The organism is Thiohalophilus sp. (assembly GCF_046483665.1).
Lineage (GTDB): Bacteria > Pseudomonadota > Gammaproteobacteria > UBA6429 > Thiohalophilaceae > Thiohalophilus.
This window is the reverse complement of sequence record NZ_JAWOCR010000040.1, coordinates 57672-115342: the sequence shown is the minus strand read 5'-3', so window position 1 is coordinate 115342 and position 57671 is coordinate 57672. Positions and strand designations below refer to the sequence as shown.

Annotated in this window: 55 protein-coding genes (2 of these 55 cut by a window edge); 29 read left to right on the top strand and 26 right to left on the bottom strand. The window is 55.9% G+C overall.

What is annotated here, in order from left to right; genetic code table 11:
• The 4 genes in view from R6U90_RS09155 to R6U90_RS09140 are tightly spaced (each overlapping or abutting the next) and all read right to left on the bottom strand, a layout consistent with a single transcriptional unit that may run on beyond the window.
• Positions 1-330, bottom strand: the 5' portion of a protein-coding gene (locus tag R6U90_RS09155) for a sodium:solute symporter family protein (protein ID WP_410352378.1). Its footprint begins 1113 nt before the window's first position; the window shows 330 of its 1443 coding nt (coding positions 1-330); it begins with the start codon at positions 328-330; the stop codon falls past the left edge of the window.
• Entirely contained in the window at positions 327-1079 is a 753-nt protein-coding gene (locus R6U90_RS09150; RefSeq protein ID WP_410352377.1) for a cysteine hydrolase family protein, read from the bottom strand. Before R6U90_RS09150 ends, R6U90_RS09155 begins: the two co-directional genes overlap by 4 nt.
• The gene (locus tag R6U90_RS09145) at positions 1076-2320 is read right to left on the bottom strand and encodes a Zn-dependent hydrolase (RefSeq protein ID WP_410352376.1); all 1245 of its coding nucleotides are present in this window, start codon (positions 2318-2320) and stop codon (positions 1076-1078) included. Before R6U90_RS09145 ends, R6U90_RS09150 begins: the two co-directional genes overlap by 4 nt.
• Entirely contained in the window at positions 2317-2841 is a 525-nt protein-coding gene (locus R6U90_RS09140) for a hypothetical protein (RefSeq protein WP_410352375.1), read from the bottom strand. Before R6U90_RS09140 ends, R6U90_RS09145 begins: the two co-directional genes overlap by 4 nt.
• A gap of 919 nt (positions 2842-3760) precedes the next feature.
• Between R6U90_RS09140 and R6U90_RS09135 the strand changes: the two genes are divergently transcribed.
• The 4 genes from R6U90_RS09135 to R6U90_RS09120 all read left to right on the top strand — a co-directional run bounded on the left by R6U90_RS09135 (position 3761) and on the right by R6U90_RS09120 (position 9558).
• Positions 3761-6664: a molybdopterin oxidoreductase family protein gene (locus R6U90_RS09135; protein ID WP_410352374.1), complete on the top strand. Its 2904-nt coding sequence runs from the start codon at positions 3761-3763 to the stop codon at positions 6662-6664.
• Positions 6665-6739: 75 nt separating this feature from the next.
• Positions 6740-7465 (top strand): 4Fe-4S dicluster domain-containing protein, encoded by a 726-nt coding sequence (locus R6U90_RS09130; protein WP_410352373.1) that lies wholly within the window; start codon positions 6740-6742, stop codon positions 7463-7465.
• Positions 7466-7577: 112 nt separating this feature from the next.
• Positions 7578-8546 (top strand): dimethyl sulfoxide reductase anchor subunit family protein, encoded by a 969-nt coding sequence (locus tag R6U90_RS09125; RefSeq protein ID WP_410352372.1) that lies wholly within the window; start codon positions 7578-7580, stop codon positions 8544-8546.
• A gap of 397 nt (positions 8547-8943) precedes the next feature.
• Complete coding sequence (locus R6U90_RS09120; RefSeq protein ID WP_410352371.1) at positions 8944-9558, top strand: response regulator transcription factor; 615 nt, start codon at positions 8944-8946, stop codon at positions 9556-9558.
• Positions 9559-9808: 250 nt separating this feature from the next.
• Here R6U90_RS09120 and R6U90_RS09115 read toward each other — a convergent pair whose 3' ends face one another.
• Positions 9809-11047 (bottom strand): diguanylate cyclase, encoded by a 1239-nt coding sequence (locus R6U90_RS09115; RefSeq protein ID WP_410352370.1) that lies wholly within the window; start codon positions 11045-11047, stop codon positions 9809-9811.
• 383 nt (positions 11048-11430) lie between these two features.
• Between R6U90_RS09115 and moaA the strand changes: the two genes are divergently transcribed.
• From moaA to R6U90_RS09085, 6 genes are all read left to right on the top strand, one after another.
• A complete protein-coding gene (gene moaA / locus R6U90_RS09110) occupies positions 11431-12411 on the top strand; it encodes a GTP 3',8-cyclase MoaA (RefSeq protein WP_410352369.1) in 981 nt (326 codons plus the stop codon).
• A 426-nt stretch (positions 12412-12837) separates the two neighbouring features.
• Entirely contained in the window at positions 12838-13323 is a 486-nt protein-coding gene (locus tag R6U90_RS09105) for a hypothetical protein (protein WP_410352368.1), read from the top strand.
• 246 nt (positions 13324-13569) lie between these two features.
• Positions 13570-14052 carry a hypothetical protein gene (locus tag R6U90_RS09100; protein WP_410352367.1) on the top strand — a complete coding sequence of 161 codons (483 nt, stop codon included), beginning with the start codon at positions 13570-13572 and terminating at the stop codon, positions 14050-14052.
• A gap of 120 nt (positions 14053-14172) precedes the next feature.
• Positions 14173-14433, top strand: coding sequence for a PepSY domain-containing protein (locus tag R6U90_RS09095; RefSeq protein ID WP_410352366.1), 261 nt, complete (start codon positions 14173-14175; stop codon positions 14431-14433).
• 4 nt (positions 14434-14437) lie between these two features.
• On the top strand, positions 14438-15130 hold the full coding sequence (locus R6U90_RS09090; protein ID WP_410352365.1) for a response regulator transcription factor: 693 nt from the start codon (positions 14438-14440) through the stop codon (positions 15128-15130).
• Positions 15127-16482 (top strand): ATP-binding protein, encoded by a 1356-nt coding sequence (locus R6U90_RS09085; protein ID WP_410352364.1) that lies wholly within the window; start codon positions 15127-15129, stop codon positions 16480-16482. The genes R6U90_RS09090 and R6U90_RS09085 overlap by 4 nt, the downstream gene beginning before the upstream one ends.
• 4 nt (positions 16483-16486) lie before the next feature.
• On the opposite strand, the gene R6U90_RS09080 is transcribed toward R6U90_RS09085, so the two are convergent.
• Both R6U90_RS09080 and R6U90_RS09075 read right to left on the bottom strand, forming a co-directional pair.
• On the bottom strand, positions 16487-17275 hold the full coding sequence (locus R6U90_RS09080; RefSeq protein WP_410352363.1) for a sulfite exporter TauE/SafE family protein: 789 nt from the start codon (positions 17273-17275) through the stop codon (positions 16487-16489).
• Between the two features lie 4 nt (positions 17276-17279).
• The gene (locus R6U90_RS09075; protein WP_410352362.1) at positions 17280-18518 is read right to left on the bottom strand and encodes an APC family permease; all 1239 of its coding nucleotides are present in this window, start codon (positions 18516-18518) and stop codon (positions 17280-17282) included.
• 106 nt (positions 18519-18624) lie between these two features.
• Here R6U90_RS09075 and R6U90_RS09070 point away from each other — a divergent pair, with 106 nt between their 5' ends.
• Complete coding sequence (locus R6U90_RS09070; protein ID WP_410352361.1) at positions 18625-20313, top strand: putative bifunctional diguanylate cyclase/phosphodiesterase; 1689 nt, start codon at positions 18625-18627, stop codon at positions 20311-20313.
• A 265-nt stretch (positions 20314-20578) separates the two neighbouring features.
• On the opposite strand, the gene R6U90_RS09065 is transcribed toward R6U90_RS09070, so the two are convergent.
• Complete coding sequence (locus R6U90_RS09065; protein WP_410352360.1) at positions 20579-21946, bottom strand: NAD-dependent succinate-semialdehyde dehydrogenase; 1368 nt, start codon at positions 21944-21946, stop codon at positions 20579-20581.
• 167 nt (positions 21947-22113) lie between these two features.
• On the opposite strand from R6U90_RS09065, the gene R6U90_RS09060 reads away from it, so the two are divergent.
• From R6U90_RS09060 to R6U90_RS09050, 3 genes are all read left to right on the top strand, one after another.
• Positions 22114-23079 (top strand): complex I NDUFA9 subunit family protein, encoded by a 966-nt coding sequence (locus R6U90_RS09060; RefSeq protein ID WP_410352359.1) that lies wholly within the window; start codon positions 22114-22116, stop codon positions 23077-23079.
• 133 nt (positions 23080-23212) lie between these two features.
• Positions 23213-24565 carry an adenosylmethionine--8-amino-7-oxononanoate transaminase gene (locus R6U90_RS09055; protein ID WP_410352358.1) on the top strand — a complete coding sequence of 451 codons (1353 nt, stop codon included), beginning with the start codon at positions 23213-23215 and terminating at the stop codon, positions 24563-24565.
• 11 nt (positions 24566-24576) lie between these two features.
• Positions 24577-25314, top strand: a complete 738-nt coding sequence (locus R6U90_RS09050; protein ID WP_410352357.1) for a 16S rRNA (uracil(1498)-N(3))-methyltransferase — start codon at positions 24577-24579, stop codon at positions 25312-25314.
• Between the two features lie 204 nt (positions 25315-25518).
• Here R6U90_RS09050 and R6U90_RS09045 read toward each other — a convergent pair whose 3' ends face one another.
• The 8 genes from R6U90_RS09045 to pilG form a co-directional block, all read right to left on the bottom strand.
• Positions 25519-26034: a chemotaxis protein CheW gene (locus R6U90_RS09045; RefSeq protein ID WP_410352356.1), complete on the bottom strand. Its 516-nt coding sequence runs from the start codon at positions 26032-26034 to the stop codon at positions 25519-25521.
• Positions 26027-27046, bottom strand: a complete 1020-nt coding sequence (locus tag R6U90_RS09040) for a chemotaxis protein CheB (protein ID WP_410352355.1) — start codon at positions 27044-27046, stop codon at positions 26027-26029. Before R6U90_RS09040 ends, R6U90_RS09045 begins: the two co-directional genes overlap by 8 nt.
• A gap of 109 nt (positions 27047-27155) precedes the next feature.
• Positions 27156-33107 carry an Hpt domain-containing protein gene (locus tag R6U90_RS09035; protein WP_410352354.1) on the bottom strand — a complete coding sequence of 1984 codons (5952 nt, stop codon included), beginning with the start codon at positions 33105-33107 and terminating at the stop codon, positions 27156-27158.
• Positions 33104-33985: a CheR family methyltransferase gene (locus tag R6U90_RS09030; RefSeq protein ID WP_410352388.1), complete on the bottom strand. Its 882-nt coding sequence runs from the start codon at positions 33983-33985 to the stop codon at positions 33104-33106. The genes R6U90_RS09035 and R6U90_RS09030 overlap by 4 nt, the downstream gene beginning before the upstream one ends.
• A gap of 36 nt (positions 33986-34021) precedes the next feature.
• Positions 34022-36049 (bottom strand): methyl-accepting chemotaxis protein, encoded by a 2028-nt coding sequence (locus R6U90_RS09025; protein WP_410352353.1) that lies wholly within the window; start codon positions 36047-36049, stop codon positions 34022-34024.
• Between the two features lie 93 nt (positions 36050-36142).
• Positions 36143-36694: a chemotaxis protein CheW gene (locus tag R6U90_RS09020; RefSeq protein ID WP_410352352.1), complete on the bottom strand. Its 552-nt coding sequence runs from the start codon at positions 36692-36694 to the stop codon at positions 36143-36145.
• Positions 36695-36699: 5 nt separating this feature from the next.
• On the bottom strand, positions 36700-37065 hold the full coding sequence (locus R6U90_RS09015; RefSeq protein WP_410352351.1) for a PleD family two-component system response regulator: 366 nt from the start codon (positions 37063-37065) through the stop codon (positions 36700-36702).
• Positions 37066-37124: 59 nt separating this feature from the next.
• Positions 37125-37508, bottom strand: coding sequence for a twitching motility response regulator PilG (gene pilG / locus R6U90_RS09010; RefSeq protein ID WP_310693588.1), 384 nt, complete (start codon positions 37506-37508; stop codon positions 37125-37127).
• Positions 37509-37863: 355 nt separating this feature from the next.
• Between pilG and gshA the strand changes: the two genes are divergently transcribed.
• From gshA to R6U90_RS08990, 4 genes are read left to right on the top strand one after another with little or no spacing between them, the layout of a single operon-like run.
• Complete coding sequence (gene gshA, locus R6U90_RS09005; RefSeq protein WP_410352350.1) at positions 37864-39159, top strand: glutamate--cysteine ligase; 1296 nt, start codon at positions 37864-37866, stop codon at positions 39157-39159.
• A gap of 4 nt (positions 39160-39163) precedes the next feature.
• Positions 39164-40114 carry a glutathione synthase gene (gene gshB, locus R6U90_RS09000; protein ID WP_410352349.1) on the top strand — a complete coding sequence of 317 codons (951 nt, stop codon included), beginning with the start codon at positions 39164-39166 and terminating at the stop codon, positions 40112-40114.
• A gap of 8 nt (positions 40115-40122) precedes the next feature.
• Positions 40123-41187 (top strand): FAD:protein FMN transferase, encoded by a 1065-nt coding sequence (locus R6U90_RS08995; RefSeq protein WP_410352348.1) that lies wholly within the window; start codon positions 40123-40125, stop codon positions 41185-41187.
• Positions 41184-41543 (top strand): NusG domain II-containing protein, encoded by a 360-nt coding sequence (locus R6U90_RS08990; protein ID WP_410352347.1) that lies wholly within the window; start codon positions 41184-41186, stop codon positions 41541-41543. Before R6U90_RS08995 ends, R6U90_RS08990 begins: the two co-directional genes overlap by 4 nt.
• A gap of 12 nt (positions 41544-41555) precedes the next feature.
• Here R6U90_RS08990 and R6U90_RS08985 read toward each other — a convergent pair whose 3' ends face one another.
• On the bottom strand, positions 41556-41795 hold the full coding sequence (locus tag R6U90_RS08985) for a hypothetical protein (protein WP_410352346.1): 240 nt from the start codon (positions 41793-41795) through the stop codon (positions 41556-41558).
• Between the two features lie 4 nt (positions 41796-41799).
• Between R6U90_RS08985 and R6U90_RS08980 the strand changes: the two genes are divergently transcribed.
• From R6U90_RS08980 to R6U90_RS08945, 8 genes are read left to right on the top strand one after another with little or no spacing between them, the layout of a single operon-like run.
• Complete coding sequence (locus R6U90_RS08980) at positions 41800-42309, top strand: Gx transporter family protein (RefSeq protein ID WP_410352345.1); 510 nt, start codon at positions 41800-41802, stop codon at positions 42307-42309.
• A complete protein-coding gene (locus R6U90_RS08975; RefSeq protein WP_410352344.1) occupies positions 42302-43210 on the top strand; it encodes an energy transducer TonB in 909 nt (302 codons plus the stop codon). The genes R6U90_RS08980 and R6U90_RS08975 overlap by 8 nt, the downstream gene beginning before the upstream one ends.
• Positions 43211-43246: 36 nt before the next feature.
• On the top strand, positions 43247-43810 hold the full coding sequence (locus R6U90_RS08970; RefSeq protein WP_410352343.1) for a YqgE/AlgH family protein: 564 nt from the start codon (positions 43247-43249) through the stop codon (positions 43808-43810).
• Positions 43807-44274, top strand: a complete 468-nt coding sequence (gene ruvX / locus R6U90_RS08965; protein ID WP_410352342.1) for a Holliday junction resolvase RuvX — start codon at positions 43807-43809, stop codon at positions 44272-44274. Before R6U90_RS08970 ends, ruvX begins: the two co-directional genes overlap by 4 nt.
• Entirely contained in the window at positions 44258-44764 is a 507-nt protein-coding gene (pyrR, locus tag R6U90_RS08960; RefSeq protein ID WP_410352341.1) for a bifunctional pyr operon transcriptional regulator/uracil phosphoribosyltransferase PyrR, read from the top strand. The genes ruvX and pyrR overlap by 17 nt, the downstream gene beginning before the upstream one ends.
• Positions 44761-45741 carry an aspartate carbamoyltransferase catalytic subunit gene (locus tag R6U90_RS08955; RefSeq protein WP_410352340.1) on the top strand — a complete coding sequence of 327 codons (981 nt, stop codon included), beginning with the start codon at positions 44761-44763 and terminating at the stop codon, positions 45739-45741. The genes pyrR and R6U90_RS08955 overlap by 4 nt, the downstream gene beginning before the upstream one ends.
• A complete protein-coding gene (locus tag R6U90_RS08950; RefSeq protein WP_410352339.1) occupies positions 45741-47024 on the top strand; it encodes a dihydroorotase in 1284 nt (427 codons plus the stop codon). The genes R6U90_RS08955 and R6U90_RS08950 overlap by 1 nt, the downstream gene beginning before the upstream one ends.
• The gene (locus R6U90_RS08945; protein WP_410352338.1) at positions 47021-47896 is read left to right on the top strand and encodes a dihydroorotate dehydrogenase electron transfer subunit; all 876 of its coding nucleotides are present in this window, start codon (positions 47021-47023) and stop codon (positions 47894-47896) included. The genes R6U90_RS08950 and R6U90_RS08945 overlap by 4 nt, the downstream gene beginning before the upstream one ends.
• A 293-nt stretch (positions 47897-48189) precedes the next feature.
• Here the strand turns inward: R6U90_RS08945 and R6U90_RS08940 are convergent, their stop codons facing one another.
• Both R6U90_RS08940 and R6U90_RS08935 read right to left on the bottom strand, forming a co-directional pair.
• Positions 48190-48684 carry a TspO/MBR family protein gene (locus R6U90_RS08940; protein ID WP_410352337.1) on the bottom strand — a complete coding sequence of 165 codons (495 nt, stop codon included), beginning with the start codon at positions 48682-48684 and terminating at the stop codon, positions 48190-48192.
• A gap of 3 nt (positions 48685-48687) precedes the next feature.
• Positions 48688-48939, bottom strand: a complete 252-nt coding sequence (locus R6U90_RS08935; protein WP_410352336.1) for a GlsB/YeaQ/YmgE family stress response membrane protein — start codon at positions 48937-48939, stop codon at positions 48688-48690.
• A 269-nt stretch (positions 48940-49208) separates the two neighbouring features.
• On the opposite strand from R6U90_RS08935, the gene R6U90_RS08930 reads away from it, so the two are divergent.
• The gene (locus R6U90_RS08930; protein ID WP_410352335.1) at positions 49209-49880 is read left to right on the top strand and encodes an OmpA family protein; all 672 of its coding nucleotides are present in this window, start codon (positions 49209-49211) and stop codon (positions 49878-49880) included.
• 204 nt (positions 49881-50084) lie between these two features.
• Here R6U90_RS08930 and R6U90_RS08925 read toward each other — a convergent pair whose 3' ends face one another.
• From R6U90_RS08925 to R6U90_RS08895, 7 genes are all read right to left on the bottom strand, one after another.
• The gene (locus tag R6U90_RS08925; RefSeq protein ID WP_410352334.1) at positions 50085-50615 is read right to left on the bottom strand and encodes a DUF2141 domain-containing protein; all 531 of its coding nucleotides are present in this window, start codon (positions 50613-50615) and stop codon (positions 50085-50087) included.
• A 455-nt stretch (positions 50616-51070) separates the two neighbouring features.
• Entirely contained in the window at positions 51071-51286 is a 216-nt protein-coding gene (locus tag R6U90_RS08920; protein ID WP_410352333.1) for a DUF3185 family protein, read from the bottom strand.
• A 28-nt stretch (positions 51287-51314) separates the two neighbouring features.
• Entirely contained in the window at positions 51315-51677 is a 363-nt protein-coding gene (locus R6U90_RS08915) for a hypothetical protein (protein ID WP_410352332.1), read from the bottom strand.
• 208 nt (positions 51678-51885) lie between these two features.
• Positions 51886-52296, bottom strand: a complete 411-nt coding sequence (locus R6U90_RS08910) for a hypothetical protein (RefSeq protein ID WP_410352331.1) — start codon at positions 52294-52296, stop codon at positions 51886-51888.
• A gap of 113 nt (positions 52297-52409) precedes the next feature.
• Positions 52410-52862, bottom strand: coding sequence for an RDD family protein (locus R6U90_RS08905; RefSeq protein ID WP_410352330.1), 453 nt, complete (start codon positions 52860-52862; stop codon positions 52410-52412).
• Positions 52863-53851: 989 nt separating this feature from the next.
• On the bottom strand, positions 53852-54976 hold the full coding sequence (locus tag R6U90_RS08900) for a PilT/PilU family type 4a pilus ATPase (RefSeq protein WP_410352329.1): 1125 nt from the start codon (positions 54974-54976) through the stop codon (positions 53852-53854).
• Positions 54977-55021: 45 nt separating this feature from the next.
• Positions 55022-56059, bottom strand: coding sequence for a type IV pilus twitching motility protein PilT (locus R6U90_RS08895; protein ID WP_410352328.1), 1038 nt, complete (start codon positions 56057-56059; stop codon positions 55022-55024).
• Between the two features lie 146 nt (positions 56060-56205).
• On the opposite strand from R6U90_RS08895, the gene R6U90_RS08890 reads away from it, so the two are divergent.
• Both R6U90_RS08890 and proC read left to right on the top strand, forming a co-directional pair.
• Positions 56206-56892 carry a YggS family pyridoxal phosphate-dependent enzyme gene (locus tag R6U90_RS08890; RefSeq protein ID WP_410352327.1) on the top strand — a complete coding sequence of 229 codons (687 nt, stop codon included), beginning with the start codon at positions 56206-56208 and terminating at the stop codon, positions 56890-56892.
• A gap of 123 nt (positions 56893-57015) precedes the next feature.
• A protein-coding gene (gene proC, locus R6U90_RS08885; RefSeq protein ID WP_410352326.1) for a pyrroline-5-carboxylate reductase crosses the window boundary here: on the top strand, positions 57016-57671 show its 5' portion. 187 nt of this gene lie beyond the right edge of the window; 656 of the gene's 843 nt are visible here — the first part of the coding sequence; the start codon lies at positions 57016-57018; its stop codon lies beyond the right edge, outside the window.

Genomic DNA, 57671 nt, shown 5'->3' with positions numbered 1-57671 from the left:
ACCGAACGGCAGTAACTGACGAATACGGCGCGCCAGTGGCGCGAACAGCATCAGCCCGACCGAGCCCAGCGAATAACCCAGCATGCCCCACAAACCCAGTTGCAGGGCGAACTGGGGCGCGACCATGGTGGTATTGCTGGTCACCCAGGTGGCCATGGCCGTGGCGGTGCCCAGGGCCATGCCCACGCGCCGACCAGCCAGCATGTAATCATCCAGATGTTTATTCTTGCGCCCCCAGAACCAGCCCAGCCAGATCCAGATCACGCTGAAAACGGCCAGGATCAGCCAGCCGACATTGGCGTCGAGAATCGCGGAGTTAACGCTATTCATGCCACGACCTTGTTGATCTCCTTGATGGCATCATCGGTGGTCATAACCCGGGAGTAGCGATCCTTGACCGTACGAATTGTTGCCGTATGGAGCTCCGGGGTCACGGTGGTACAACCATCCGCGATCAGGGTCGTGTAAAACCCCAGATCACTGGCATCGCGAATAGTGGTGGAGACACATTCATTGGTATAGACGCCGCAGACAAACAGGCCGGTGACGCCCATGTTGCGCAGTACATATTCGAGGTTAGTGGCATTGAATACGCCGCTGGCGCTTTTATTGATCACGATCTCGTCGCCCACCGGCGCTACTTCGGGAATAAACTCCGCCTCCCTGGAACCAGGTGCGGCATGCAGGCCAAGACGCTTGTGGCCGGGGCTGCGATCCCGTCCGTCCTGGGTCAGGGACTGGATACGAATATGGATCACTTCCAGTTTATTGGCGCGAAAACTGTCCTGCAGGCGCCGCACATTGGGCAGCACCGTATTCTCCAGTGAATCGAAATAAAACTCTTCGGCCTCATGCGGCATCTGTTCCCTGTCGACATTGGCAAAAACCCCGTAACCCCGCGCGGCGTCCAGATACTGCAAATCGATCACCAGCAGCGCGGTATGGTGTTCCTCCAGGGATTGTTGAATCGCCTGGACCGGCGTAATCGAGGCGCGGTATTTTTCTTCAAGTGGATCGACATCCAGAAAATCCGGATTCAGGTCCAGATCTTCACTCAGGTCAAACGTATCATCTGTCATGCGGCTTGTTCTCCGGCAATTCGGTACAGGGCATTAAGCATAACATTGGCGCCACGCTCGATATCCACCAGTTCGGTCCACTCGGCCGAGGAATGGCTGCGTCCTCCCTTACTGGGAACGAAGAGCATCGCGGCCCGGGCGATTTTGGCCATCATTTGAGTATCATGGGCGGCGCCACTGGCCATAACCAGCGGTTCATGCTTCAGTTGTTTGGCGGTATCTTCCAGATCCCTGACCAGTCCCAGATCACACTTGACCGGAGCGATCTCGCTGAGGATCTTGAATTCGAACATCAGATTACGTCGCCGGGCAATCGCAGATAACGCCTTGCGAAAGGCATGCTGCAGATCCTCGAGGGTATGTTCATCGGTATCACGCGCCTCCAGGGAAAACTCGACCCGTCCCGGTACCACGTTGGGCGCCCCAGGCTTGATATCGACCCGGCCGATGGTGGCCACGCTGCGTGCCGAACCGTTCTCTTCCAGAATCCGCTGAATCTCGCTGGAAAATTCCGCCAGTCCCTGAAAGGCGTCATTACGCATATGCATGGGCGTGGTTCCGGCGTGATTGGCGGTACCGATCAGGCTCACTTCCCACTTGAACAGTCCGGCGATGGCATCCACCACACCCACACTCAGACCCATCTGGTCCAGTATCGGCCCCTGTTCGATATGCAGTTCCACAAAGGCATGTATGGCCTCCGGGCGATAACGGGCATGCAGGGCATGCATGGCATCATAACCTCGCTCCTGCATCGCCTGAGATAATGTTATGCCGTCAAGATCAATTGCCTGATGGATCGATTCGGGGGTTAACTGGCCGGCGATCGATTGCGAGCCGACCATGCCGCCGAAACGGCCCTCTTCATCGGTGAAAGCGATCACTTCCATCGGATAGCGCAGCGACAGATTCTGTTCCTTGATACTGCGCAGGCACTCCAGTCCGACCAGCACGCCCAGCGCTCCGTCCAGATGGCCGGCGGCCGGCACCGTATCCAGATGCGAACCGGTCACGACGGCCGGAATCTCCTCGCTCCAGTTCAGCCGGCCATGGATATTGGCGGCGCCATCTTCATACACTTCCAGCCCGGCCTCTTCCAGTTTCTGTTTGAACCAGGCACGTCCTTCCATATCACCATCGCTAAACGCCATGCGATACAGACCATAGTCCTCGTGGCGGCCGATAGACGCCAGCATTTCGATATCTTCCTGCAAACGTCGGGTATTGATTGAGAGTGTCACTGTGACTCCTTACTGTGATAACGACGGTTGCCAATCAGGATCGCGATCAGGATCGACAGAAAAACAACGGCACCGACGGTGAAAAATCCCAGGGCCCGTGACAGAGGGTGATGTTTGACCTGTACCTTGACGATGTCAGACCAGTCGCCAGCGGTGCCGTTAACATCGAGCGCCCGGATGCGATAATAATAAGTGCCGTCGGAACGACCGGTTATAATTCTGGCGCGGTCCCGACCCTGGTAGAGAGAGTTTGCATGCCGGAATTCGGCGTTGACGGCTTCCTGAAGCTCAACATTGACGTGCTTATCCGCACTCTTCCATCTGAGGTGATAATATCCGGCAGTAGCAACATCCGTATCCGTCTGCAATTCAATGGCAAAGGAAAGGGACGGGATACACAGCAGCAAAAACAACGCCGCCACCACAACTCGTCCCGGTACAAATCCGGCAGCAAGGTTGCCAACCCACGACAGGCGCCCGCCCGGACGGGTTAAACGGCTTATTGGTTCAGAAAAATTCAATCAAATATCCATTATCTTCGCTGCAGACAGACACCTGGCAAACACGAACCTGACTCCTTGCCTGAACAGTGCAGCGAACTCTGTTATTCATTTTGCCATGACTGGCAATAAAATTCACATTGCACTAAAAGTCTAGTTAAAAGAGAGGCTTATTGCCACCCAGATCAGCGCGCGCAGAGACGCAGCATAAAGGCCGCTATCACATCAAGGATTTATCACTCAGCAGTCCAGCGAACCGTAAACTGTGGGAAGTTTGTTTTGACTGAGCCGACGTTTCAAATATCGCTCCCTTACCGGGCCAGGTGGAAGACAGCAGCGATTGCTATGCGAACAGACATGGCAACCGCTTTACAGGCAGACAGATGAAACACGGATGGAGCCACGGGATAAGTACAAGATACCCGGCATTGATGCCCTGCATCCCCAGCTTGCATAGCGTCAGACACCGGGGCAGAAGCAACACCTTTATATATGACTGTTACGCCAGTAAATGGGGGTTGCCGGGCCCGGTCTCTTGCGTTGCGCACGGGCGCGGGTGTTTACGGTTGACAGGCCCCGGGAGAGGAGAAGCGGAGGACCCGTACCGGATTTCATCGGCCGTTATACCCGATCTAAATATAAGTTCATTTTATTTCCCTGCAGCCGGCGATCGGGGGTTTAAATTTATCTCCAATCAGCTATAGTTGGCGCGACATTCTGTGCAGGCTAAAAAAATCTCGCAAAAACAGATGCTTAGTCGGGTTATAGCTATCTCTCTTCGGATAGGAGTCAGGCCGGGCGACTATCTCCGTCTGGATACGATTAATCCATAACTATTTTAGTATATAATGATTTTATAAACCTTTTAATAACCCTGATTAGTCACTGCGCGTGCTGACCCCTATAATCGCGCACCTCATTAAAAAGGCTAGGTTTGACGATGGCAGTTATACATGACCCGATTCAGAAGCCCGAAGGGCGGACTGAAACCAAGAATACCACCTGTTATATGTGCGCCTGTCGCTGCGGCATCCGTGTCACCGTGCGTGACGGAGAAGTGCGCTATATCCAGGGCAACCCCGATCATCCGCTGAACAAGGGTATCATCTGTGCCAAGGGTTCCTCGGGAATCATGAAACAGTACTCGCCGGCACGGCTGACCAAACCGCTGATGCGCAAGCCCGGAGCCAACCGCGGCGATGCCGAATTCGAGGAAATCAGCTGGGATCAGGCCTTCGATATGCTCGAAGAACGCCTGAGCCACCTGCGTGCCACTGACCCGAAGAAATTTGCTCTGTTCACCGGGCGTGACCAGATGCAGGCCCTGACCGGTCTGTTCGCCAAGCAGTACGGTACTCCCAACTACGCGGCCCACGGCGGTTTTTGCTCGGTCAACATGGCCGCCGGCATGATCTATACCATCGGCGGATCCTTCTGGGAATTCGGGGGGCCGGATCTGGAGCGCGCCAAGTTGTTCGTGATGATCGGTACCGCCGAAGACCACCATTCCAACCCGCTGAAAATGGAGCTGTCCAAGTTCAAGCGCAACGGCGGCCGCTTCATCTCCATCAACCCGGTACGCACCGGCTACTCTGCGATCGCCGACGAGTGGGTGCCGATCAAACCCGGTACCGACGGTGCGCTGATGCTGGCCCTGACCCACGAAATTATCAAGCAGGGCCTGTTCGACCGCGACTTTCTGGTCAATTACACCAACTCCGCCGAGCTGGTGAACCTGGACGAGGAAAGCACCGAATACGGCATGTTCGTGCGCTTCGAGGTGCCCGAAGAAGAAGGCTGCTTCGACCCGCAGAACAAGCTGTGGTGGGACCGGGATCTGAACAAACCGATCTCTACCCACACGCCGGGCGCCGACCCCTACTTGCTGGGGGAATTCACCCTGCCCGATGGCACCCCGGTCAAACCGGCCTTTCAGATGCTGACCGAACGTGTCCAGCAGTACACTCCTGAATGGGCCGAGAATATCACCGGCATTCCGGCCGAGACCATTCGCCGCCTGGCCTATGAAATGGGTATCACTGCCCGCGATGAGAAAATCGAATTGCCGATCGCCTGGACTGACGTGTGGGATAACGAACACGAATCGGTGACCGGTAACCCCGTCGCCTTCCATGCCATGCGTGGTCTGGCTGCCCACTCCAACGGCTTCCAGACTATCCGCGCCATGAGCATCCTGATGTCGATCCTCGGAACCATCGATCGGCCCGGCGGCTTCCGCCACAAGGCGCCGTTCCCGCGCCCGATTCCGCCCTGCCCGAAGAACCCGACCTCGCCGGACGACGTGCAACCGAATACACCGCTCAATGGCATGCCGCTGGGCTGGCCCGCGGACCCGGACGATCTGTTTGTCGACGACAAGGGTGAGCCGGTGCGTATCGACAAGGCCTTCTCCTGGGAACATCCACTGTCGGTGCACGGGCTGATGCATAACGTGATCACCAACGCCCACCGCGGCGACCCCTATAGCATCGACACCCTGTTCCTGTTCATGGCCAATATGGCCTGGAACTCCAGCATGAACACCGATCAGGTGCGCCAGATGCTCAACGACAAGGACGACAACGGGGAATACAAAATCCCGTTCCTGGTCGTAGCCGACGCGTTCGAATCGGAAACCGTCGCCTACGCCGATCTGGTGCTGCCCGATACCACTTACCTGGAACGTCACGACGTGATGTCCATGCTGGATCGGCCCATCTCCGAATACGATGGCCCGGTCGACTCGGTCCGTATTCCGGTAGTGCCGCCGACCGGCGAGTGCAAGCCGTTCCAGGAAGTCATCATCGAACTGGGCTCGCGCCTCAAGCTGCCGGCCTTCGTCGATGAAAACGGCAACCGCAAATTCCGCGACTATCCGGATTTCGTCACCAACTTCGAAACCGCTCCCGGCTCCGGCATCGGCTTTCTGGCCGGCTGGCGCGGCAAGGGTGGCGAGAAGGCCATGCGCGGCGAGCCCAACCCGGACCAGTGGAAAATGTACGAGAAGAACAACTGCGTATTCCACTACGAGCTGCCCAAGTCCTATCAGTACATGCGTAACTGGAACCAGGGCTATCTGCAGTGGGCCCAGGGCAACGGCCTGACTCGCTATGCCGAACCGATCAACTGCCACATCTATTCCGAAGTGCTGCAGAAGTTCCGCCTGGCGGCGCAGGACAAGAACCCCGGCGGTCGGGTCCCGCCCAAACACCTGCGCAAACGCATCGAGACCTTCTTCGATCCGCTGCCCTTCTACCATGAAACACTGGAATCGCAACTGAGCGACAAGCACAAGTATCCGTTGAATGCGATTACCCAGCGACCGATGGCCATGTACCACAGCTGGGATTCGCAAAATGCCTGGCTGCGACAGATCCACACCTACAACTATCTGCATATCCATCCGCAGACCGCCCGGGCGGCGGGTATCGACGATGGCGCCTGGATGTGGATCGAGTCCATGCACGGCAAGGTGCGTTGTCTGAGTCGTTACAGTGAAGCTGTCGAACCGGGGACTATCTGGACCTGGAATGCCATCGGCAAGGCCAGCGGCGCCTGGAATCTGTCCGACAATGCCAACGAATCCAAGCAGGGCTTCCTGCTCAACCATGTCATTGGTGAAGAGTTGCCCGCCCACGACGCCGGCCAGCACATTTCCAACTCGGATCCGGTCACCGGCCAGGCCGGCTGGTATGACGTGCGAGTACGCGTCTACCCGGCCAGCGCAGATGAAGAGCCGAGCACTTTCCCGCAATACAAGGAAATGCGTGCCGTTCCGGGTACCCCGCCACGGCGTAAATGGCTGCAGTACTTTGCCGGCATGTTTAGCAAGCAGAAGAACTGATTAAACGCAAAGAGCGCCAAAAACAGGGATGTTTTTGCCTCTTTGTTGAGAATGCATCGATAAAGGTTTAGTGATATGACTCAACTAGCACTTGTAATCGACCTGAACGTTTGCGTGGGTTGCCACGCCTGCGTCACCAGTTGCAAACAGTGGAACACATCCGGCGCGGCCGGCCCGCTGTTCGACGAGAACCCGTATGACAAGGACCCTACCGGGACCTTCTTTAACCGGGTACAGACCTATGAAGTGGGAACCTATCCGAACACGGAAACCATCCACTTTCCCAAGAGCTGCCTGCATTGTGAAGACGCACCCTGCGTGCCGGTCTGTCCGACCGGCGCCAGCTACAAACGCGAGAATGATGGCATCGTACTGGTGGACTATGACAAATGCATCGGCTGCAAGTACTGCTCCTGGGCCTGCCCCTACGGCGCCCGTGAGCTGGACGAGAAACAGCAGGTGATGAAGAAGTGTACCCTGTGCGTGGATCGCATCTACGACGAATCGCTGCCCGAAGCCGAGCGCAAGCCGGCCTGCGTCATGGCCTGTCCGACCAACGCGCGGCTGTTCGGCGATGTGCATGACCCGGATTCCGAAGTCTCTGTCGCCATTCGCGAACAGGGCGGTTACCCGCTGATGCCCGAATGGGGCACCAAGCCGGCCAACCATTACCTGCCGCGGCGCAAGACCAAGATGCACATCCACGAGGACGAACTGGTGCGTGTGGATAATCCGCTCAAGAAAGAGGATATCCGACACAAGACCACCAAGGATGTCACCCTGGACGACTGGCTACTTTAAAACAGTGACGAGGGACGAGTTACGAGTGACGAGGAAAAGCGGAATACGCCTGTTTTTTCTCTCCTCGGTCCTCGGCCCTCGTCCCTCGTAACTCAAATTCGGAGAATTTGTCATGCATCCTGCATTTTCGGTTATCTTTCTTACTACCCTGATCGGTGCCGGTCAGGGACTGTTTCTGGCGCTGTTCAGCGGCCAGCTGTATTCCGCCGTCAACCTGTTGCCGGCGCAGAGCAGTAATTTCTATGTCACCGGCAGCATTATTGCCCTGGTACTGATGATCGGTGGCCTGGCGGCGTCGTTTTTGCATCTGGGCCGTCCGGAGCGGGCCTGGCGCGCCGCCAGTCAGTGGCGCACCTCCTGGCTGTCCCGCGAAGTCATTATCCTGCCGGCCGTCATGGGACTGGTGTTCCTGTATGGCGCGCTGCACCTGAGCGGCTGGCAGCCCGACTGGTTCGGCAACGGCATCCCCAACCAGCCGGCGCTGATCGTCGGGGCAATCACAACGTTTGCCGTGTTCGTCCTGTATGTGGCGACCGGCATGATCTACGCCAGCATCAAGTTCCTGCAGGAGTGGGCCAGTGTCCTGACCGTAATCAATTATACCCTGCTGGGTGCTGCCTCAGGCTTTACCCTGGCCACTGCACTGGCGGCCTGGCAGGACTCGGGTATGATTGGTTTTTATGGCGCCTGGGCAGTCATTCTGACCCTGGCCGGCCTGATTAGCCGCGCTGCCTCGCTGTACCGCAATGCCCGTATCAAGTACAAGTCCACCGTGCAGACCGCCATCGGCATGCGCCACAACGCCGTGGTCCAGAAATCCATGGGCATGATGGGCGGCTCCTACAACACCCGGGAATATTTCCATGGCGCCAGTGCGGCCTGGTTCAAGTCGATCAAGTATATTTTCCTGGTTCTGGTATTCCCCGTACCGTTGATTTTGCTGTGGGCCGGCCTCAGCGCCGCCAGCGTGCAGGTCCTGGCTGCCGCTTTCGCGGTGCAATATATTGGTCTGCTGTTCGAGCGCTGGTTCTTCTTCGCCCAGGCCAATCACCCGCAGAACCTGTATTACCAGACCATCTGATTACCTGACGCCAACTCCCTGAAAAGCGCATCTTCGGATGCGTTTTTTTTATCTCACCGCAGCAAAAATTAGGGTTATCCCCAATAACCCTCCTCCCTCTCCTCCTATATGCTGGAAAAGTATAAAGACCGGATGATCGGGTGATACAGAAACCTGACAGCAACGCCGCCGGACCACAATGGACACAAAAATTTGAGAACCCGGTCACATTGCCGATAACCCCATGGATTGCGAGATTCAGGGGAATCCGGACCCGGGACCAGGCCGACGCCCCCTCCGGCCTCTTATGAAAGAGGCCGGAGTCGCCCGAAAACGGAGTGTTCAGAGACAACAGAGCTATAGCGGTCTCATGGCGCGATACCGCGAAGGTTCGGTCAACAAAAGCCAGATACAAGTAATGAAAAAAGCCACAATTCATGTAGTTGATGACGATCAGGCCGTGCGCGAATCCATCGCCTGGCTGATCGATTCGGTGAAATTGAATATCCGGACCTATGGTTCCGCCAATGAGTTTCTGGACAACTATACCGAGGACTCACTCGGTTGCGTGATCCTTGATGTTCGCATGCCGGGGATCAGCGGTCTGGATCTGCAGCATATTCTCGCCGAGCGGGGCATCGACCTGCCCATCGTCTTTGTCACCGGTCATGGCGATGTCCCCATGGCGGTGCGCGCTCTCAAAAACGGGGCGGTCGATTTCATCGAAAAACCGTTTAACGATCAGGTTCTGCTCGATACCATCCAGGCCGCGGTACAAAAACATCGTGATCGACTCAAACAGCGTGCCGAGCTGGAAAACCTCCAGGCGCGCTATGACGAGCTCACCACACGCGAGCAGGAAGTCATGGACCGGGTCGTCACCGGCAAGCCCAACCGGGATGTGGGCGAGGAACTGGGCATCAGCATCAAGACTGTGGAAGTCCATCGCGCCAAGGTGATGGAAAAAATGCAGGCCCGCTCCATCGCCGACCTGGTCAAAATGGCCATGATGATGCGCGAAACCGGCAGATAATCAGATCTTTAACGCAGAGGCGCAAAGACGCAAAGGACGCAGAGTTTTTTATTTTGATCTTTTCGCAAAAGTCTACGGGGCTTACCAGATTCCGGCTTTTACGAACAGAACAGCATCAGCCACGTCTTGAGTAAACCGAACTGAAAATCAAATAGTTATCTATCCGCAAAGTTATTCCACGATTTTTAAAATTAATTCCTTTGCGTTCTCTGCGCCTTTACGTTGGGTTTTAATGCCCTGAGTTAATACCCTAAATATCACTGAAGGCGATCACGCGGTTGCGGCCGGTGTCCTTGGCTTTATAGAGGGCTTCGTCGGCGCAGGCGATCAGCATTTCAGCATTGGTCGCGTCATCGGGGTAGGATGCCAGGCCGGCACTGACGGTGATGTTGATTGCGGCGTTGTCGCTGATGGCAAACGCTTTTTCCTCGACCAATTGACGGATACGTTCCGCGGTGTCCAGGGCATCCTGCTCCGATGTGTCGGTAAGAATCATTCCGAACTCCTCACCTCCATAGCGTCCCACGTAGTCCGACTCCCGGACCTGTTTTTTCAACAACGAGGCCAGTACACGCAGGGTATGATCTCCCGCCGGATGTCCATAGGTGTCGTTCACCTGTTTGAAATAATCGAGATCCATCAGCAACAATACAAACGGGTGGCGGGATCGTTTTGCCCGTCTCACTTCATCCTGCAATCGCAGCCCAAACTCCCGCTTGTTCAACAGCCCTGTCAGGCTGTCATAAGAAGCGAGAAATTCCAGTTCATCAGCCATCTCATTGAAAGTTTTAGCCAGTTTTCCGAACTCGTCCTGGTTGTCAAGTTCAATGCGATAAGTCAGATCACCGTGGCCAAAACGTTCCGTGCCCTCGCGCAATTTTGCCAATGGCTGCAACACCTGCCTGGCAATGCGATTGCCTATAAGAATGGCTACCCCGAGCCCGGTCACAAATATGACTAATAGCAATAACTGAATCTGTTTTTGATCGCGCAACGCTCTGTCGAGTTCCTGCTCAATTTCCAATTCAAAAGTCTGATACAACATGTCAAGGATACCAGTGGTATCTCGCTGCAGGTTTTCGAAACGGACCAGCATTTCCTGGCTGACGTCACCGGCCTCTGCATGGCGCTGCATGATGCGATCCGCCAGATTCCGCAGTTGTTGCCAGCTCTGACTGGATCGAGCGATTTCGGGACGATAATCGTCGCGCAGCGCCGATTTATCGAGCAGTTCCACGAATTGGCGGTCGATCGCCTGCGCATGGCGAAAGAAGGCCTCGCGCTCCTGCTCGCGGGTGTTATACAGGTATTGATCCAGCGGGCGGTCGATTTCGAGAATCTGGCGCTGCAATTCACTGACCGGGAGCACTACCTGCATACTGCGCTGCATCGCTGTCTCGAAGGAACTGATGGTTTGCAGATACAGAGCATAGCCTCCTGCGCCCAGCAGCAGCAGAGGCAGCAACATCAGGCCGGTGCTCAGAATCATTCGTTTTCGTAAGGAATATCGCATAACCATCGCGGTTGATCCCCGCGCGAAAATGAGGGTTTATCAGGCCAAAAGAGACAGGGTTTACCCGTAGCTTCCTGGGTAGTATCCAGTATCGGCCTCTGTCGAGTATCCTTGAATATATTTGAAAAGAAAGTAAGTGAATACATGCTGATACAATAATCCAAAGGAGTGCGATCGCGTTCGCCGAAGAGAAGGCGACACCGGGCTTATCCGGTTCCCGATAAGACGATGGCCGAACAGGGAATCATCAGCAGCGAATTAACAAACACCGGGATTTTCAAGGTTTTTCAGTACATTACAAACTACTGATTTTCACCTATAATCGAATTTATTTCCAGGGCAACAAACTCGGTTATTTTATGGCAGATCTCATCGACCCCTTTGGCAGACGCATCGAATACGTCCGGCTCTCGGTCACGGACCGCTGCGATCTGCGTTGCAAATACTGTATGCCCGAAGGGTTCAAGGATTTCGAGGAGCCGGAAGACTGGCTGACGCCGGATGAAATCGAACGGGTTATCGGCGCCTTTGGCCGCCTCGGGACCCGCCGGATCCGCGTCACCGGCGGCGAGCCGCTGGTGCGCAAGAATCTGCCCGAACTGGCCGCGCGCCTGGCCGCCCTGCCCGGGATCGAGGATCTGTCACTGAGCACCAATGCCACCCGCCTGGACAAGCACGGCCAGGCCCTGTTCGAGGCCGGCGTCAGCCGCATCAATGTCAGCCTGGATACCCTCAAACCCGAGCGCTTCAAGGAAATCACCCAGGGCAAGCTGGAGAAGGTGATCAATGGCCTGATGGCCGCCAAACAGGCCGGCTTTCATCCCATCAAGATCAATATGGTGGTGATGAAAGGGGTCAATGACGATGAAGTCGAGGACATGGTCGAGTTCTGTATCGAGCACGATTTTACCCTGCGCTTTATCGAGACTATGCCGGTAGGCGAAACCGGTCGCGCCGCGACCGATCAGTACATCAGCCTGCAGGACGTCAAGGCCCGCCTGGCCGAACATTACGAGCTGCTACCCGGCATGATGCCCGGCGGCGGTCCGGCCCGCTACGTGCAGGTGGCCGGCACCGATCTGCGCATCGGCTTTATCACGCCTATCTCGCAACACTTCTGCGAGACCTGCAACCGGGTACGCCTGTCCGTGGATGGCACTCTGTACATGTGCCTCGGCCAGGAAGAGAGCTATCCGTTACGCGAACTGCTGCGCGCCGGCATCAGCGATACCGAACTGGAAGAGCACATCGTCAAGGCCATCGCCCTCAAACCCGAGCGCCATGAGTTCAACGAAAAACCCGAACAGGTCCTGCGCTTCATGTCCATGACGGGCGGCTGACGCCGCAGGTACTGGAAAAAGCATTGAACCACGAAGTCTCGGGGACACGAACTGTTCAAAAAATACCGTCGTGGCTTCGAGTCTTCGTGGTAAAAATCATTTACGGGCACGTAAGAAAATGGTGCGTGGAATGAACTCTACCAGTATATGGCACCTGGTCACTGTGCTTTAGTGGCTGGTGTCTTTCGTATATCTTGTCTTGCCGGGCATTAAAATGCTTCCCCGTATTGCTGGCCGATGGCAAGGTCCAAGTCGTCGGTCGACCGATCCGCAAGCGCCACCAGAATTATTAAGCAATCACTAATATCCTGAAAAACCAGATAACAGTGATGCCCCCGGCGTTGACTGAACTTTTCCTGTTCTCATGTACCTTATCGGGTATATTTTGAAAGTAATCTCTTGCCCGACCTTGCCGGAGAACTTGCCATGCCCTCGCTGCGCTACAGATTGTTTATTGCGATCCTGCTGTTGCCCACCGTGTTGCTGGCCGACAGCCAGCGGGCAATAACCCAGATTTTGCAGCAAAACGAGCCGCCCGTGGGCATCGTCTTTGAAATTGTCACCGCCGATAGTGAAGGACTGAACTGGGCTCTGCCCCTGACCCGTTCCTATATTGAGCAATTACGTAAACAATTTCCGGCTCTGCCGCTCGCCGTGGTCACCCATGGCCAGGAACAGTTTGCCCTGCAAAACGGTAAACGCGATGAACAACCGGCTTTGCACAGACAGGTCCGTTCGTTGACCGGCGGGAATATCCCGGTCTATGTCTGCGGCACCTATGCCGGCTGGCGCAGCCTGAGCGACGAGGATTTCCCCGATTACGTCAATGTGGCCGCCGCTGGTCCCGCGCAAATCAATGACTATGTGTCCCTGGGCTATACCCGGATTTTGATTCGCCAGCGGCCGCACTGAATAAACCGGCGTTCCGAATACCCGGCCATTTTACCGGATAGTCCGGATCAAGCAGCAACGCGACGGATCCGGATTTTGCCGGGATTCAGGTGGAACCGCTTCGCTTGTTTCCATCCAGGGTGTACGCGGGATTCGGAACTTTTCTTTAGCCCAAAATCCTGTTGCGACCGTTCAGCGACCGTTCAGCTTGCACCGGCTACAGTCTCCCCAACACTCGGATAACCCGGGAATGTAAGGAGAACCGTCATGCCAATTGCAAAAACGCTCATCACTACCCTGCTCGCCGCCGGGACGCTGTTACTGGCAAACCCGGCCGGTGCCGCAGATTATGCCCGCAGCCAGTCGCACGCTTACCAGGCCAGCCATTACCCGACGGGCCAGTTGCAGCGCGTACACGGCAAATCGCACCGCAAGCACCACCGCAAGCACTCCGGCATTCATAACGGCAGAGACAAGCGCAACTACCTGGGTCACGACAGATCGCCGCATCAATCCCGCTATCATCAGCACAGGCACTATCGTCCTGATGTCATCGTGATACCGCGTGAGCGGCACCGGCACGACCACTACCGCTATCGCTATCGCTCGCACCGCTCATCGGGTCTGTCTACCATCACCGGTGGCGTGATCGGCGGTCTGGTCGGCAATCATATCGGTCATGGGGATCCGCTGGCCACCGGCATCGGCATCATGACCGGGGCCGTCATCGGCGATCATTTGCGCCATTAATCGCGGCGGCGGTGTGCGGGCAAATGACTGGAGGCAAACGCCCGGCTTGGGTATGCTGATCACCCGGCCGGGCACCAGCCTGTTCGGAAAACGTCTAACCCCCTATGGGAAATCGCCTGCATGATCCATCGTCTGCTTATCCCTGTCCTGCTTGTCATGCTCAACCTGACGCCGGTCACCGTCTCCACGGCTCATAGTGCCCCTGAAGCGGTCGCGAATAATGGTCTGTCACTGGATGCTGCCGTGAACCAGGTCCGTCAACAGACCGACGGTCGCATCCTCTCGGCCGAGACGGTGCAGCGCAACGGCAAACGTATCCACCGCATCAAGGTGCTCCTGCCCGACGGTACGGTCAGGATCATGACATTCAACGCCGGCTAACCCGATGCGGATTCTGGTCGTCGAGGACGAGCCCACCCTGCGCCGTCAGCTGCAGACACTGCTGGAACAACACGGCTATGCCGTCGATACCGCCGGTGACGGACGCGAAGCCCTGTTCCAGGGAGAGGAATTCCCGCTTGATCTGGCGGTGGTGGATCTCGGCTTGCCTGAACTGAGCGGCATCGAGGTAATTCATCGCTGGCGGGAAGCCGGTCGCGATTTTCCGATTCTGATTCTGACTGCCCGCGGACGCTGGCAGGAAAAAGTCGAGGGGCTGGAAGCCGGTGCCGATGATTACATGGCAAAACCGTTTCACGACGAGGAACTGCTGGCCCGGGTGCGTGCCCTGCTGCGCCGTGCCCATGGTCAGGCCAGACCGATAATCCGCAGCGGCCCGATCACGCTCGACATGCGAACCCGGACCCTGAGTCTCCACGAGCAACCGCAGGAGCTGACCGCCTATGAGTACCGGGTTGCCGAATACCTGATCCTCAATTCTGAAAAGATCGTCTCCAAAACCGAACTCACCGAACACATCTACGATCAGGATTTCGATCGCGACAGCAACGTGATCGAGGTCTTCGTCGGCCGGCTGCGTAAAAAACTGGATGGTGACGGTACGCTCAAACCGATCGAAACCCTGCGCGGCCGCGGCTATCGCTGGACCCTGGCCATTCGAGAAGGCGAGCTTGCGTGAATCGACTCTCCCTGCAAGCCCGGTTGTTGCTGACCTCTGTGCTGATCTTGATCGGTTTTGTGCTGCTGGTCGGCCTGGCGCTGGACAGGGCCTTTCGCGAGAGCGCCGAAACGGCCTTGCAGGATCGCCTGCGCAGCTCGATGTTTGCCCTGCTCGCCGCCACCGAGGTGGAAGAAGACGGCAGTCTGTATTTTAGTCGCACGCTGCCCGGCTCAAGGCTCAATCAGCCCGGTTCCGGTTTTTATGCCCGTGTTCAGCATATCGACACCCCGCGCAAGAGCCTGCAATCACCTTCCCTGCTGGGGGTCGAACTTCCCACCCCTCCCTTCCCGCCGCCCGGTGAAGGCCGTTTCAGCCAGTTGCAGGAAGATGGCGGCGCGACCCTGTATACCTTTACCTATACCGTGCGTTGGGAAACCGGGAAACAGGTCTATCCACTGACTTACTTTGTCGCTGACAGGATGGATCGCTATTACACCCGAATTAACGAGTACCGCCGCAATCTGTGGGGCTGGCTGCTGGCTGCCACGCTCCTGTTATTACTGGCCCAGACGCTGGTACTGCGCTGGGGCCTGCGTCCCCTGCGCCGCGTCGAGCGGGATCTGGCCGCCATCAAGGCCGGTCGGCAGGAACAATTGCAGGGCCGCTATCCCCGTGAGCTGAGCGGCCTGACCGAAAATCTGAACCTGTTGCTCGAAAGTGCACACCAGCAACTGGCCCGTTACCGCGATGCGCTGGGCAATGTCTCGCACAGCCTGAAAACACCACTGACCGTATTGCGTGGCATCCTGAAATCACAGACACATTCCGACCCGGAACTGGCACGCACGGCCGACGAACAACTGGCGCGCATGCAACAGATCATCGACTATCATTTGCAGCGTGCTGCCACCGCCGGTCCGGTACGTCCGGGTCGTCCGGTGCCGATTCAGCCTGTCGTCCAGCGACTCATCAACAGTCTGCAAAAGTCCCGTCTCGACAAACCGATCGCCGTCCAGTTAGAGCTGGAGGCGGGGGCAATGTTTTATGGCGATGAAGGCGATCTGTATGAACTGTTCGGCAATCTGCTGGATAACGCCTTCAAGTGGTGCCGCTCCCGAATCCGCGTCAGCGCGCACAGTAAACCTTCCGGGCATCTTCACCTGTGCGTGGAAGATGACGGGCCGGGGATCGACAGCAACGTCGCCGAACAGGTACTGGAACGGGGAAAACGGCTCGATCCTCATATCGAGGGCCAGGGTCTGGGCCTGGCGATGGTACACGAGACCGTGTTGCTCTACGGTGGACAGTTACGCATTGAAAGCGCTGATCTGGGCGGGGCAGCCATGGTGATCGAGCTTCCCGCCGCCTGAGCCGCTAACCCAGCAGCATGCGAATCCCCAGCACATATAACAACAGGGCAAAAATCCGTTTTAACCGGGCCGCTGGCAGGCGGTGCGCCAGACGCGCGCCCAGCGGAGCAAACAACACGCTGGTGGCGACAATGCCAATAAAGGCCGGCCAGTAAACATAGCCGCTGCTCCAGGCGGGCAACCCCGGTTCATTCCAGCCATTGATAATAAACCCGGTAGCGCCGGCCAGGGCAATCGGCAGACCGCAGGCCGCCGCGGTGGCCACGGCTTTGCGCATGGCCACATTACACCAGACCAGAAACGGGACGGTCATGGTACCGCCCCCGATACCGACAATGGCCGACACCGCACCTATCAGCGAACCGGCCAGCGATAACCCCGGCCAGTTCGGCAACTTGCGCTGCGGATTAGGCCTGTAGGCCAGCATCATTTGCGTGGCTACGGTCAGTTCAAAGAATGCAAACACCCATTTCAGTACCCGGGTCGGCATCCAGTCAGCGACCACCGAGCCCAGCAGTGCCCCGAGCACGATGGCCGGCGCCATGCGCACGAACACCGGCCACAGCACCGCCCCATGTTGATGATGACTGCGTACCGAGGAGATCGAGGTTAGTACAATGGTCGCCAGTGAGGTGCCGACGGCCAGATGAACGATCACCTCGCTGGCGAACTGTTGTTGCTGAAAAATAAATACCAGAACCGGCACAATAATCAGGCCACCGCCAATACCCAGCAGGCCGGCCGCCACACCGGCAAATATGCCCAGCAACAGATACAACAGGTCAATTTGCATTTATTCAGCTCACAACAGCATATACTTGCGAAACCAGAAACAGGGCACTCACCAGCGTCCCTGCCACAGGTACCCATAACGGTACCTGATATCCCTGATAACTGTCTCCTCGCTGCTTGATACGCCACAGGGCCACATTCATCAACGTGAAAATAATCAATGTCACAAAACTGGTCAGCCTGGCCAGACTGATCAGAGGCAATGACAGAGCAAACAGCCATATTGCTACAATCACTATAATGATCGCTGGCACCGGTGTCCGGGTTCGCCCGGATACCTGACCGAGAAGCGCAGGTAACCAGCCCTGGCGACTGAGCCCGTACAATACCCGTGAAGCCATGATGATCTGAATCAGTGCACCGTTGAGCACCGAGACAAGACTGATCAAGGTAATAAACAATGGTGCCCGTCCAGTCGCCTGTTCATACACCATGGCCAATGGTGCGTTCGTCTGCGCCAGTCTGTCGGGGGCGACGGTCAGAATACTGACCAGGGTCACCAGCAGGTAAAACAGGGTAACAATGGCCAGTACCAGGATAATTGCCTTCGGCAGATTTAGTGATGGTTCAATCACTTCCTCGGCCACATTCACCATATCCTCAAAACCGATAAATGCATAAAAGGCGACAAACGCCCCCAGCAACACGCCATACCAGACAAACAGCTCTTCAGGTGCGAGTAATTGCGGCCAGCGTTCGGGAATTGAACCCAGACTGTCGCCGGCAACCCCGATAATCAGCACCAGTCCGGCGATTTCAAACAGGGTCATAATCACTGCGATCAACACGGACTGAACAATACCCCAGGCCACTACCGCGCCCAGCGTCAGAATCATGAAACTGATCACCCAGATATCCGGCCACTGGACATACACCCGTAAATAACCGGCAAAACCGTGCATCAGCGTGGCACTGGAAACCACGCCCACCAGCACCATCAACAGACCAATCAGCCGCGAGACAGAGATTCGCCCAAAGCCTGCCTGAGCATAAATTGCTTCGCTGGCGCTTTTGGGCAAGCGAGCTGCCAGTTCGGCGTAGGAAAATGCGGAAAAACCGGCGATCAGCGCCGCAAGAAGAAAAGCGAGGGGGGTCAGCATGCCGGCCATGCCGGCGACTTTTCCGACCAGGACATAAATCCCTGCCCCCAAAATGGTGCCGATACCATAGAATGTCACCAACGGCAACGACAGGCTGCGTCTCAACTCAGGGGAACGGGGCAAAGAAGATTTGTCATTCTCCATCTGCATATCCTATTCTATGAGTTGAAACAGTATATTCTGATTGCAGGCTTTTTCGCCAAACGGCGGTTATCAGGATACAGGGATGCATCAAAAGGGAGTCACAAGCGTGACGAACCATATTCGAGACAATTCGGCTTCACCCTATATCAGCGACAAGCAATTGTTGAATCGTCTGCATGACGGAGCCATTGGCATTGATCGCGATGCAAACATCATCTTCCTCAATCCTGCTGCCAGGAAATTACTCGGCCAGAATACCGCACTATATCAGGATAAACCGGTGGCCGATATTTTCGCGGCACGACCGGAATTACCCACTCTGAACAGCGCCCTCATTCAGCAGTGCCTGGAACAGAAAAGCTCCTTTGGCCCTTATCGGCGCCAGCAGCTCAGAAAAACGGGACACCAGACCCTCACTGTCGATTTCAGTATTACGCCACTGGATAGTGAAACAGCAGTCATCATTTTTCATGATATAAGCCATCTTGAACGGCGCGATACATTCCTGACCCAGTTACCGAATTTCGATCCCCTGACCAGCTTGCTGAATCGCGATGCAATTCAACAAAATCTGGCTGAGCTGCACCTGCAGCACAAGGCCTCGGGGAAATCATATACAGTTCTGCTACTCGATCTGGACCGCTTCAAACTGATTAACGACAGTTACGGACATTCCATCGGCGACCTGCTATTGCAACATATTTCCAATCAACTCAAACAGCTTCTGGGCGAACGTGAATATCTCGGCCGTTGGGGCGGCGAAGAATTTTTAAGTATCCTGCCCGATATAGATTTCGATACCGGATTGAAAATCGCCGAGCAGATACGCAAAGGCATCGCAAATTTCTCTCTCAGTACTCAACAGCAGGAAATTTTCACCACCACCAGTATCGGTGTAGCCAACTATCCCCACGACGGAGAACATGTTTCCGATATATTAAGAGTGGCCGATGCTGCGCTTTATGAAGCCAAACGGACGGGACGCAACCGGATTTCCAGCAGTCGCGAGAAACACGGTTCGTTTTTGAGCATTGCGACTCAACTGGAAAACGCCTTGCGTGAAAACCGAATTATTCCGGCTTACCAGCCTCTCATCGATCTGCAAACCGGTCAGCAAGTCGCTGACGAGGCGCTGGCCCGTATCATAATCCCTGATGGCGAGGTGTTGCCGGCCGTGCAGTTTATTGATGCTGCGGTCCATCTGCAACTGGTGCATCGTATCGATTATCAGGTGGCGCGCCAGGCTATTTTACGCTGCAGCAACAGCGTGCTGCAGGGAGAGGCGCCCCATCCTCATTTTGTGAATATTTCCGCCGAGCTGCTTCGCCATCCGCAGCTCGTCCAGGGCATTCTCGACACAGCCCTGCAAGAATGCCAGGCCTGCGGGGATCGACTCGGCAGCGAAAAACCGCTGGTGATAGAAATTACCGAACAGGCCCTGCTGCATAACCTGGGCGAAGCCCGGGAAATACTGGCTCCTTTTCTCGACTTCGGCCTGCGCCTGGCTATCGATGATTTTGGTGTGGGTTATTCTTCCCTCAATTACCTTTCCGATCTGCCGGTCTCTTTTTTGAAAATCGACGGCCACCTGATCCGCCGCGTGGCGAACGAAGCCCGGATACGCGCCATCGTCAAAGGCATACAGAATATCGCCAGCGATCTCGAACTGATTACCGTCGGTGAATTTATCGAAGACCAGCCGACCGTGGATGTCTTGCGTGAAATCGGCATCAACTGGGGGCAGGGCTACTATTTCGGCAAACCCCAAGTCCTGCACGAACGTTTTGACATATAGTTATGCTTCCCTACTGCTCACATAGAAAACCCAACGCAGAGGCGCAAAGGCGCAGAGTTCGCAAAGAAAGATTATTTATTTTCAGAAGCTCATCATAACGACTACACAGCCAGTTTTGGTGTTCTGTGATCACCGAAAACACTGAGCTCACTTAATACATCGAACATACTGCTCAAAAAGTCTTTCAGTACCTTCGGTGTTATTGGTGTTACCGCCTGAAGCTCATTTAAAAATTTTGCGATCTTTGCGCCTCTGCGTTTAGATCTTATTTAATCCACACGGTCTTGGCGTTGACGAATTCGTGGATGCCGTGATGGGACAGTTCGCGTCCGTAGCCGGAGTGCTTGATACCGCCGAACGGCAGGCGCGGGTCGCTTTTGACGAAGCTGTTGACGAAGGCACAACCGCATTCTAGCTGCCGCGCCAGCCGTTCTCCCCGCTCCGTATCCCGTGTCCAGACATTACCACCCAGCCCGAAAGTACTGTCGTTGGCAATACGCAGGGCATCGGCTTCATCCCGCGCCCGAATGACGATCGCTACCGGACCGAACAGCTCTTCATAATAAGCCCGCATTCCGGGGTCGACCTGATCCAGAATAGATGCTTTGTAATAGGCTCCAGACCGCTGTTCATCGATTTCGCAGCCGGTTACATTGACCGCACCGGCCGCCAGGCTATCGACGACCTGTTTGTGTAGTTCCTCACGCAAATCCGTGCGCGCCATTGGCGCCAGGCTTGTATTGTTATCCATTGGATCTCCCGCCTGCAGGCTCTCTACAGCGGCTTTGAAGCGGGCGACAAAATCCTCGGCGATAGCGTCCACCACGATGAATCGCTTGGCCGCGATGCAGCTCTGTCCGGCATTGAGAAAACGAGAGGCCACCGCACTTTTGACCGCTTCGTCCAGATCAGCGTCTTCCAGTATAATAAAGGCGTCCGAACCGCCCAGTTCCAGGACGCTCTTTTTCAATACCGCTCCGGCCACCGCCGCCACCTTGCGCCCTGCCGGCTCGCTGCCGGTCAGAGTAACGGCATGAACGCGGGGATCCTCGATCACCTTCTGTACCTGCGAGGCACGAATCATCAGAGTGGTAAAAACGCCATCCGGGAGCCCGGCCTCGCGGAATATTGCTTCAATGGCCTCAGCACATTGCGGAACATTGGAAGCATGCTTCAGCAGCCCGGTATTCCCGGCACACAGGGCAGGCGCGGCAAAACGGAAAACCTGCCAGAATGGGAAATTCCATGGCATGACAGCCAGCACCGTCCCCAGTGGCTGATAGGCCACATAGCTTTTACCGGCGTCGCTTTCAATCGGCTCATCGTGTAAAAATTCCGGCGCATTATCGGCATAGTATTCACAGACCCACGCGCATTTTTCGATCTCGCCGCGCGCTTCGCCAATCAATTTACCCATCTCCCGGGTAATAAGTTTGGCATATTTTTCCTTGTTGTCGCGCAGTACCCGGGCTACTCCGCGCATTAGCTCGCAGCGTTCGGCAACAGAGCACGCGGCCCATTGCGGTGCAACGGAAGCCGTATTCGCCAGGGCATTATCGATCCGGGCATCTTCCCAGGCAGGAAACTCGCCTTCCTTTTCACCGGTTGCCGGATTGATCACTTCAAAACTCATGCCGACTCCTTTGTCATTCGCCGTTTTCCTTAAATTATACTATTTAACGTATAGACGCCAATTCCACATTCATGCTTGAATTTTATACGACTCGCATTTCACCCATTGGCACGTCTATAATATGGTCAAATGATAACCATACACACCATTGATAAGGTCAGTCACTCATGAAACGTCGTATTTGTATCCTCGGTGGAACCGGATTTGTCGGACATCACCTTATCAGCAGTCTGGCCAGGGAAGGACACAGCATCCGGGTATTGACCCGGCGCCGGGAGGACCATCGGGAACTGCTGGTCATGCCAACCGTGGAGGTGTTCGATGCCGATGTCCATGATGAGAACAGCCTGAATCGCTTTTTCGCCAACCAGGATGTGGTAATTAACCTGGTAGGCATTCTCAATGAACGACGCGATAATGGCAAAGGCTTTTACCACGCCCATGTCGAGTTGACCGACAAGGTCATCCGCACCTGTCGTACCCATGGTATCGAGCGTCTGTTGCACATGAGCGCCCTGAATGCCGATCCGGGCACAGGCAGTAGTTATTATCTGCGCAGCAAGGGTGAGGCTGAGCACCGGGTCCATGCTGCCGGCGATCTTAATGTGACGTCGTTTCGACCCTCGGTGATCTTTGGCCCGGAAGACAGTTTCATCAACCGTTTCGCTTCATTGCTGAAAAAGACCCCCTGGTTGTTTCCGCTGGCCTGTGCCAATGCCCGTTTTGCTCCCGTTTACGTCGCTGACGTTGCTGACGCCTTCAGTCAGAGCCTTAACGATCCTAACACCTACGGGCAACGTTATAATCTGTGTGGTCCCCATGAATACACCCTGCAGGAGATCGTCGAGCTGATTATACAGACGCTGGATATCCGGCGCCGGGTTATCCCGCTGGGCCGCCTCGGCTCCGCCTTGCAGGCCAATCTGCTCGAATATGCCCCTGGCAAACCCTTCTCCCGTGACAACTACCGCTCCCTGCAAATGGACAGTGTATGCCCGGAAGGTGACCAGGTATTACGTAAAGTCTTTGGTATCGAGCCGGCCGCGCTGGAAGCTATCATGCCGCAATATCTGCGGCACGAAACCTGGCGAAACCGTTATCAGCTTTTTCGCAGCAAGGCTCGACGCGACTGAACGTTAAAGCGCCAATTATTTCCCCCCGTCGGGCAGGTTGAACTGGTAGCCAGTTCCATGCATTCTTCCAGCCCGGCAATACTGTGAAGTTGCCTGAAGTCACAGGCAGCTGTTTGACAACCCCGAGGCAAGTATGACGAACCAGGATTTGATGAAACGGGATCTGGCTGTACTGTGGCATCCCTGCACCCAGATGAAAGATCACGAATGGCTTCCCATGACGCCAATCAAACGCGGCGAGGGCGTCTGGCTGGAGGATTTTGATGGCAATCGTTATATCGACGCCATCAGTTCCTGGTGGGTCAATATGTTCGGGCATTGTAATCCGCGAATCAATGACCGTATCAAACAGCAGCTGGATACACTGGAGCATGTTATTCTGGCCGGATTCTCGCACGAACCTGTTATCGAGCTGTCCGAACGTTTGCTTGAGATCACTCCACCCGGCCTGGCTCATTGTTTCTATGCCGATAACGGCTCCTCGGCGATCGAGGTTGCGCTCAAGATGAGCTATCACTACTGGCATAATACCGGCAAGCAGGAAAAGACCAAATTTATTACGTTGAGCAACAGCTATCACGGTGAAACTCTGGGGGCGCTGGCCGCTGGCGATGTCGCCCTGTACAAGGAAACCTATAAACCGCTATTGATGGAAGTCATCACCGCTCCTTCACCTGACTGCTTTCACCGTGAGCAGGGCGAAAGCTGCCGTGATTACAGCACCCGACAATTCAAACATATGCGTGCATTGCTGGAGAAACACGCCCACGAGACCTGTGCGGTCATCGTTGAACCGCTGGTCCAGTGTGCCGGTACCATGCGCATGTACGATCCGATCTATCTCAAGTTGCTACGCGAAGCCTGCGATGAGTTCGGTGTGCATCTCATCGCCGATGAAATTGCCGTTGGATTCGGTCGTACGGGTACCCTGTTTGCCTGCGAACAGGCCGATATCACCCCCGATTTTCTTTGCCTGTCCAAAGGACTGACCGGCGGCTATCTGCCCGTCTCCGTCACTCTGACCCATGAGCAGATTTACCAGGGTTTTTATGATGAGTATGAAAAGCTCTCAGCTTTTTTGCATTCACACAGCTACAACGGCAACCCACTGGGTTGTGCCGCGGCACTGGCCACCCTGGACATTTTCCAGCAGGACGATGTGATCGAGCAAAACAAACATCTCGCGCAGACCATGCAACGGGCGACCGAACACCTCAAGGATCACCCTCATGTGGGTGAAGTCCGCCAGACCGGTATGATCCTGGCCGTGGAAATGGTCAAGGACAAAGGCACTAACCAGACCTATCCCTGGCAGGAGCGCCGTGGCCTGACGATCTATCAGCATGCCCTGAAAAACCAGGCGCTGTTACGTCCGCTGGGTAATGTCTCCTATCTGATGCCTCCCTATGTCATCACCCCGGAACAAATCGAACATCTGGCACGGGTCATGACCGAAGGGATCGATCTGGCCACTCGCGAAAACTGAAGCCGCAGCGCATGCGCATTCCCCGTCTTTATCAGGATTTCCCGCTTGCTGTTGGCGTCAATGTTGAACTGGATGAGACGGCCATACGTCATGGTATCCAGGTATTACGCCTGAAACCGGATGACACAGTCATACTGTTCAACGGGGACGGTCATGATTACCTGGGCCGATTAACCGTCGTTTCCAAAAACCATGCGACGGCAACGATCGAGAGCGCCATTGCATTGGATAACGAATCATCCCTGCCCACCCAGCTGGCCCTGGGAATCGCCAAAGGCGAGCGCATGGACTATGCGCTGCAAAAAGCCGTGGAACTGGGTATCAACCGCCTGACGCCGCTGGTCACCGAACGCTGCGTGGTCCAGCTGGATGCAAAGCGCGAGCAAAAACGCCGCCAGCACTGGCAGGGCATCATTCGGGGTGCCTGTGAACAAAGCGGCCGGGCCCGGCTGCCGCAACTGGATGATGTTACGCGTTACGCGGACTTTCTCGAACTGGCGTTACCCGGCCAGCGCATGATCCTCGATCCGCGTAGCCAGCAGACCCTGTCGCAATGCGCACGACCGCAACAGCTGATCCTGATGATTGGCCCGGAAGGAGGGTTCACCCAAACCGAACGCGCACAGGCCTATCAGCACGACGCCGTGGGCGTCCGCCTCGGCCCGCGCATCCTGCGTACCGAAACTGCGGTCGTCGCCGGCCTCACCGCCGTACAGACACTCTGGGGCGACCTGAATAAAAGAGAATAACGCAGAGGCGCAGAGGGCCGCCGAGGAATAAAATCTGTAACCACTGAAGACACTGAAAAAATACTGAAGATACGGATCTTATTGAGAAAATTATCTTCCTGCAGAATCCGAAGTATTTTTTCTACTGTAAGAAAAAATTCAGTGATAATTTTACCTAAAATAATTCTTTTCTTTGCGTTCTCTGCGCCTTTGCGTTGGGTTTACTCAAACGACTTGCAGGCGCTGGATGCGGGCTTCGAGATCGTCGATGTCGGGCACGACGAGGGAGACGTTGTCGAGCTGGACGAAACCGGCGATGGACTGGCGTCCCTCGGTGTTGCGCTGGTCGGGCACGATCTGCTGTTCGCGCACCAGTTTGAGACTCGGGATGCCCTGGGTGATGAAGGCTATATAGGGAATCTCGGGGTTTCCCTGCAAGGTATTGAGCACGGCAATGCGCGAACCGCCCAGGTTACCCGGGTTCTGACCGCCGCTGGCAATCTCGAAGGAGACCAGCGGGACCTTGTGTTCACGCCAGTTAATCTTGCCCAGATACCAGTCGGGCGCATCCGGCAGCGGCACAGGGTCGATATAACCGGTCACTTCGGTCACTGCCGCATTGGGCAGCAGGATGGATTCTTCGTACATCGGGATCTGCAAACAGTGGATAGCATCACTGGCCTGTTTGCCAGTCACCGCCATCCCGTCACGGCGCGTATCGATTTGAGTAATTTCAGCCATTTTCTGTCTGCCGTTGTGTCAGATATTCTGTCAGTTTAGCGGCCAATTGCTCCGGTGTTCCAGTATAATCGCTGACGCCGGTCTTGCGCACCTGGTCTGGCATGTTACTGATCACGCAACTGTCGGCCTCCTGGGTCCAGATTGGCGCGCCCATGGCATGCATGGCGCGCACACCAAGCACCCCATCATCACACATGCCACTAAAAATAATCGCGCCACTGTTGTCCCCGAATCGAGCGCCAATATCGGTGAGTAGCGTATCTATAGATGGCGTATAAAACGAAGCCGCCGCCAGCGGTAGCAACTGAATCACCCCGATCGGGCTGATTTGCAAACGTTGATTAACCGGCGCCACGATCACTTCGCCGTGGCGTAATGTGTGCCCGACCCGGGCCGGTATGACTGACAACGGGCTAATACGATCCAGTTGCCGGGCCAGCAAGGGTTCGAAATTGGAGCCCAGATGCTGGCCCACAATCAGGCTCGCCGGGAGATTTGAGGGCAGTTCGGCCAGGAACCGTTTAAGCGCATCGGGACCACCCAGTGACGCCCCCAGAACCCAGACCTGAGTGGCCAGGCTGTTGTCTCGCGCGAGCAGGCTTTCATTGACCGTGAAACTGCCCAGATCGATATCCGGCACTTCCCATTCAAGACGCCCGGTTATCTCGGCGATTTTACCCATCAATGTGCCGAACCATTTGCCATGGTGTGCCGGCTCATTAAATGCCAGGGCACTGACATCATTGAAAATGATTGGAATATCGCTCAATTCAAGCAGTTTTTCCAGTAACTGGTTATGTCGCTCGTTACGTTCATCCAGCTCGATCAACAGCACATCGATTTTGTTATCGGCAAGCTTGGCAATAAAATATTCGCTGAACGGCTCATTGAGGACAACCTGTAAACCGGTGCGTTCGAATATCTGTTGCAGATGATCGCGGTGACGGGAAGACCCGGAGGCTACGGCAATACGTATTCCGCGTAACTCGCTCTGCAACTGGCTTTGTGACATGAAAATTGGTTATCCACAGGAGCGGCCGGTGCCGCTATCAGCTTGTTATACATCCTACTGCCGCTGCAAGCATCACTGCCGTGCATGGCTGGCAAAATACCGGGGTGAATTACGCCTCGCTGCCAATCAGAGAGTCGATATTTTCCAGCAAGGTGGCATCATTATACGGTTTACCCATATAAATGTTGACACCAACATCCAGAGCACGTTGTCGGTGTTTCTGGCCGGTACGGGAGGTAATCATGATAATCGGTACATCCAGTGTCCGCTCGTCACCCCGCATATTCGTCGCCAGTTCGTAACCGTCCATTCGCGGCATTTCCACATCCAGCAACATGACATCGGGCACGATTTCCTGCAGCTGACCAAGTGCATCCACACCATCCTTGGCCTGCACGACTTCGAAACCGTGACGTTCGAGCAGACGGGTTGTCACTTTGCGGACGGTAATCGAGTCGTCCACCACCATGACCACCGGCTTGGCCTGGACTACCGGCTGGGCTTCAGGTGTGAGTTCGATCACATCGTCTTCGCTCTGGATAGCCGCCAGACGAACCAGCACGGCGAGGTCCAGGATCAGGACCACACCCCCGTCTCCCATAATCGTGGCACCGGAAATGCCGCGCAGCGTACTCAGTTGCGGGCCGACGGGTTTAACCACGATTTCGCGGCTCCCGGTCAGACCTTCTACCCGGATAGCCGCGCGATAGTCACCACTGCGTAACAACAGCAACGGAACGCGTTCCTCGTCATCGGGTAATGGCGGCATCTGTCCGCCCAGCAGGTTGCCCAGATGCATCAGTTCATAATCTTCATTCACCCAGTGGTAGACCGGGTGCTCGCTCTGCATCAATTTACGCAATTCCGACCCACGAATACGTTCCACGCCCTGCACATTAAGCAGCGGGACGGCATACAATTCTTCGCCGACATACACCATCAGGGCACGTGAGATGGCCAGAGTCAGGGGCAGACTGATGGTAAAGTTGGTTCCCTGGCCTTCCTGGGTATCGATTTCCAACAGACCACCCAGCTGTTTGATCTCGCTGTTGACCACGTCCATACCGACGCCCCGCCCGGCAATCTGGGTGACTTGCTCGGCGGTACTGAAACCCGACTGCATGATCATGTTGAGCAGGGTTTCCTTGGTCGCCTTGTCTTCAGGCTGCAGCAAGCCCCGTTCAATGGCCTTTTTGTGAGTCGCCTGCAGATCGATTCCCTTGCCGTCATCGTTGACGCGAATAATGATGTCGGAACCTTCGCGTGACAGGGCCATATTGATAGTCCCGGCAGCGGGTTTACCCGCCGCCTGGCGCTGTTCTGGTGTTTCAATGCCATGGGCGACGGCATTACGCAGCATATGTTCGATCGGCGGAATGATCCGATCCAGTACCTGGCGGTCCAGTTCCGATTCCATACCGTGCATCTGCAATTCCACCTGCCGTCCCATTTCGTCGGCGGTCTGGCGGACAATACGGCGCAAGCGCGGTGCCTGACCGGAGAATGGCACCATGCGGGTACGCATCAACCCTTCCTGCAGTTCGGTATTAACCCGTGACTGCTGCAGCAACAGGGTTTCCGATTCGCGGGTCACGTTGCCCAGAATACCCTTGATACTGTCCAGATCGTTGAGACTCTCCATCATCCCCCGCGACAGATGCTGCATCTGGGTAAAGCGATCGAATTCCAGGGGATCAAAATCTTCGTAGCCTTTTTCCAGCCGTTCTTCTTTTTTGAACTGAATCTGGGTCTCCGCCTCGATTTCGAATTGACGCAGCTGTTCGCGCAAGCGCGAAACCGTATCGTCTAACTCCTGCAGATTGAAGCGAAACGCATTGGTCTGCTGCTCCATGCGCGAGCGATAGATACTGACCTCGCCGGCGAAGTTAACCAGATTATCGAGCAGGTCGGCACGGACCCGCACCTGTTCGTGTTGCACCCGCGATGCCTTGCGTCGGTCCCGGGAGCTCTCGTCATCCTCTTCCTGCAGCTCCTGGCCGGCGGCTTGTTGTAACGGCGCCGGTGACTTGCTGGCAGCCGCAGAGGGCGGGGCTTCAAGGGGCTCGCTGATCTGCTCATCGTCTCCCTCTACAGCCGGTTCTTCTTCCAGGTTAACCGGTTCCTGTTCCTCCGGTACAGCTGGTTCTTCTTCCAGGTTAACCGGTTCCTGTTCCTCCGATACAGCCTGTTCCGTGTCGTGCATGGCCGGTGCCGCAGCGATATCTTCCTGGCCGGCCAGGGGAGGAGGCTCGTCGACTGGCCCGGTGGTGGCAGATCGACTCAACAGACTGTCAGTTTCCAGAATGAGAGCATCGGCCGGCACCGGCCGCTCATTTTCCTTGACCTTCTCCAGCATGCCGACCAGGCTATCCTGGGCCCGTTGCATGAGCCCGAACATCGGTTGTGAAACCGGCATATGACCGTCAACCACCGCGGTCAGCATGGATTCGATGCTATGTCCCAGATCCCCGATCTCGCTCACTCCGGCCATGCGCGCACCGCCTTTGAGCGTGTGCAGCTGACGTTGCAGGGCCTCGATCAATTCCTGGTTATCCGGATCATCGCGCCATTGCAACAGGGTATTATCGCTCGCCTCCAGGATCTCCTCACCTTCTTCAATGAAAATCTCCAGCAGTTCCTCGTCATAATCCGGCGACGGACCCTGCGGAGCAGCCGCAGCGGGTTCGGGCTCGGGTGCCGGTTGTGGTAACTCCTGCAAAGAGGCGCTGGAATCCGGTGGCACGAAGTTGTCCAGCAGCGACTGGATGGACTGCATTAATTCGAGGCTGTCCGGCAGTTCTGCCCCGGGCTGTTCGATCAGCGCCAGCACGCGGGAGACAAAAGTGTGCAGCTCTTCCAGTACCCCGATGGCGGTGGCATCCACCGGCTGATGATATTGCTGCAATTCCTTGATGTATTTTTCAAACAGACTGCACAGTTCAGAAACCGTGGTAATGCCGGTGGTGCGGGAACTACCGGTCAGGGTATGCAGGGCCCGTAGCAGATCATTGCTGGCGCTGCGATCCTGGTTGGCATGCCAGCCCTGGATATAGCTTTCCAGGGTCGCCAGATGAGTAGCGACTTCCTTGCGGTAGATATCCAGCAGGACCGGATCGATCTCCGGTTCCCCCTCTTCATCTTCACTTTGCTCCACCACCAATGGTTCTTGTGGGGTGATTTGAGCTTCGTTCACTTCAGTTTCGACGGTTTCGGTTTCGGTTTCGGCTTTCGTCGCCTCAGTCTGTGGTGCTTCAGCGTCTAATTCTGACTCCGTTTCATATTCCGGCTCCGGCGCCTGATCGGACGCGGGTGTCTCTGGCTCAGCGGCCTCCTCCAGCACGACCGGCTTCCCCTGGCTGAGAGCATCGGCATATTCCATCAACGCCAGAACGGTTTGCGGGGGACGCTCTTTTTTGGCAAACAGAACAAACATTTCGGGCAGAGATTGCTCGGCCCGCTCAAGGACCTGAAAGATTTGCGGGCCCGGGGTAATAGACTTGTCGATCAGCCGATTAAGCAGGTTTTCAAACGCCCAGGCAAATTCACCCACATCGCTGGCGCCAACCAGTCGCCCGCTGCCCTTGAGGGTGTGGAAAGAGCGACGCAGATCATTGAGCGACTTTTCATCCTGTTGATTGTTGATCCATTGCGGTAATAACCGCTGGATATTGGCATGTTCTTCTTCAGCTTCCTCCATGAAGATTTCGATGATCTCGTCATCGACCTCATCGATAACCGGCGCACTCTGACTCGCTGATGAGACCTCGGATTCGGAGGGCGGGGAGGCGTGGGGTTTTGATTCCGGTTCCGGTTCGGCCAGAGTGTCCCTGGACTCCGTCTCATCCCCGGCTGCTTCGCCCGGCTCCTCGAAGCCCGGGGCAAATCCACCCAGATCGAATTCTGCCGAGTCCGACGCATCAAAACTCAGGGCATCAGCCTGGCCGCTTTCGTCTCCGCTCAGGCCAATATCATCCAGATTATCGAAGTTGACATTGAGATCATCGAGCGTCTCCAGGACGATACTCTGCTCATCATCAGCGCTGGCTTCGGGTAACGGGGCGCTGAGGGATATCTCTTCCTGCGGCAGATCGTTGAGTGTGTCATCAACGCTGTTGGCCAGGATCTGTTCTTCGCGCTCCGGCTCCTCCAGATCGGGTTGTTCAATCTGCAGGGTCAGCGAGTCGTCTTCCTCGCCGGTTGTCTCAGCCTCATCCAGATCGAGTTGCAGAGAATCATCCTCCCCGGGGCCCGGCAGATCCACCAGCGTATCTTCGTCCACCGGACCGGATTCGAGATCCTCGGGAATCGCCAGGTCCGGCTGGGTGTTATCGGCAGCCGGCGCGGGGCTGGCGGGTGCCGCCGGCGCGCCATCTCCCTGTTCGAGTTTTGCCAGGCTCTGTTCGGCCACCTCGAGGATGGCATCGGGATTGCCCCACTTGCCGGCCAGCGATTCCAGATAGTATTCGATACTGCTGATCGCATCGGCCAGATGTTCCATGCTGTCTTCATCGGCGCCCGTCTCGCCGCTGTGCAACCGATGAATATAATCATTGATGCGTTGCAGCTGGCCGGCGGCCCGCTCCAGATCGAGTATCAGGATACTGCCACGAATCTGTTCGAGTATCTTCGGCACATTGTCGAGTACCTCACGATTACCCGGCTTGCGGCTGAAATCGCTGAGTGACTCCTTGACCCTGGACAGTTCGATCTTGGCCTGCTCGATAACGGTTTGCAGCAGTTTCTGCCGTTCGGCGCCCTGCAGGCGCTCGGCACTCTGGGCCTTGTCGGTCGACTCATCGTATTCTTCGTTGGCGGCCCGGGCTGTTGCCATTTCACCCAGTGAATTCTCAATCGACAACATCGCCCCGGCCATGTCCATCAGCGTGTTGTCATCGACTTCCCGTTCACCGGCGACCATGGCTTCGAGGATTTCGAGCTGCTCATTGAGCACATTACGCTGTACACCCAGCCCCAGCATACCCAGGGTATCGCCCATCTGTTTAAGTGTGGCGCAGAGTGGTTTGAGTTCATCGATGTGGCGCTCTTCGGCACGCACAAACAGGTCCAGGTTATCCTTGACCCGGGTCAGGTCCTCCAGCAGCACCGCGGATACGGTGTGCATCAACTGGGCATTGGGACCGGTCAGATCGGCACGGGCTTGTTCCAGAGTGCTGGTATCCGGCAGCACGTCTTCCAGGTTGAAAGCCTGCTTGATCTGCCGGGTCAGGTCCCCTTCTGAGTGGGAGCTGGCCACGTAATACAGCAGATTTTTCAACAATTCGGAAGGCGGCTCATGACTGAGCGCGGTCACGCCGTTATCGATAATTTTCTTGAACTGGCGATCCAGTTGCCCGAGCAACAACTTGATGGAGACATTACTGTCCAGACCACCCTGGCGCAGGCTTTCCACCAGTCCACCGGATACCCAGAGCAGGCGATTGATCTCTTCTTCGGTGGCCGATTCGCGCAGGGTGTCGATCACCTCGGCAATACGCGCCAGAGAGGCATCGCTGTCCCGATCCCGGAACCAGCCCAGTAACCCCAGATGATAGTTATGCCGCAGCTTGCGGGTCAGATCGCTGATGTTTTCGCCGGTGATCGTCTCATTGGACGGCGCCTTGACCGCCAGATCAGGATTGAACAGGGCATTTTCGGAAAGCAAGGCTTCACCGCGCGCGGCGCGCAGGTCATTGAGCAGCGGCAGCAAGACCATTGGCATGTCATGATGACCGGCCAGCAGATGATCGAGATAATCAGGCAGTTGCAGTATCCCCCGCATCAACACTTCAAAAGCATCATTGCGATTACCGATTTTGCCTTCCAGCAAACTGTCGGTCAGTTTCTCCATTTCCTCGGCGGCCAGTGCGGCACCGTATAATTCGACCATCTGCAGGGTTCCGTAGACCTGATGCAAATAGTTTTTGACAAACTGCAACTGGGTTTCATCGGCCTCGTCCTCAACAAACACCTCGAGCGAAGAACGTGCCTGCCCCAGAGTATCGTCCAGCTCCGACTTGACCCAGCTTAAAGTATTGAGATCGAGTCCGTTATCCACACTCATGCCCGAATCTCCTGAGCGACCCGCCGGTAGGCGAGGACACCCTGAAAGCTTTCACTGCGTACGGACGGATTATGCCAGTCAATGATCTCGCCGGCGCCCAGTACCAGCAGACCACCCGGTTTGAGATGCTCCACCAGATAATCGAGTATCTGTAACCGCCGCTCGCGTGGAAAATAAATCAACACATTCTGACAAAAAATAATATTCATCTGTCCCATTTGTGCCTGCTTCAGCTCCAGCAGATTCTGGCGCATGAAACAGACCCGCTGCTGAAGCGCGGGCATCACCTGTACGTGTTGTTCATCGACACTTTCGAAATAACGGGACTGTAACGCCTCGGGTAGATTCTTGATCCGGTTACGATGATAGAGTCCCTTACGCCCGGCACTCAAAGACGCCGTGCTGACATCGGTAGCTGTAATACCCAGATACGCCCGGCTGCCTTTACGGGTGAACAGATCATCAAGCAAAATCGCCAGTGAATAGGCTTCTTCACCGGTAGCGCAGCCGACGCTCCACAGTTCAAAACGCTCGCGTTCTACGGCATCTTGTTCCAGCCATTCTCGGGCGTGTCGACGCACCACGCTGAGAGCCTGGTCATCACGATAGAAACGGGTTTCGTGGACAGTCAGGCGGTCGACCAGAATTTCCCACTCCACCGCCCCGCGAGTGCCGCTCATCAGATGCTGGAAATAGGCTTCATAATCGTCCAGTCCCAGCTCGCGCATGCGGATATTCAGGCTGGAAATAAGGAAAGAGCGGCGTCGTTCGGGCAAATGTATACCGGTGCGCTCTTCCAACAGGGCAGCCCAGCGGCCGAACTGATCCTCATCCATCTGCATGGATGGAAAAATGTCCGGCAACGATTTGTTCTGCACAGCCGTCAATCGACCTTCCTCCAGTACGACGCGCGCTTATTGCTGCGGCAAGCGGAAGCCCGCAACGGAATGGCGCAGTTCGTTCGCCAGTTCGGCCAGATTCCCGATAGACGCCGCGGTCTCGTTGGTACCGGCCGAGGTCTGGGTGGTGATTTCCTGAATGACGTTCATGGTATCGGAAATGTTGGTAGCCGCTGTCGCCTGCTGTTTTGCGGCATTGGAGATATGCTCAATCAGTTCCGCCAGATTACTGGATACCGATTCGATTTCCTCCAGTGCCGTACCGGCGTCCTGGGCCAGCCTGGCCCCGTGAACTACCCCGGCGGTACTTTCTTCCATCGACGCGACCGCTTCGTTGGTGTCCGACTGAATGGCTTTTACCAGTGCATCGATCTGACGGGTCGCATCACCGGAGCGTTCCGCCAGTCGCTGCACCTCGTCCGCAACCACCGCAAAACCGCGACCCGCTTCACCGGCCATAGCCGCCTGGATAGCGGCATTCAGAGCCAGAATGTTAGTCTGCTCGGCGATATCGTTGATCAGTTCCACGATGTCACCGATTTCCTGTGATGACTCACCCAGGCGTTTGATACGCTTGGAAGTTTCCTGAATCTGCTCGCGGATGGTATCCATGCCGTGGATGGTGCGTTGCACTGCGTCGGAACCCTTGCCCGCAATCTGTACCGCGCGCTGTGCTTCGTCAGCCAGTTCAGTCGCGTTATTGGACACGCCCTCGATAGAGACAGCCATTTCGTTAATCGCGGTGCTGGCGCCGGTGATCTGCTGGGCCTGATGATCCGAGGCCTCGGCCAGATGCATGGCCGTGGCCTGACTCTGCTGCGCCGCCGAGGAAACCTGCTGGGTCGTGTCGTTAATCGCTGATACCAGGCCACGCAAGGCGTCAATGGCGTAGTTGATAGAGTCGGCAATGGCACCGGTGATATCCTCGGTAACCGTCGCGTTCACGGTAAGGTCACCGTCGGCCAGGTCACCCATTTCATCCAGCAGTCGCAGGATCGCTTCCTGGTTCTGGGCATTGGTCTGGGCGATTTCGGCACGCTGTGATTCAGTCTCCAGCAGTCGTTTGCGGGAATCCCGCCAGTAGAGAATCCCCATCAGAATCAACAGCACGACGGTTAACGCCGCGAAGGCATAAACCAGCAAGGTCTCGTAACGCAGCTTGATCGCGCTGGCATAGGCATCACCCAGTTGCTCGATGTTGGCCAGCACTACATCCGACTGGTTGAGTACCCCTTCGGCCGCGTTGGAGACGTCGAACATTTCCGGAGAACGTTCCAGAATACCGCCAACCTGGCTACGCAGGGAACGGAACTGTTCCTGTACCTGCTCCAGTTTCTCGCGCGATGCGGGATCGGTGATGCGACGAATGTCCATGTTACGATTACCGCGCAACATATCTTCGATAACGCGACCGAACAGGGCGGCATCCCGGCCGAAGCGGTCCGCGGCGGTCACCGCTTCCTCGCCCCCGGCCAGCACCCGGTTAACGTTACTGTGAATACGCTGGGTCAACATCAACTGACGGGTGGCGATATAGACCTGATCCGCCGGGGCCTGCTGTTCGGTCATGGTGGCGACTACTTCATCGGAAAGGGCCAGCAGGTTGGGAATTTGTTCATTAATGTTCTGAATATGTTCGCGCATGGTGGTTACCACGTCGCGGTTTTTCAAGATGACGTCCACGTTGCTACGATACTGCTGCCAGGACTTGTTGAGTTCATTCAACTCGGCACGGGCTTCAGGCGGTGTCCGTTGTGATTGCCAGCGAACAATATCCTCGAACTGGTTACGGACCTGCGAAAGCTTCGGGAAGGCATCCAGTTCACCGCGTGCCGCCTGACTGGCGAACTTGGCGATCTCCTGTGAGAGAACTCGCTGACCACCGGTACGGTTAACATATTCCACGTCTTCCGCTTCTTTCTGGGCGTTGAGGAAGAAGCTTCCGCCCATGAGCAATACCGACGCCAGCAGCGCAAATCCCAATAGCGCGATCAGACGCCCTGTCGGTATCTCTCCTTTTAAACTGAGACCTTTGAATTTCATTGCTTTACTCCTGCCATCGCATTCGTGCCTGCCGGCATTGTTTTCGTTGTCCAGCCCCGTCGCCTTGCCGCAACAGGCTGTTGCATGACACCTCTAACCACGTGAGGCGACTTCCATAAACCGGGGGCTTTTCGCCAGATTGCGCATATCGAAAATGCCCCAGACCTGATTCCCCTGTTTGAACGCACCGCCAAGATAGGTCATCAGATTGGCGGAAAAGCCTGGCAGCTGCTCACTGCGCTCTTCTTCAAAAAAATGACGCATTCCCAGTACTTCTTCCACCAGCAGGCCACTGGTAAAGCCGCCCTGCTGGATCACCAGAACCCGCGACTCGCGGGCCAGTTTGATCGGCGCCTCTTCCAAAAAGGCTTTGAGATCCATCACCGGGACCAGACTGCCACGGACATTGGCAATCCCCTTGACCCAGGAAAGCGCACTGGGCACCCGGGTCAACGGTGGATATTTGAGGATCTCGAGTACCTCATCGGTGGGCGAAACCAGATACTGCTCACCAATACGAAAACCAATCCCCGACCAGGTCCGGCGCACCTCGGCCTTTTGCGGCAACCCCAGCGCTTTTTGCTGGCTGCGCGTTTCGATCTCCTGCAGCAGCGCAAACGGCTCCTGGCTCTGAACCGCCGCCATCGTACTCAACCGCCCAGAACGGCGTTAATCTTGTTATTGAGTTCCGTCTCGTCCACCGGCTTGGTGATGTAATCCCGGGCGCCCTGACGCATCCCCCAGACACGATCGGTTTCCTGATCCTTGGTGGTCACGATGATGATCGGAATATGCTGGGTTTCAGGATCCTTGCTCAATGCGCGGGTCGCCTGAAAACCATTCATTCCCGGCATTACCACATCCATCAGCACCAGATCGGGGCGGGACTCTTTGGTTCGGGAGATACCCGCTTCGGCATTGTCCACCGCATCGACCTGATGGCCGTTTTTTTCCAGAACTCCCTTGAGCACGTGGGTCTCGGTCGGGGAATCATCGACAATCAGTATCCGCGCCATCTAACATAACCTCCTGAAAAACTTGACTTTATCTTGCTCGTTATCCCGTTATCACCCGCTTATTCCAGTACCAGCGACTTGATCGCCCCGAGCAATTCTTCCTTGGTAAAAGGCTTGGTCAGGTATTGTTCCGAGCCGACAATACGCCCGCGCGCCCGATCGAACAGGCCATCCTTGCTGGACAGCATAACCACCGGTGTCTCCCGGAAAACCTTGTTGTTCTTGATCAGGGCCGTGGTCTGATAACCATCGAGTCGAGGCATCATAATATCGACAAATATAATGTCCGGATGGGTATCCGCGATCTTGGACAGGGCTTCAAAGCCGTCCTCGGCGGTGATGACTTCACACCCGACTTTCTTTAACAGTGTCTCGGCGGTTCGACGGATGGTCTTGCTATCATCGATGACCAGGACCTTGAGACCTTCATAACTATCTGTCATTGCTTGCTCTGCCAACACCTGTACCCACCTGCGTTGAATGGCTGGACCAAATTGAAAATTATTCTCATTCTCATAAACCGAGTATAGCCCAGTGTTTCAGTTATTTAACACAGATTTGAGAAACAATCCATAAGTCCGTATATTTTCTCAATAATTTTGTCTGCGTATAACGGTTATCCGGCTCACCGATTCAGGACAATGGTGTCCCACGGGACATGCTCCAGCATATAACGGCAGGTTCTTTCGATACTTTATTTTGTTATTGGTGAATCAGGGACGGTGGGGCCTGCGCCCAGCGCCAACTTGGGGTAGTATTTCACTATATTCAGGTAGTGAAAAGCCAGCGAGAAAATCCATGAGTGTTGAGCATCTGCATGCCGTTCCCCATCTAACTACGGCCCTGTCGGGTCCGCTGTACGACATAGAGTCCCATCTGTTGACCCACCAGGCACACATCGAAGCCTGGTTTCGCAGTGAGTGGCTCAAGACCCCGGCACCGTTTTACGCCTCGGTGGATCTGCGCAACGCCGGTTTCAAGCTGGCGCCGGTCGATACCAATCTGTTTCCCGCCGGCTTCAACAATCTCAATGACGCGTTCATGCCGCTGTGTATTCAGGCAGCCCAGGCAGCCGTGGAACGGGTCTGTCCTGATGCGGCCAAGATCCTGCTGATTCCCGAAAGCCACAGCCGCAATACCTATTATATGGAAAGTGTCGCGACGCTGATGGATATCCTGCGCAAGGGCGGGTTCGAAGTTCGCGTCGCCAGCCTCATGGCGGATCTGGAACTGCCACAAACCATCGAGTTGCCTTCCGGACGCCGGGTTCTGCTGGAAAAACCCGAGCGCGACGACGCCCGGCTGAAAATCGGGGATTTCGACCCGTGTGTCGCCCTGCTCAATAATGATCTCTCTGGCGGCCGACCGGTTCTGCTCGAAGGGCTGGAACAAAAAGTGATCCCGCCGCTCAATCTGGGCTGGGCTGATCGCCTCAAGTCCGAACACTTTGCCCACTATCGCTCGGTCGCCCGCGAATTTGCCACGATGGCCGAGATCGATCCCTGGCTGATCGACCCGCTGTTTCGCAACTGTGGCGAGATCAACTTCATGAAACGCGAAGGCGAGGAATGTCTGCACAAGAATGTCACACGGCTGCTGGCCGACATTCAGGACAAATACGATGAATACAACATCGACAAACCGCCCTACGTCATTATCAAGGCCGACGCCGGTACCTACGGCATGGGCATCATGGCCGTCCAATCGGCCGAAGAGGCGCTGGAGCTCAATCGCAAACAGCGCACTAAAATGTCCAAGAGCAAGGGCGGACAGGCGGTGACCCAGGTGATTATGCAGGAAGGGGTCTATACCTTTGAGACCTGGGGCGATCAACAGGCGGTCGCCGAACCGGTGGTCTATATGCTGGATCACTTTGTGGTCGGCGGCTTCTATCGGGTACACAAGGAACGGGGCGCCAACGAGAACCTCAACGCCCCCGGCATGCATTTCGAACCGCTCGCCTTCGCCGAAACCTGTAATGCCCCGGACGAAAACAAAGCACCGGACGCCGATCCCAATCGCTTCTATGCCTACGGGGTGATCGCCCGCCTGGCCCTGCTGGCCGCCGCCCGCGAATACGCCGAGCATCCCTGATACCATGACCGTCAAGCTCGGTGTTGTGATGGACCCCATTGAGGCCATCAACTACAAAAAAGACTCCACGCTGGCCATGTTGCTGGCCGCCAGCCAACGAGGCTGGCAGCTGCACTATATGGAGCAGCCCGATCTCTATCTCGACGGCAAACGTCCCGGCGCCCGCAGCCGGCCTCTGACCGTTAAGGCCGACTCCGATAACTGGTACGCACTGGGCCGCGAACAGGCACTGGCGCTGGATGAGCTGGATGTCATCCTGATGCGCAAGGATCCGCCGTTCGATCTCGATTTTCTGTATGCCACCCACCTGCTCGAACTGGCAGAGACCCGGGGGACCCTGGTGGTCAACAAACCGCAAAGCCTGCGCGACGCCAATGAAAAACTCTTCACCGCCTGGTTTGCCGACTGCATGCCGCCGACCCTGGTCAGCAGTCAACCGGCGCAACTGCGCGAGTTTTTGAACAAGCACGGGGATATTATTGTCAAACCGCTCGACAGTATGGGCGGCAGTTCGGTGTATCGTCTGCAACAGGAGGGGCTCAATACCGGCGTCATTCTGGAGACCATGACCCGCCACGGCCATCGTTTGATCATGGCGCAGCGCTTTATTCCCGAGATCAGCGAGGGGGACAAGCGCATCCTGCTGATCGACGGCGAGCCGATCCCCTATGCCCTGGCGCGTATCCCGGCCAAAGGCGAGACCCGCGCCAACCTGGCGGTGGGCGGACGCGGCATGGGTGTACCTCTTAATGACAACGATTACCGTATCTGCGCACAGGTGGCACCGGTATTGCGCGAAAAGGGATTGATCTTCGTCGGGCTGGATGTAATCGGCGATTATCTGACTGAAATCAACGTCACCTCTCCAACCTGTATTCGCGAACTGGATGAGCAATACCAGCTGAATATTGCCGATCAGTTAATGCAAAACATCGAACAACATTTAAACCGATAGTCATGCGAATGCCACGTCGTACCGTCTTATTAATCCCGCTTTTCTTTTTCATTCTGCTGGGCGGATGCCAGAGCGAACCGCAGGAACACAAAACCACCATGATGGTGTTCGGCACCCTGGTGACCATTACCCTGTGGGATGTCGAGGAAGAAAAAGCCAATCAGGCCATCAGTGCTGTGTCCGAGGATCTGAGCTTTATGCACGAAGCCTGGCATCCCTGGCGCCCCGGCCCTATGGGAAGGATGAACCAGTTGCTGGGGGTGACCGGCGAATTCACCGGCAATATCTCGGTCATGCCGTTACTCGAAAAATCCCGCAAGCTGGCTAAACAGAGTGATGGCCTGTTCAACCCGGCGTTGGGCAAGCTGATCGGACTCTGGGGCTTTCACCAGGACGATCTGTTCGCCAACTTTCCACCCGCTCAGGAAGATATCGACGAATTGCTGGCGCAGAATCCGCAGCTGAGCGATATCCAGGTGGATAATGTGCGCATCAGCAACGACAATCCCGCCGTACGCCTGGATATGGGCGCGATCGCCAAGGGCGAGGCTGTGCAACGTTCCATCGAGTATCTGCAGTCAGTGGGAATTGCAAATGCCATGGTCAACGCCGGCGGCGATCTCATGGCCATCGGTCGCCACGGCGATCGCCCCTGGCGCATCGGTGTGCGTCATCCGCGCAAAAAGTGCGATGATGAAAACCAGGCCGAATGCGTCATCGCCCGGCTGGATGTGCGTCACAACGAGGCCGTGTTCACCTCGGGCGACTACGAACGCTATTTTGAATATGGCGGCAAGCGTTACCACCATATTCTCGATCCGCGTACCGGCTACCCGGCCGATCAGACCACCTCCGTGACCGTGATTCATCACGATGGCGCCACGGCCGATGCCGCCTCTACCGCGCTGTTCATCGCCGGGCCGGAAAAGTGGCCCCAAATTGCCCGCAACATGAGCATCGAACAGGTAATGTTGATCGACAAACAGGGTGTGGTGCATCTCACACCGGCCATGGCCGAACGGATCGAACTGTCCGATCCGCAAGCCGATGTCGTCATCCAGAAATTACCATGACTGTCGCCGACAGGCTGCTGCTGGGGATAGTCCTGCTTATTGTTGCCGGCAGCTTCTACTTCGCCTGGCAACCTTCCACGGCTGGCACCCATATGGAAATCTATCAGGGCAACATACTGTATAAACAATACGATCTGCACCAGCACGTGAGCGTGCAGGTCTCCGGCGAACTCGGCGACAGTGTGATCGAAATCGACCACGGCCGCGCGCGCTTCCGGTCTTCTCCCTGCAATAGCCAGTTCTGCGTGCATGCTGGCTGGCAGCAACAATCCGGCGACGTCATCGCCTGCCTGCCCAACGGCATCCACATCCAGATCCACGGTGGCGAAAGCCGCTTCGACGCGCTGACCTTTTGACATACAGAATCTTCAACGCAGAGACCCGAAAAGCAATTTTGAATGCTGAATTTTAAGTTTTGAATTTTCTGCCAGGAATGCGGGAACATCAAGCAAATTTATCAAGCCTATTGCACGGTTAGCTGTTAATTCAAAATCCAGCATTAAAAATTCAAAATTGTCTTTGCATCTTTGCACCGCCACGAGAGTTATCATAGCTTTGCTCTCTACGATATGATCTCCTGTCATCCATCTTGCAAAACTTGCGGCCAACGGATTGAAACTCCAGCTTGAAACCACTGTCGAAGATCAACGCATCGCCTGGCTGGCGGCGGCGGCGGTATCGATCCATATTCTGGAGGCGCTGCTACCCAGTCTGATGCCCGGACTCAAGCCGGGCTTTGCCAATATTATTACCATCTGCGTGCTATGCCTGTATGGCTGGTCGACGGCCGCCTGGGTCAGCCTGCTGCGGGTACTGGTGGGAAGTCTGTTGCTGGGGACATTTTTATCACCCACCTTCATGCTGTCATTGTCTGGCGCCCTGGCCAGCCTGCTAATCCTCTGGCCCATGACCCGCCTGCCTGGCCGCGGTTTTGGCCCCCTCGGTTATAGCGTTGCGGCGGCCCTGGCGCACATCACCGGACAATTTGTGCTGGCCTGGGTATGGTTTATCCCTCACGCGGGAATCTGGAAACTGTTTCCGGTTTTGTTGAGCTTTGCCGTGTTGCTGGGACTGGTCAACGGTATAATCACGCACAAAGTGGTAAAACATCTGCATGGCTGACGTAAATCTCGACAAATCCTTATCGGCAGGCGCCGCCGACCGGCTTGGCATGACGCTGTTTATAGCGCTGGCGGTGCACGCCATCGTGATTCTCGGTGTCGGCTTCAATCTCAGCGATCTCGCCAGCAACGACGCCATTACCACCATGGAAATCACCCTGGTGCATAATGAATCCGAGGACGAGCCGGAGGATGCCGAATACCTGGCCCAGGCCAGCCAGGAAGGCGGCGGCAATGTGCAGGAGAAAGTCCGCGACAGCAGCCCGATTTCCAATCCCCTCCCCACCGAGGAATCCGGCCTGGCCCCCGACAGCCGCCAGGCGCTGGCGCCCCCGCCGCGCGAGCAACAGGACACCCCCCAGGAAGTCATGAGCGCCAATCGCGCGCCGGAAAAGATCGCCAGCGAACGTCAGCCGCAAAAGGAGCCGCCGATCCCCGAGGAGGTCACCGCCGCCCAGCTCTATGAGCGTAGCCAGCAAATCGCCCGGCTCAGCGCCGAGATCGACGAAATGAAAAAGGCCTATCAAATCACCCCGCGCGAGACCTACGTGCGCGGTGCCAAGGCCCGCGAACACCGCTTTGCCGCCTATCTCGATGCCTGGCGCGCCAAGGTCGAGCGCATTGGTAATCTCAACTACCCTGAAGAGGCGGTACGCAATAATGTCACCGGTGATCTGTTACTGGATGTGGCGATCAACCCGGACGGTTCACTCAAGTCGGTACGGGTACTGCGCTCCTCCGGCCACAGGGTGCTGGATGAAGCGGCGCAAAATATCGTTCGGCTGGCGGCACCGTTCCCGCCATTGACCGAGAAAATTCTGGAAGATACCGACATATTGCATATTCCCCGTATCTGGCAGTTTAAAAGCGGATCAAATCTGGGGCTAAGGCGCCAGCCATGACTTGCCTGTGCAACAACACTGACTGATACTTAACTTATGAGTTACATCGCCCAACTGAGTAACCACTTTCTCATCGCCATGCCGACCCTGGCGGATCCCAACTTTGAACACACGGTCACCTATCTGTGCGAGCACAACCCGCAGGGCGCGCTGGGCATTATCATCAACCGGCCCACCGACCTGACCCTCACCGATCTGGCCGAGCAGCTCGACATCGAAGTGACCGAACCGGAACTGGCCGACACGCCGATCTATCAGGGCGGCCCGGTCCAGCTGGAGCGCGGCTTTGTGCTGCACACACCGCTGGGCGAATGGGACAGCACCCTGGAGGTCACCCCCGAGGTGGGGCTGACCATGTCCCAGGACATCATCGACGCTATCGCCGGCGGTGTGGGGCCCGAACAGTTTCTCATCGCCCTGGGCTATGCCGGCTGGGATGAAGGGCAGCTGGAAGAGGAGCTGGCGAGCAACAGCTGGCTGAATGGCCCGGCCGACAGCCGCATCATTTTCGATTACCCGGTGGAAAAACGCTGGAACGCCGCCGCGGCGGGACTCGGTGTGGACATCGCCACCCTGTCAACGGACGTGGGCCACGCGTGAGCCAGCCCCTGGACCGACCCCGAACCGTGCTGGGGTTTGATTACGGTCTGCGGCGTATTGGCGTGGCCATCGGCCAGGAAGTAACCCGCAGTGTCGCCTCGCTCATCACCCTCAGTCGCAAGACCGACAAACCCGACTGGGACGCGATTACCCGATTAATTACCGAATGGCAGCCCGATTTGCTGGTTGTCGGCCTGCCCCTCACCCTGGAAGGGGAAGAGCAGGAAATGACCCGTCGTGCAAGACGCTTTGGTAATCAGCTCAAAGGGCGTTACAATCTGCCCGTCGAGATGGTCGACGAGCGCCTGACCTCTTACGAGGCGGAACAACTGCTCGAAGCTCGCTCGCACAACGGAGGCGGCCGCAATGATCCCGAAAATATCGATCAGGTGGCCGCGCAACTGATACTGCAAAGCTGGTTCGACCAGCAACTGACCCCGGAACAACATGAGCGAACGCCGTGACGTCCAGACCCTGCTGAGCCAGATGGCCAGCGATCTGCAATCCCTGCTCAACTCACGGCATATCACCGATCCTGCCATTATCGGCATCCATACCGGTGGCGCCTGGATCGCCGAGCAGATTCATCAGCAACTCAAACCCGAGCAGCCGCTGGGCACGCTCAACATCACCTTCTACCGCGACGATTTCACCCGCATCGGTCTGCATCCGCAGGTAGAACCGTCCAATCTGCCGTTTTCGGTCGATGACCGGCACATCATCCTGATCGACGACGTGCTGCACACCGGGCGCACTATCCGCGCCGCGATGAACGAAATCTTCGACTATGGTCGGCCGGCCTCGATCATTCTGGCCTGTCTGGTGGAACGCAGCGGCCGTGAACTGCCCATCTGCGCCGACGTGGCCGGTGAACGACCGGGTCTTGAGACGCATCAGCACGTCAAACTGACCGGGCCGGATCCTCTGGAGCTGTTAATACAGGAGAGCAAATGAAGCGGCAGGAAATTCAATGCGACAGTCAGGGCCAGCTGCGCCATTTTCTGACCATTGAAGGGCACAAGCGCGACACCCTCACCCAGATCCTCGATACCGCCGAAAACTTCGTGACCGTCGGCAACCAGCCGGTCAAAAAAGTCCCGTTGTTGCGCGGCAAGACCATCGTCAACCTGTTCTTCGAATCCAGTACCCGTACCCGCACCACCTTCGAACTGGCCGCCAAGCGCCTCTCGGCCGACGTACTCAACATCAACATCAGCACTTCGTCCACCAGCAAGGGCGAAAGCCTGCTCGACATGCTGCGCAACCTCGAATCAATGCACTGCGACATGTTCGTGGTGCGCCACGAACAGAGCGGCGCGGCGCATTTCATCGCCCAGCACGTGGCACCGCATATCAGTATTATCAACGCCGGCGACGGGCGCCATGCGCACCCGACCCAGGCGATGCTGGATGTGTTTACCATTCGCAAGCACAAGCCCGATTTCACCGCCCTGCGAGTCGCTATCGTCGGCGATCTGATGCATTCACGGGTGGCGCGCTCGCAAATCCATGCGCTGAATGTTCTGGGCGTGCCCGAAATCCGCGCCATCGGCCCGCGCACCCTCATCCCGCCCTACCTGGAGCAGATGGGCGTGCACGTCTATCACGATTTGCGTGAAGGCATCAAAGACGTGGACGTGGTAATTATGCTGCGCCTCCAGCGGGAACGCATGGACGGTGCGCTGCTGCCCAGTGAACTGGAATACTTTAAGACCTACGGCCTGACCCAGGAAAAACTGGCGCTGGCCAAACCCGACGCCATTGTCATGCATCCCGGTCCCATCAATCGCGGCGTGGAGATCGAATCCAGCGTCGCCGATGGACCGCAATCCGTTATTCTGGAACAGGTCAGCAACGGTATCGCGGTGCGCATGGCCATCATGTCGGTGGTACTGGGACGCAAACCGTCCGCCGAGGAGGGGGAAGCCTGATGCGCATTCATATCAAAGGCGGCCGCCTCATCGACCCGGCCAACGGCATCGATGGCCGACACGATCTCTACCTGGCCGATGGCCAGGTGGTGGCCATCGACCAGAGTCCCGACGGCTTCGGTACCGATCAGGTCATTGATGCCACGGACCAGATCGTCATTCCCGGGCTGGTAGATCTCAACACCCGCCTGCGCGAACCGGGCCAGGAACACAAGGCCACCATCGCCAGCGAGACCCGCGCGGCGGCCGCCGGCGGCATCACCACCTTGTGCGTGCAGCCGGACACCGATCCCATCATCGACAACCCGGCTGTGGCCGAGCTGATCCATCACCGCGCCCGCCAGGCCGGCTTTGCCCGGGTAGTGACTCTGGGCGCCCTGACCGTGCAGTTGCAGGGCGAACACCTGAGCGAAATGGAAGAGCTGATTCGCGAAGGCGGCTGCATCGCCGTGAGCAACGCTCTGAACCCGGTGAACAATACCCTGGTCTATCGTCGCGCACTCGAATATGCCGCCAATTACAATCTCACTGTCTTTATCTACGCCAACGACCCGTGGTTGAGCAACAATGGCTGCGCCCATGAAGGTGCCATCAGCACCCGCCTGGGCCTGCCCGGTGTCCCCGAATCGGCCGAGACGGTCGCTGTGGCCCGGGATCTGATGCTGATCGAGCAGACCGGGGTACGCGCTCACTTCATGCATTTAAGCTGTGCCCAGTCGATCCAGAAGATCGCCCGTGCCCGACACGACGACCTGCCGGTCTCCATTGATGTGGCGGCCCATCAGCTCTATCTCACCGAGATGGACATTGGCGATTTCAACAGCGCCTGCCATGTCATTCCGCCGTTGCGTACCCAGCGGGATAGAGACGGCCTGCGCGCCGGACTGGGCAGTGGCATCATTAACGCTATCAGCTCGGCCCATCAGCCGCACGACGCCGACGCCAAGCTGGCGCCGTTTTGCGAAACCGAACCGGGTATCTCGGCACTGGAGACCCTGTTGCCGCTGACTCTGCGTCTGGCCGACGAAAAGCTCATGACCCTGTCTGATACCATCGCCCGCATCACCAGTGAGCCGGCCGCGATCCTGGGTATCGACGGCGGGCGGCTCGGGATCGGTGATCGTGCCGATATCTGCATCTTCGATCCACAGGAGCGCTGGACCGTGGACTACAATACACTCGCCAGCTGCGGTAAAAACACCCCGTTTCTCGGCTGGGAAATGCAGGGCCGGGTCAGTCATACCCTGCTGGGGGGTCAACCCGTTTATCAGGTGAACCAGTGAACGCCTCCAACGCCCATCGCGATACCATTTTTGTCGAACAGGCCGAGATTCTAGCGCACGACGCCCATGCCGGCGATCAATACACCCTGCGCCTGCAGGCGCCGCAGATCGCCGCCCGCGCCCTGCCCGGCAGCTTCGTGCACCTGACCGTTAACGCCCAGCGTCCCATGCGCCGGCCTATTTCGATCATGCGGGTCGATGCGCAAAAGGGCTACGTGGATCTGCTCTACAAGGTGTTCGGCGAAGGCACCGCGCTTTTGGCGCAAAACAAGATCGGCGATACCCTGAACCTGATGGGCCCTATCGGCAAACCGTTCGGGTTTCATGCCCATAAAAAGCGCCCCTTGCTGATTGGCGGCGGGGTCGGCATGCCGCCGATGATCTTCTGCGCCGATGTCCTGCGCCACGACGATGATTATCAGCCGTTCATGATCCTGGGCTCCGAAGTGCCGTTTCCGTTTCAGAGCCAGCCGTCCGAATTCATCGTCCCCGGCATGCCCGAGGGGGTGATTGCGAGCATGCCACTGATCGAACAATGGAACATCCCCTCGCGCCTGACCAGCACGCAGGGTTATCCCGGCTGCCATGGCGGTTACGTCACCGATCTCGCCCGCCACTGGCTCGATGCTCTGTCAGAGAAAGAACGCCGTGAAGTGGAAATCTTCAGCTGCGGTCCGCATCCCATGCTGGAAGCCGTTGCCAGTCTTGCCAGGGAATACGACCTGCCCTGCCAGGTCTCGCTGGAAGAGTTCATGGCCTGCGCGGTCGGCGGCTGTGCCGGCTGCGTGGTGCAGGTCAACACCGATACTGGCCCGGCGATGAAGCGCGTCTGTGTCGACGGCCCGGTATTCGACGCCTACACCGTCTTTTAAAACCGTAAGCCCTGTCTCAGGCCTCTCTTTTCCAGGTCACTGGAAATAAACGCAGAGATCGCAAAGGCGCAAAGAACGCAAAGTAAAAACTATTTCGTCATTTCGGCCTGCCCTGACCTGGTCACCACCGCAGGCCCGATATAGCATCTTGCGGACATAATTTCCGTACTATCGAGCTTGTTCAAAATAGAGTCAAATCAAAGACGTGCAAAGAAAAATCATTTTTGCCCTGGCACAATAGCAAACGCCAAATGGCTACGAATTGCTTTAACAGCGGGAAGAAAAAGCGGATTTCACAATAACCCGGGGTTGAGTTGCCAGACCGCGTAATTCAGCGCCACAGCAAAGCTGACCCACAGCAGATAAGGCATGAGCAAAAGCCCGGCCAGGCGCTGGATGCGCCAGAAGACGATCACCGTGGCAAGGATCAGACCCCATAGCAGAATCACATCGGCAAATGCCCAGCCACCCAGATGCCAGCCGAAAAACAGCCAGCTCCACAGCACGTTAAACACCAGCTGGACGAGATACAGCGACAGCGCGGGGCGCACGCCGGCAAAGCCATTAACCCGCCACACCCGCCAGGCGGCGACAGCCATCAGGACAAACAGGGTCGTCCACACCGGCGAGAACACCGACCCGGGCGGCGCCCAGGACGGACGTTCGAGTTGTTGATAGAACAAACCGGCCTCAACCGAGGCCCAGGCGCCCAGCCCGGCGGCGATAAAAGTCACAAACAACCAGATAATCAAACCGGCAAACTGGCGACGCAGAGACAACGTGGACATGATTCAGACTTTTTTGAACAGCAACACAATATAGAGAAGAACGATTGCCCCGACCGTCGCGGTAATAATTTCACCGATTAGTCCGGTTGCCGTCAGGCCGATGACCCGGAACATGACACCACCGAGCACCGCACCAACAATTCCGATAACAATGTTCCCCAGCACGCCAAAGCCCCGCCCCGTGATGACCTTGCCGGCGATCCAGCCCGCGAGTGCGCCGATCAGTAAAAAAACAATCAATCCTGTTATGTCCATCTTTTTCTCCCGTTCATAATCGATATTTGACGTTTGACGTTTGACCGGCCGGTCTATAACACAAGCAGAGCAAATCATTATTGTATATTACCGCCCGGCCTTACTGACTCTCAATACAACTTTAACCTTGATCAATATTTTTGGGGACCTTATCGTATAAGCACTTTATTAATGCCCGATTATGGCAGTGCGTGGCTGGATGATTTTCCGGGGCACTGTACCCTTATATTCTGATTATTTATTGTATTTATCAAGCAGGAGTCGAAAATATGAAAAAGTGGATTTTAGCTGTTGGTCTGTCTGCAGCACTGGCAGTAACCGGGTGTACGACTTTTGATCCCTATACTGGCGAAGAGAAGACAAGCAATACCGCCAAGGGCGCAGGCATAGGCGCGGGCTCAGCACTGGTTCTCTCTTATCTTGCCAACAAGGACAAATCAAGCAGCGAGCGCAAAAAACGCATGCTACGCGATGCGGGTATTGGCGCCATTGTGGGTGGCGGGGTTGGCTATTACATGGACGCCCAGGAGGCCAAGTTACGCAAGCAATTGCGCGGTACCGGAGTCAGTGTCCAGCGTGACGGTGACAATATCAACCTTATTATGCCAGGTAACATCACCTTCCCGACAGACGGCAGCGATCTGCGAGCTGATTTTTATTCAGTGCTTGATTCGGTAGCATTGGTACTCGAAGAATACGAGAAGACGATCATCGTCGTCGCCGGTTATACCGACTCGCGAGGTTCAGAGTCCTATAATCAGACCCTGTCCGAAAAACGCGCCCGTTCTGTGGCAGCCTACCTGAAATCACGCAACATAAACCCGGCCCGCTTTGAAGTCGTTGGCTTTGGGGAACGTCATCCTATCGCCGATAATTCAACAGCAGAAGGTCGCAGCCTGAACCGTCGCGTCGAGCTTTCGCTGATTCCTTTCACCGAGTAACTCCTACCTAAAAGGTATCAGGGTCAATCAAAGGGCAAGAATACTTGAAATCAGCATGGTCTTCAGACTACAAGTATTCAGCCCCTTTTACCCGCCTTATCAATCCCACGCCACGGAACCCTGACAGGCAAAAGGCAAAACCGGATCCCAAGCTCATTGGGTATGCTGAATTTTAATACCCCTCACCATCCATACAAAGGTCGCTCAGTAATCCAACCTGATCGTCAGATCTATGTTTTTCCCATCGTATTGAAAGCTGGCGGCAGAAAACGCAGGTGCGCCGAATTCGTCAATCGTTGTATTTGAAAAGCCATAGCCTTCCGTAGGGAAACCAAACCAATTGGTGTCGAGCTCACCGTCCATGTTTTCATCATGAATGACAGCGATCGCATAAGTTCCAGGCGAGATATCCGAAAAGTCACATTGCGCTTTTTTCGCCTGAATTTTCTTTATTATAATTGCCCTGGCCGAACCCAAAAATTTATCGGGGAAACCGTCTGGTGATTTGAAGATTCCACAAGCTATATTACCAGTACTGTTTTTTATGTTCGGAATTTCCACGTGAATAGCCGGGCTTGGTGATCTGGCCAAGCCGATGGTGGGAAGACTCGTAAATATCAATATTGCACACAATGACATATACCGAACTCTCATGAAGTCCGGCGTGACCGGAAAACAGACTGTGGATCTTAATAGGGACTTACGCTGGGCCGACTTAGTCATAATCTTCTCCATAGCTCTGGCCTCCCTGGCATAGTTGAATCAACTGTTAGATACTTAACGGATGAACTAAAGAGCGCCGGTTTCTCGCGTAAATTGGATCGGTAAAAAACGAGAATCATTTGTATTAGCAATTGTCACCGGCCCCATTCTTGGAAACAAGCTTCCCCTCGTCCGACCCCTCTGATTCGGTAAACACATCCTCAAAAAGCTGTTTTATCTCATCTTTATTCGATTGGTTATATGAAGATGATTTTCATTCGCTTCGCCGGGCAAAAGAATGTGTAATTAATATCTAAATAATGAGGAAAATATCGTTATTTTTAATCAAGCAAGCAGTATTGAGCCAGGATTCAGTAATCTATACGGCTGGTTCAGCGTAATATCGTTTTCAGCTGTTCCTTTCCTGCCAGGTTTCCATGAACGTCAAAAGCAAAAACACAGCCTCTGATAACGAGTTAACTTCGTGTTTATTTTTTGATGGCCAGATAAATGCCCACCACAAAACTGGCCACGCCACCGATATAAAACATCATCACCCTGTCACGTTCTGCCCCGGTCAGCGCCTCGGTAATTTGTGAACCGACCGACTGGGATAACTGATAACCCCAGATCGCCAACCCGATACCAACCACGATCAGCGCCAGCCCCAGAATCTTACCTGTCGAAGTATAACCCTTTGCCATAATCATCTCCTGATAAATATCTTAGCAATTATCTGTTACATAGTTTCGTCACTGCCGCGGCAGGTTCCCCAGAGCAACTCCAGCGTATTTTATCATTTTCAACCACGGGGATTAAGATCATTCTGATCGAGTATAATTCACCGCCAATCACCATTTCGCCATGCTCGTTAACCTCGAGCGAGCCGATCAGATCCGGGCATTTATTGTTGAACTTTACATCGACCTCGTCCTGCCTGATAACCTGCCGTGCCACCTGTTCACGAAAATCCCGGGTGCATTTGAGCATCGAAGCCGAGGCAATCCTGGAAAGTGTTTCATCATCTGACTTCGGCAGCATGAACAATAGCACACCGAATAACAGCATCACACCAACAATCCATCGGCTAATCATTCACCGACACCCGACTCATAGCCAGAGAACACTTACCATTAATTTCGTCTCTGCCCCCAGAATGCAGTGCCAACTTTGCATATCCAGCGCTTTTTGGGTGTGCATCATCATTGCCAATAATCTAGTTCCTGTACAGAGCATCGTTAACAAGCGGCGCGAAGAGCCTGATATAGGGGACACCCGGGACCTCGGCCTGCCGAGAAAAAGATTACTCCAGGGCCTCGATTCTCTGGTTTTTCTCATTGTCATAGAAGGATGGCGGGCCCATCATTAACAGCCTGCACTTACTGTCGCCATGAAGGAACTCGTAAACATTCTTGCACGGTTTATCGAAAGGAACACGCAGTTTGCCGTTTTCAATCACGGTATCATTTACACCGCAGGAAAGCACACTCCGACCATCGCAAGCCTCAGGCAGGCGGATAAAACATTCGACCTCCCAGCGCTGCATAATATCCTTGCTGATATTCCGACGTACTCCAGGAGTATAGCAGATGATCGGCGCGCCTCGACTGTGTGCGGCAGCACAAGCACGTCCGGCCCAACCGAGCGACTCCTCGTCTCCAGTGCCGTTAACAAAGGAATATCCAAGAAAACAAAGACTGGTATCGCGAATCATCGTTAACTCATGGCCTTGCAATATCTCGTACTCATAACGACAGACTTATTTCGCAGCACAGTGCTTTCCGTTCCTGAGCGCGCATACTTTTACCGGTACAGCCTTTTTAAAAATCATTGACTATCAAATATTTCCGGCTCTTTTCTATTGTCCCGGATTACAACAGTTCCCGCCAGCTTGTCATGCCAGCCCTGCTTGCGCCGATCGAGCCCTATCCAGAGCAAACCCAGAAACAAGGGAATGGTTGAAACATAATAGCTCAGATAGCGACCGATAAACTGCCCGGTCGACGGTTTCCCGCCGGTAGCGGCATCTACAATCGTCAACTTCAGCGCCATCTTTCCCGGTGTCGCAGACTTGCAGACCCAGAAAACAATTACCGCTATCGCAGGGAAAACATAATTCAATAATACATCCCAGCCCCCGTGCACCAGCTTCTCGCTCATCCAGTAGCCAGGTCCATACACTGCATTGATAACTGGCACAATAATAATCATAACCAGCAGCGAATCAATGAGCGCTGCCCCAACTCGTATCCAGAATCCTGCATATTCAGTCTCATCCATACTTCACCCTTACTATTAACTGTGTCAATGAGTCCGCCTCTGTCTTTCTCTTTATGATATCCAGCAGAAAAAAGATATGCCCTTATGCCAATCTTTCCTAATAAGCGGGCTTTTTTCAATAATTCTGATGCTTTGAGCCTCCAGGAGCACATTGAAGTGGTTGAAGGTGCATGGGAAGCACTCTATCGCTATAGGATCTTATTTCCGGTAGACGCCGCCGAGCATCGCAATGGAAGGAGAAAAAGCTCGAAGGGTGCGACACGGGAGCACGCACCCGCCAGCCTACACAGGGATGACTGACGTCCATGGATTGACTAATGTAGAGAGAAGCGCAGGGGAACCAGTATAGCAATCGATAAATTGCTATATCGGCGGTGTCTTGCGGGCGCGTTTTTTTTGATTCGTTTCTTTGTCGCGTGACAAAGACAAATTCGTCGAGAACGAATTTGTGCAGCCGTAGGCTGCACGAAGTGCGAAGGCCAGGGATGGTCTTCGTCAGATGAACCCGAGGCGCGCTGGCGGGTCAGCGCTTTCAAGATTCAGCTCGCCCGCAGGGCGTTCCTCTTATAGAGACTGGATTCCGGCTCAAGGCCGGAATGACGAATTATAGAGACTCGATTCCGGCTCAAGGCCGGAATGACGAAGTGCGCAGGCGCGAGAGCCCGCTTTCAAGATCGAGGGAGCCCGAAGGGGCGAACATTTAGATAAACAGGTGGGTATGGCTAGAGTCGCTGATTCAATCCCCTTCCACAATACCCCGCTTTTAAAATTGCAGGATACCCGGAGGACGGTCATTTAGATAAAAGGGTGGCTACAGCGAGAGTCACCGACGAGTCACTCGGCATCCACGCCTCCCGCGACATTAGTTATATCCCTGTACGTCAATCGCCTCTCACAAAATCACTTCTCCGCGTCCTTTGCACCCAAACAACGGGCATAAACGTCTTTGCTACTCTGCGTTTATTTCCAGATGGATTAAAAAATGATTCTCAGGTTTCCTGAATAGTGATCCCTTCCAGTGCCCCTGTCATAGCCTCCATGTCCTCGCCCTTGGTTTCGCCGAGCTTGATCATCAGGCGCAGTTCATTCGCGGAGTCGGCGTGGTTAATGGCATCTTCGTAGGTGATACTGCCTTCCTTGTATAGATGATAGAGGGCCTGATCGAAGGTCTGCATACCTGCCTGGCCGGATTTGGTCATCAACTCCTTCATCTTGGAGATTTCACCCTTGCGGATGTGATCGGCCATCAATGGAGTGTTGATCAGGACCTCGGCGCACAGCACGCGGCCGTTACCATCCGGGGTCGGGATCAACTGCTGGGCGATCATCGCCTTGAGATTGAGAGACAGGTCGAGATAGAGCTGATTGAATCGATCTTCCGGGAAGAAGTTGACGATACGATCCATGGCCTGGTTGGCGTTATTGGCATGCAGGGTAGCCAGACACAGATGGCCGGTTTCGGCGAAGGCCATGGCGTGTTCCATGGTTTCACGCGAACGGATTTCGCCGATCAGTATCACATCCGGCGCCTGACGCAGGGTATTCTTCAGAGCGACTTCAAAACTTTCGGTATCCAGACCTACCTCGCGCTGGGTGACAATGCACCCCTGGTGGTGATGGATAAACTCGATCGGGTCCTCGATAGTGATGATATGACCGGTACTGTTCTTGTTGCGATAGCCGACCATGGCCGCCAGTGAGCTGGATTTACCGGAGCCGGTTCCGCCGACAAAGATCACCAGGCCGCGCTTGGTCATGGCGATGTCGCGCAGAATCGGCGGCAGTTTCAGTTCCTCGAAGCCCGGTATGTTGACCTCGATTTTACGCAACACCATGCCTGCGTGATTGCGCTGGCGAAAAGAGCTGACACGAAAGCGGCCGATGCCGGAAGCAGAGATAGCGAAATTACACTCATTATGCTCTCTGAATTCCTTTTTCTGTGCCTCACTCATGATCCCCATGACCAGTTCCTCGGCCTGTCCGGGAGTCAGGGTCGCCTGGGTCACGGGCATGATCTTGCCGTTGACTTTCATGCTCGGGGCCACGCCTGCGGTAATGAACAGGTCAGAGGCGTTTTTATGCACCATCAGTTTCAGTAACGATTCAAAATCCATGACGCTGACCTCGTGTCAGTCTTCCGGTTGTGCCGGAACACCAGTTTAATCGAATGTATCCTTGTTGGCGGCCTTGACGCGCGCCTCCTGCTTGCTGACCACACCACGCTGGACCAGATCCTGCAGGTTCTGATCGAGTGTCTGCATACCATACTGCTGGCCGGTCTGGATAGCAGAGTACATCTGTGCCACCTTGTCCTCGCGAATCAGGTTACGTATCGCGGAGGTGCCAACCATGATCTCGTGGGCCGCCACCCGGCCACCGCCGATTTTCTTGAGCAGGGTCTGGGCGATAACTGCTCGCAGCGACTCGGAGAGCATGGAGCGGACCATACCCTTTTCCGCCGCCGGGAATACGTCGATAATACGGTCGATGGTCTTGGCCGCTGAACTTGTATGCAGCGTGCCGAATACCAGATGGCCGGTTTCCGCAGCGGTCAGGGCCAGGCGAATGGTTTCCAGATCGCGCAGCTCGCCCACCAGGATGATGTCCGGATCCTCACGCAACGCGGAGCGCAGCGCTTCGCTGAAGCCGAGGGTATCACGATGGACCTCGCGCTGGTTGACCAGGCATTTTTTGGATTCGTGCACGAATTCGATCGGATCTTCGATGGTCAGAATATGACCATAGTCGTTCTCGTTTTTGTAATCGACCATCCCCGCCAGCGTCGTGGATTTACCGGAACCGGTCGGGCCGGTCACCAGTACGATGCCGCGCGCGTTGTCGGAGACATCCTTGAACACCGGGGGGCAGTTGAGCTCCTCCAGGGTCATAATCTTGGAAGGGATGGTCCGGAACACCGCCGCCGCACCACGATTGTGATTGAACGCGTTGACACGAAACCGGGCCAGCCCCTGGATTTCAAAGGAAAAGTCCGTCTCCAGAAACTCCTCGAAATCCTTGCGCTGCTTGTCGTTCATAATGTCGTACACCAGGGAGTGCACGGTCTTGTGTTCCATAGCCGGGATATTGATACGCCGCACGTCCCCGTCGACGCGAATCATGGGCGGCAGTCCGGCGGACAGGTGAAGATCCGAGGCGCCGTTTTTCACGCCAAAGGCCAGCAGTTCGGTTATGTCCATCAGGCAGTCACTCTTTAATCAAATCGTTGTTATGATACAGCTCAATATCGATAGCAGACATTCAGTTTATCGGTAGTCCGTCCGAATTCTTGATCCAGAATTCAGGACAGGCAACTAACCTACCGTCGCACCGCCCGCGAGGCAAGATGAACAGCATAGCGCAACGGCTCGAACAGGTTCGGGCACGAATCACACAAGCCGAACAGCGTGCCCAACGTCCCCCCGGCTCGACTCGATTGCTGGCGGTGAGCAAAACCCGACCGATCGAGGATCTGCGTGCGGCCCTGGCCGCCGGGCAAACCTGTTTTGGCGAGAATTACCTGCAGGATGCCCTGCCCAAGATCGCCGAACTGGCCGACGAACTCATCGAATGGCACTACATCGGCCCCCTCCAGTCCAACAAAACCCGCGAGATCGCCGGGCATTTTGCCTGGGTGCATAGTGTCGATCGGCTCAAGATCGCCCGACGTCTGAGCGAGCAGCGCCCGCCCTATCTGCCGCCGCTCAATCTCTGCCTGCAGATCAACACTTCCGGCGAGGCGAGCAAATCCGGCATCGTCCCCGAAGAGGCCCTCAAGCTGGCCCGTGCCATCGCCGACCTGCCTCACCTGCAACTGCGCGGGCTGATGACGATCCCCGCGCCAGGCAGCGGTTTCGAACAGCAACGTCAGCCCTTCCGGCAACTGCGCGAACTGTTCGCGCAGCTCAATGCTGAAGGGCTTGCGCTGGATACCCTGTCCATGGGTATGTCAGGCGATCTCGAAGCGGCCATCGCCGAGGGCAGCACCCTGGTGCGCATTGGCACGGCCATATTTGGCGCTCGCGCCAAATAAGGGGCCAGGGGCTAGTTACTAGGACCTAGCTCCTAGCCCCTAGCACCTGGAGCTCTTAATGACCGCACGGCACAACGCGCAGTAGCAAAACCGGTATCAGCAAAACCTTGAGCAAACGGGCCCATGCGGTTAACGTATGATGCCATGAAAAACGCAATGATCGGTTTTATCGGCGGCGGCAATATGACCCGCAGCCTTATCGGTGGACTCTGCCAGAGTAGTCTGCCGCCCTCCAGTTTACACGTCTCCGAACCGGATGAGGCGCGTCGTCAGGCGCTGCGTGACGATTACAGCATCACGGTGCATGATGACAATCAGGCGGTGGTCGATGCCTGCGAGGTGATCGTGCTGGCGGTCAAGCCGCAGTCTCTCAAAAGTGTTATCCGCGATCTGCAGCCCGGCACGGACCCCAACAAACTCTATCTGACCATCGCTGCGGGAATTCGCACTGACTCCCTGCAGCAGTGGCTGGGAGGCGAGCAGGCGATCGTGCGCGCCATGCCCAACACTCCCGCGCTGGTTCAGTCCGGGGCCACCGGACTGTTTGCCAACGCGCAGGTCAGCGACGAGCAAAAAGGGCTGGCCGAGTCGATTATGCGCGCCGTCGGGCTGACGCTCTGGGTCGAAGAGGAGGCGCAGATGGATGCGGTAACTGCCGTCTCCGGCAGTGGCCCGGCCTATTTTTTCCTGGTCATGGAAGCCATGGAACAGGCCGGCGTCAAACTCGGCCTGCCCGAGGAGACAGCCCGGCTGCTGACCCTGCAGACTGCCTTCGGAAC

Coding starts and splice junctions, on each gene's coding strand:
- R6U90_RS09150 (WP_410352377.1), bottom strand. CDS start 1,079: ATGACAGATGATACGTTTGACCTGAGTGAAGATCTGGACCTGAATCCG.
- R6U90_RS09135 (WP_410352374.1), top strand. CDS start 3,761: ATGGCAGTTATACATGACCCGATTCAGAAGCCCGAAGGGCGGACTGAA.
- R6U90_RS09130 (WP_410352373.1), top strand. CDS start 6,740: ATGACTCAACTAGCACTTGTAATCGACCTGAACGTTTGCGTGGGTTGC.
- R6U90_RS09125 (WP_410352372.1), top strand. CDS start 7,578: ATGCATCCTGCATTTTCGGTTATCTTTCTTACTACCCTGATCGGTGCC.
- R6U90_RS09120 (WP_410352371.1), top strand. CDS start 8,944: ATGAAAAAAGCCACAATTCATGTAGTTGATGACGATCAGGCCGTGCGC.
- R6U90_RS09115 (WP_410352370.1), bottom strand. CDS start 11,047: ATGATTCTGAGCACCGGCCTGATGTTGCTGCCTCTGCTGCTGCTGGGC.
- moaA (WP_410352369.1), top strand. CDS start 11,431: ATGGCAGATCTCATCGACCCCTTTGGCAGACGCATCGAATACGTCCGG.
- R6U90_RS09105 (WP_410352368.1), top strand. CDS start 12,838: ATGCCCTCGCTGCGCTACAGATTGTTTATTGCGATCCTGCTGTTGCCC.
- R6U90_RS09100 (WP_410352367.1), top strand. CDS start 13,570: ATGCCAATTGCAAAAACGCTCATCACTACCCTGCTCGCCGCCGGGACG.
- R6U90_RS09095 (WP_410352366.1), top strand. CDS start 14,173: ATGATCCATCGTCTGCTTATCCCTGTCCTGCTTGTCATGCTCAACCTG.
- R6U90_RS09090 (WP_410352365.1), top strand. CDS start 14,438: ATGCGGATTCTGGTCGTCGAGGACGAGCCCACCCTGCGCCGTCAGCTG.
- R6U90_RS09080 (WP_410352363.1), bottom strand. CDS start 17,275: ATGCAAATTGACCTGTTGTATCTGTTGCTGGGCATATTTGCCGGTGTG.
- R6U90_RS09075 (WP_410352362.1), bottom strand. CDS start 18,518: ATGGAGAATGACAAATCTTCTTTGCCCCGTTCCCCTGAGTTGAGACGC.
- R6U90_RS09065 (WP_410352360.1), bottom strand. CDS start 21,946: ATGAGTTTTGAAGTGATCAATCCGGCAACCGGTGAAAAGGAAGGCGAG.
- R6U90_RS09060 (WP_410352359.1), top strand. CDS start 22,114: ATGAAACGTCGTATTTGTATCCTCGGTGGAACCGGATTTGTCGGACAT.
- R6U90_RS09055 (WP_410352358.1), top strand. CDS start 23,213: ATGACGAACCAGGATTTGATGAAACGGGATCTGGCTGTACTGTGGCAT.
- R6U90_RS09050 (WP_410352357.1), top strand. CDS start 24,577: ATGCGCATTCCCCGTCTTTATCAGGATTTCCCGCTTGCTGTTGGCGTC.
- R6U90_RS09045 (WP_410352356.1), bottom strand. CDS start 26,034: ATGGCTGAAATTACTCAAATCGATACGCGCCGTGACGGGATGGCGGTG.
- R6U90_RS09040 (WP_410352355.1), bottom strand. CDS start 27,046: ATGTCACAAAGCCAGTTGCAGAGCGAGTTACGCGGAATACGTATTGCC.
- R6U90_RS09035 (WP_410352354.1), bottom strand. CDS start 33,107: ATGAGTGTGGATAACGGACTCGATCTCAATACTTTAAGCTGGGTCAAG.
- R6U90_RS09025 (WP_410352353.1), bottom strand. CDS start 36,049: ATGAAATTCAAAGGTCTCAGTTTAAAAGGAGAGATACCGACAGGGCGT.
- R6U90_RS09020 (WP_410352352.1), bottom strand. CDS start 36,694: ATGGCGGCGGTTCAGAGCCAGGAGCCGTTTGCGCTGCTGCAGGAGATC.
- R6U90_RS09015 (WP_410352351.1), bottom strand. CDS start 37,065: ATGGCGCGGATACTGATTGTCGATGATTCCCCGACCGAGACCCACGTG.
- pilG (WP_310693588.1), bottom strand. CDS start 37,508: ATGACAGATAGTTATGAAGGTCTCAAGGTCCTGGTCATCGATGATAGC.
- gshA (WP_410352350.1), top strand. CDS start 37,864: ATGAGTGTTGAGCATCTGCATGCCGTTCCCCATCTAACTACGGCCCTG.
- gshB (WP_410352349.1), top strand. CDS start 39,164: ATGACCGTCAAGCTCGGTGTTGTGATGGACCCCATTGAGGCCATCAAC.
- R6U90_RS08995 (WP_410352348.1), top strand. CDS start 40,123: ATGCCACGTCGTACCGTCTTATTAATCCCGCTTTTCTTTTTCATTCTG.
- R6U90_RS08990 (WP_410352347.1), top strand. CDS start 41,184: ATGACTGTCGCCGACAGGCTGCTGCTGGGGATAGTCCTGCTTATTGTT.
- R6U90_RS08975 (WP_410352344.1), top strand. CDS start 42,302: ATGGCTGACGTAAATCTCGACAAATCCTTATCGGCAGGCGCCGCCGAC.
- R6U90_RS08970 (WP_410352343.1), top strand. CDS start 43,247: ATGAGTTACATCGCCCAACTGAGTAACCACTTTCTCATCGCCATGCCG.
- pyrR (WP_410352341.1), top strand. CDS start 44,258: ATGAGCGAACGCCGTGACGTCCAGACCCTGCTGAGCCAGATGGCCAGC.
- R6U90_RS08955 (WP_410352340.1), top strand. CDS start 44,761: ATGAAGCGGCAGGAAATTCAATGCGACAGTCAGGGCCAGCTGCGCCAT.
- R6U90_RS08950 (WP_410352339.1), top strand. CDS start 45,741: ATGCGCATTCATATCAAAGGCGGCCGCCTCATCGACCCGGCCAACGGC.
- R6U90_RS08940 (WP_410352337.1), bottom strand. CDS start 48,684: ATGTCCACGTTGTCTCTGCGTCGCCAGTTTGCCGGTTTGATTATCTGG.
- R6U90_RS08935 (WP_410352336.1), bottom strand. CDS start 48,939: ATGGACATAACAGGATTGATTGTTTTTTTACTGATCGGCGCACTCGCG.
- R6U90_RS08930 (WP_410352335.1), top strand. CDS start 49,209: ATGAAAAAGTGGATTTTAGCTGTTGGTCTGTCTGCAGCACTGGCAGTA.
- R6U90_RS08925 (WP_410352334.1), bottom strand. CDS start 50,615: ATGGAGAAGATTATGACTAAGTCGGCCCAGCGTAAGTCCCTATTAAGA.
- R6U90_RS08920 (WP_410352333.1), bottom strand. CDS start 51,286: ATGGCAAAGGGTTATACTTCGACAGGTAAGATTCTGGGGCTGGCGCTG.
- R6U90_RS08915 (WP_410352332.1), bottom strand. CDS start 51,677: ATGATTAGCCGATGGATTGTTGGTGTGATGCTGTTATTCGGTGTGCTA.
- R6U90_RS08910 (WP_410352331.1), bottom strand. CDS start 52,296: ATGATTCGCGATACCAGTCTTTGTTTTCTTGGATATTCCTTTGTTAAC.
- R6U90_RS08905 (WP_410352330.1), bottom strand. CDS start 52,862: ATGGATGAGACTGAATATGCAGGATTCTGGATACGAGTTGGGGCAGCG.
- R6U90_RS08900 (WP_410352329.1), bottom strand. CDS start 54,976: ATGGATTTTGAATCGTTACTGAAACTGATGGTGCATAAAAACGCCTCT.
- R6U90_RS08895 (WP_410352328.1), bottom strand. CDS start 56,059: ATGGACATAACCGAACTGCTGGCCTTTGGCGTGAAAAACGGCGCCTCG.
- R6U90_RS08890 (WP_410352327.1), top strand. CDS start 56,206: ATGAACAGCATAGCGCAACGGCTCGAACAGGTTCGGGCACGAATCACA.